Below are 57,671 nucleotides of genomic sequence, written 5' to 3'. Positions count from 1 at the left end.
CCGCGGGTCGACCAGCGTGTAGACAAAGTCGGTCAACAGGTTGAACAACACGGCCATGGCCGCGGTGACCAGGAAGCAGCCCAGCAGCAGGTTGTAGTCACGCTGCAGCAGGGCGTCGAACATCAGGCGGCCAATGCCGGGCCAGGCGAACACCGTCTCGGTCAGCACCGCGCCGCCGATCATGCCGCCGGCCTGGATGCCGGCCAGCGTCACCACCGGCAGCAGGGCGTTGCGCAGGATGTGGGCGCGCTGGATGCGCCCGGGCCGCACACCCTTGGCGCGCGCGGTCTTGACGAAATCCATCTGCGCCACCTCCAGCATCGAGGCCCGTGTCATGCGCGCATACACCGCCATGTAGAACAGCGCCAGCGTGAGCGCGGGCAGCACCAGGTGCGTGGCAATGTCGAACACCAGCGCCAGGCCATGCAGGTCCGCCCCCACGGTGAAGTAGCCAAAGCCGGGCAGCCAGTCGAGCTTGACCGAGAACAGCAGCACCGCCATCATCGCCAGCCAGTACAAGGGCGTTGCGTAGAACACCAGGGCGAACAGGGTGATGGCGTTGTCCACCCAGCTCCCCGCGCGCCGGCTAGCCCACGCCCCCAGCACCACGCCGAACAGCACCGAGAGCAGGAAGGCGCTGCCGGTCAGGATCAGCGTGGCCGGCAGGCGCTGCAGGATCAGGTCCAGCACCGGCTGCTGCTGGCGGTAGGAGTAGCCCAGGTCCAGGTGCACCACGTGGCCAAGGTAAGTGGCAAGCTGCTCCGGCACCGGCTTGTCCAGCCCGAACTGCGTGCGCAACTGCGCCACGAACTGCGGGTCGGAGGCCCCGGCCTCGCCAGCCATCACCGAGACAGGGTCTCCCGGCGCGGCCCGGATCAGCAGGAAGTTGACGGTCGCGATGACCAGGATCGCGATCACGCCCTGTACCACCCGGCCTAGCATGCGCTGCGTACGACTCATGGCTTTGCCCCAGAGATAAAGATGACTGCCATCACGCCAGCCAGGCGCGGCCGATGCCGTCGTTCAGGCCAATGCCGGAACTGATGGGATTGTTGATGCGGCTTCGGTACAGCGTGGGGAAGTTGAGCTCGTGCAGCCACACCACCGGCATCTCGTCCACCAGGATCTTCTGCACTTCGTGGTAGATCGCCGCGCGCTTGACGGGGTCGATCTCGCGCGCGCCAGCCTGGAACAGTTCGTCGACCTTGGCGTTGCGATAGCCCTCCACATTGTTGAAGGGCGAGCCCTGCGCGATGTTGTCCGAGGTGTAGTTGCGCGCCACGCCCAGCGCCGGGTCACCGTACTGGTAGACATAGGTGAAGGCCAGGTCGTAGTCCCACTTGTTCAGCCGCTCGCCCCAGCCCGCCACGTCGGTGGGGGTCATCTCGATCTTCACGCCGGCCTGCTGCAGGTTCTGCCGCACGATCTCGGCGGAGCGGGTCCAGGTTTCGCCGTAGGGCAGGGGCAGCAGGCGCAGGGTTTCGCCCTTGTAGCCGGATTCGCCCAGCAACTGCTTGGCGCGGGCCAGGTCGCGCGGATACTTGGCCACGTCGGTGCTGGCGTATTTGATATGGCTGTTGAAGGGGCCGGTGGCGCTCTTGGCATAGCCTTGCCATGCCACCTTGGCGATCGCGTCGCGGTCGATGGCAAAGGCCAGCGCCTGGCGGAACTTGATGTTGTCCATCGGCGCCTTGCGGTTGTTGACCCACAGCCACGAGTGCGGCGCGAAGAATTCCCAGCCCTTGGTGGTGACCTGCACGCCGGGCAGCTTGCTCAGGCGCGCCACGTCGAAGTACTCCACCGCGCCGCCGGGCACCAGGTCGACCTTGCCGGACTCGAACGCCGCGGCGCGCGCCGAGGCATCGGGGATCACGTGGAAGTACACGCTGTCGACCAGCGGCACGTCGGGCTGKTGATACGCATCGTTGCGCACCAGCTGGATGTACGAGCCGCGCACCCATTCCTTGAACTTCAGCGGGCCGGTGCCGATGGGCTTGGCATTGGCGGGGTTGGTCAGGAAATCCGTGCCCTCGTAGATGTGCTTGGGCACCATGGGCATGGTGCCCACTTCGAAGATGCCGAGGAACGGGCTGAACGGGTACTTCAGCTTGAACTCCACCGTGAGCGGGTCCACCGCGCGGATGCTCTCCACCGCCGCCAGGTTGGCGCGCAGCCGGGCGTGGGTCTTGCGCAGGAACACATCGGCGGAGAACACCACGTCGGCCGCGGTAAACGGCTTGCCGTCATGCCAGGTGACCTTGGGCTTGAGCTTGAACGTGTACACCGTGCCGGCCGGGTTTACCGTCCAGGAGGTCGCCAGTGCTGGCTGCGGTTCCAGCTTTTCGTCGTAGCGCAGCAAGCCCTCGTAGATGTTGCCGGAGATCAGCTGGGTGGGGCCGTTCTGGGTAATGCCGATCATCAGGCCGGAAGGCTCAGGCTGGACGAGCGCGTTGATCACGCCGCCCTTCTTGCCGGCCGCGAGGACGTGGAAAGGCACGCCGGCGAGCGACAGCCCGGTGGTGGCAACACCCATTTTGATCAGTTGGCGACGATTCATTGCGGAACTCTCCTGGGGGCTAGGGATGGGTAACTGGCAAGACGGAACTGGCAAGACGGAGTGGCGAAAGCGCGCAGGGCGGGCAGCACGTCAGTCGCGGAACGACGTGGCAGCGGCAGGTTCCAGCCGCTCGCGCAAGGCGCGCCATTCCCGCGCGTACGGATCGGCCGCGCCGGGCAGGCGGTTGGTGTCGCCGCTCTCGTACTGGCGCGCGGTCTTCTCGCAAATGGCTGGCGGCACCGGATTGACCGGCTGGCCGCTGGACTGGATCGCCACCTGCACGCGGCAGGCGCGCTCCAGGTTATGCATCAGGATGAAGGCCTCCGCCACGCTGCGGCCCAGCGTGACCAGGCCGTGATTGCGCAGGATCAGGGCGCGCTTGTCCGGGCCGAGGTCGGCCACCAGGCGCACGCGCTCCTCATGGTCCAGCGCAATGCCTTCGAAGTCGTGGTACGACACGCGCTCATGGAACTGCAGCGCCCACTGGTTGGAGGGCTGCAGGCCGCACGCCAGCGACGAGACGGCCACGCCGGCCACGGTATGCGTATGCAGCACACAGACCGCGTCATGCCGGGCGGCATGCACGGCGCTGTGGATGGTGAAGCCGGCCGGGTTCACGTCTTGCCCCGGCGGGCCGCTGATGATGTTCCCGTCCAGATCGATGCACACGAGCGAGGACGCGGTGATATCCCGGAACAGCATCCCGAACGGGTTGATCAGGAAGCGGTCCTCGGTGCCCGGCACCCGGGCCGAGATATGCGTGTAGATGCTGTCGTCCATGCCATACAGGGCGACCAGGCGGTATGCGGCGGCGAGATCCTCACGCACCTGTTGCTCGGCCTCGGAGATGGCGGGAACCAGGCGGGAAGAGACGTTGTTGCCCATGTTTGTGTTTCCTTGGATTGGCGATTAGATCACTGTAGGTCGATGGTCAGCTGTCGACAGTTGGCATTTATACCGATTACGCAAAGTTCAGGCCACGTGTTCAATTTGCAGCCGGATATGTTGCGGTGCGATGTGCAAGGCGTTGATTTTCAAGGAAATGCGGGTTTGCCCCGGCGTGGATGACAGGCTGCTGGGCGGCTTCGGCGGCTTGCCTGGGAATGCTGCCATGCGCAAAAAATGGGCACCGGCAGCTGGATTTCGGGATTGGCGAGCGGGAATAGGGCGCGGCGCACGGTTTGGTGGCGTGCAGAAAATCCAGCGTCGGGATAGGCGGCCACGGTGTCCGTGTGTCTCTTTTGTCACATGACGCGCGAGCAAGCGCGGCCTGGCATGCTCGCGGGGTGCAGAAGCGCCGCCGACGGAAATATAAGAAGGGTTCCGGGCTGGAGTATGCGAAGATGCGCGCACAGCGGCGCTGCGAATACGCGCGGCCGGCTGTCTGGACCTGACCCCAGTCGCACCCCACGACTTTCCGCCTGCGGCCTTGCCCCAGGTTCAGTTCTTTCCTGAAGCATGCTGCCTTCCCGCTGGCCTCAAGGCCACCATGGCTGTCATGCCCGTCGCGTTTTCCGCTCCCTCTGACCCCTGCGCGGTTCAACCGCCAAGCCCCAACCCCCAGCCTCGGTAGCGGGCGCCAATTGTCCGTCATCGTACCGACACCGCACGCCGTCCGTGGCAACGTGCGGGTAGCGGTCAGGTCCATGCCAAACGGCGCGGCTACATTCGCATCGGGCTCGACGATTCCGGTCCCCTGGCGAGGTATCGGCGGGGGCCTGGCCCATCAAGCGGAGTCGGGAAAGGAGCATTCCATGTTAGGAATCGTATTACTGGTCGTGCTGGTGCTTGTCTTGCTCGGCGCAATGCCGACCTGGCCGCATAGCCGTTCCTGGGGCTACATGCCCAGCGGCGTGCTGGGCCTGCTGCTGATCGTGGTACTTGTGCTGGTGCTGATGGGCCGCCTATAGGCAAGAGAGAGGCAAGAGAGAGGCGAGAAAGAGGCGAGAAAGAGGCGAGAGAGAGACAAGAAGGCTCGCCTTGGCGCAACAGTCCGCGCAGCGATCGCGTGATGGCCGGCGAGCCTCGGGCTTGCCGGCCAGCCGTTTTCAAGGAGGCGAACCCGTCTCCCGATCCCCGTTGGCAATCAAGGCGCCCATGTATTCAGTGCTAGGCCGTACGTTCGAGTACACATCCACCCCTTCGCCGTGGGACAACAAGGCGCCGGTGCGCGAGGAGCTGTTCGGCGTCGAGCGGCTGGAGCAGCATGCGCAGAGCCTTGCCGCCGCCCAGCCCGTCACCGCGCAGCCCCCGCGCGTGCGCACGCTGCGCAGCCGCCTCAACGACAATGCCGAAGTACTGCTCGCGGCCTACCGGGCCAGCGCGGCGGAGCTGGAGAGCGGCAGGGCCGTGGTGCCCGCGGCCGAATGGCTGCTGGACAACTACCACCTGGTGGAGGCGCAGATCCGCGAGATCCGCGATGACCTGCCGCCTGGCTACTATCGCCAGCTGCCCAAGCTCAGCGAGGGTCCCTTCGCCGGATACCCGCGCGTATTTGGCCTTGCCTGGGCCTTTGTCGCGCATACCGACAGCCATATCGATCCGGACACCCTGCGGCGCTTCATTGCCGCCTACCAGCGTGTGCAGCCGCTGACCATCGGCGAGCTGTGGGCCGTGGCCATCACGCTGCGCATCGTCCTGATCGAGAACCTGCGCCGCCTGGCCGAACAGATGACCGCCGGGCGTATCGCCCGCGCCGACGCGGACGATCTGTCCAGACAACTGCTCAAGTCGGGCTGCGCCCGCTCGGCACTCGACACGGATATCGCCTCGCGCGCCGCCGCGCCGTTGTCGGAACTGTTCGCCGCGCAACTGGCCAAGCGCCTGCGGGACCAGGACCCACGCACCACGCCAACCCTGGGCTGGCTGGAAGAGCGGCTTGGCCGGCAGGGCGCATCCATCGAGGACGTGGTGCGGCACGCCCAGCAGCGCCAGGGCGCATCCAACGTGACCGTGCGCAATGTCATCACCAGCATGCGGCTGATTTCGGATATCGACTGGGCCGAACTGTTCGAGAGCGTGAGCCTGGTCGACGCGCGTTTGCGCGATGGCAGCGGCTATGCCGACATGGATTTCCCCACGCGCAATCTTTACCGCAGCGCCATCGAGCAGCTTGCGCGCGGCTCGCCCGCCTCGGAGCTGGAGATTGCCGATCTTGCGCTGGCCACGGCCCGCGCCGCGGCGGCAGGCACCGCCGATCCGGCGCAGGCGGAGCGCATCGGGGACCCGGGATATCACCTGATCGCGGAGGGCCGGCGCGCCTTTGAACGCGCAATCGGCTTTAGTCCCCCGGCGCGGCTGCGGTTTTCCCGCCTCAATGTCGCGCTGGGCATTGGTGGCTATGTGGGCGCCATTTTGCTGGTCACCCTTGCGCTGCTCGGTGGATCGCTCTGGGTGCTTGCGGCGGCGGCCATGCCGGCGCTCTCCGGCGGCTGGCTTGCGCTGATCGGCTGGCTGGGCTTCGTCCCGGCCAGCGAGGTGGCAACGGCGGTGGTCAACCGCGGCATCGCCTGGCTCTTTGGCGCATCCATCCTGCCGGGGCTTGAACTCACGGCGGGCGTGCCGCCCGCGCTGCGCACGCTGGTGGCCGTGCCCACGCTGCTATCGGGCGAAGCCAGCCTGCGCGAGCAGATCGAGCGCCTGGAGGTGCACCATCTTGCCGGCGCCGGTGGTGACCTGACCTTCGCGCTGCTCACCGACGGCACCGACGCCGACCAGGCCGTCATGCCGGGCGACGCAGCCCTGCTGGCGGTGGCGGCCGAAGCCATCGGCGCGCTGAACCGCCGCTACGGGCCGGGCCCCGCCGGCAACCGCTTCCTGCTGCTGCACCGGCACCGCGTGTTCAACGCCGGAGAGGGCAAGTGGATGGGCTGGGAGCGCAAGCGCGGCAAGCTCCATGAACTCAACCGCCTGCTGCGCGGCGCTACGGACACCAGCTTTGTTGCTGTCGATGGTGCGCCGCCCCAGGTACCACCCGATGTGCGCTACGTGATCACGCTCGATGCCGATACGCGCTTGCCGCGCGACGCGGCGCTCCGGCTGATCGGCAAGATGGCCCACCCGCTGAACCGGCCAAGGTTCGACGACACGCTGCAGCGTGTCATCGGCGGCTACGCCATCCTGCAGCCGCGCGTCACGCCATCCCTGCCGGTGGGCAGCGAGGGTTCGTTCTATCAGCGCATCTTCTCCGCGCCCGGCGGCATCGATCCCTATGCGGCGGCGGCGTCGGACGTGTACCAGGACATCTTCGGCGAGGGGTCCTACACCGGCAAGGGCATCTATGACGTGGATGCCTTCGAGGCCGCGCTGCGCGGCCGCGTGCCGGTGAATGCGGTGCTCAGCCACGACCTGTTCGAGGGCATGTTCGCCCGCGCCGGGCTGGCTTCGGACATCGAGGTCGTCGAGGATTTTCCCGCGCGCTATGACGTGGCTGCCAAGCGCCAGCATCGCTGGACGCGTGGCGACTGGCAGCTCCTTGGCTGGATCGTGCGCGGCCGCAAGGGCAGCCAGGCGGTGCCGATGCTCGGCCGCTGGAAGATGCTGGACAACCTGCGGCGCTCGGTGCTCGCGCCGTCGCTGCTGCTGTGCTTTGGCGCGTGCTGGCTGCTGCCGCCGGGCGCGGCGCTGCGCGGCACGCTGCTGTTGCTGGCGGCCATGGCGATTCCGGCCCTGTTGCCCGGTATGTTTTCCGTCATTCCCCATCGTGCCGGCATCCGGTTGCGCACCCACGTGGGGATGCTGTGGGACGACCTGCGCGCGGCCGTGGCGCAGGTGCTGCTGACGCTGGCGTTCCTGCCCGACGTGGCCTGGCGCATGAGCGACGCGATCGCGCGCACGCTGGCGCGGCTGCGCTTGACCCGCCGCCACCTGCTGGAGTGGACCACCGCCGCCCAGTCCATGACCAGCCCGCGGCTTGACCTGGCCGGCTCCTACCGGCAGATGGCGGGCGGCGTATTGCTGACGCTGGCGCTGCTGGCGGGCACGCTGGCCTTCGCGCCCGCGTCCTGGCCGCTCGCGCTGCCGCTCGGATGGCTCTGGCTGGCCGCGCCCATGCTGGCCCTGTGGGCCAGCCGGGCGCCGAAGGTCGCAAGGCGGCTGGTGGTGTCGGACGCTGACACGCGCGAGCTGCGCCTGACCGCGCGCCGCACCTGGCGCTTTTTCGAGACCATGGTCACGCCAGCGGACAACATGCTGCCGCCCGACAATTTCCAGGAGCGCCCGAAGCCGGTCCTGGCGCACCGGACCTCGCCCACCAATATCGGCCTGTACCTGCTATCGGCCATTGCCGCGCGCGACTTCGGCTGGAGCGGCACGGCGGCCACGGCCGCGCGGCTGGAAGCGGCCTTCGCCGCCATGCAACAGCTGCAGCGCTGCCATGGCCACTTCTACAACTGGTATGGCACGCAGGATCTGCGCGCCCTGACGCCTGCCTACGTCTCATCGGTCGACAGCGGCAACCTGGCCGGCCACCTGATTGCGCTGGCCAATGCCTGTGAAGAATGGACCCATGCCGAGGCGACGCCGGATTTCCGGCTCGGCATGATGGATACCGTGACGCTGGCGCGCGAGGCCATTGCCGGGCTGGCGCTGGCGGGCGGCGAGCGCGCCGGCAAGCTCGGCGAACTGCTGGAGCAGGTAGAAACCCAGCTCAACGGCACGCAGGCGATGGCCATGCTGATGCCTGCGCTCAAGCGGCTGACGGAAAAAGCCGCCGCGATCGCCAGCGACATCCTGCCCGCCACCGGCGACGACAGCCTTGGCGACCTGGCCTTCTGGGTGCAGGCGCTGCGCAAGGCCGTGGCCGAGCACGAGCAAGACCGGGTAGAGCGGATCGAAGCGCCGGAGCTGCTCGGCGCGCGCCTGCAAGCGCTGGCCGCCGTTGCGCGCGAAATGGCGCTGTCGATGGACTTCGCGTTCCTGTTCGATGAAGAGCGCAAGCTGCTTTCGATCGGCTACTCGCAGGACGACAACCGGCTCGATGTCAGCTGCTATGACCTGCTTGCGTCGGAGGCCCGTCTTGCCAGCCTGTTTGCCATCGCCAAGGGCGATGTGTCCACGCGGCACTGGTTCCGCCTTGGGCGCACGGCCACGCCGCTGGGCAATGGGTCGGCGCTGATCTCGTGGTCCGGGTCGATGTTCGAGTACCTGATGCCGTCGCTGGTCATGCGCGCGCCGGCGGGCAGCCTGCTCGAGCAGACCAACCGGCTGGTGGTGGAGCGCCAGCAAGGCTACGGCCGCGCGCTGGGCGTGCCATGGGGCGTGTCCGAATCCGCCTACAACGCGCGCGATCTGGAGTTCACCTACCAGTACTCCAACTTCGGCGTGCCAGGCCTGGGCCTGAAACGCGGGCTTTCCGACAATGTGGTGATCGCACCTTATGCGAGCGGCCTGGCCACCATGGTGGATCCGCAAGGCGCGCAGCAGAACTTCGCGCGTCTCGCGCGGATGGGGGCAAAGGGGCGCTTCGGCTTCTACGAGGCCATTGATTTCACCCGGTCCCGGCTGCCCGAGGATGAGGCGTTCGCCATCGTGCGCAGCTACATGGCCCACCACCAGGGCATGACCATCGTGGCGATCGCCAATACGCTGCACGGCGGCCAGATGCGGGAGCGCTTTCACCGCGAGCCGATGATCCAGGCCACCGAGCTGCTGCTGCAGGAGCGCATGCCGCGCAACGTCGCCATTGCGCATCCGCGCGCCGAAGAGGTGAAAGCCTCCACGATGGAGTCCGGCAGCGAGGATTCCACGGTGCGCAGGCTTGCCGGCTATGCGCCCGGTGCGCCCGTCACGCATCTGCTGTCGAACGGGCGCTACGCGGTGATGCTGACCGCGGCCGGCGCGGGCTACAGCCGCTGGCGCGACCTGGCCGTGACGCGGTGGCGCGAGGATGCCACCCGCGACGACGCTGGCAGCTTTATCTTCCTGCGCGATACGCAAAGCCGCGCCGTCTGGCCGGCCGGCGCGCAATTTGCCGGCGGCGATACGGACGATGGCGAGCAGGGCAGCGAAGTGGTCTTCGCCGAAGACCACGCGGAGTTCATCCGCCGCGATGGCAGCCTGGTCACCACGCTCTCCATCCTGGTCTCCGGCGAGGATGACGGGGAAGTGCGGCGAGTCTCGCTGGCCAACAGCGGGCGGCGCGCGCGCGAGATCGAGCTGACCTCGTATGCGGAACTGGTGCTGACCGTGCCGGCGGCCGACGCCGCGCACCCGGCGTTCTCCAAGCTGTTTATCGAGACCGAATACCTGCCCGAGTTCGGCGCGCTGGTTGCCACGCGCCGCCCGCGCTCGCCCACGGAGCCAACGATATGGGCTGCCCACTTCGCCATCGTCGAAGGCGAAGTGGTGGCGGATCCGCAATACGAGACCGACCGGGCGCGCTTTCTGGAGGAGGGGCAGACGGGCAGAATAGCGGACGGCGTGCGGCATGGCCGTGCGCTGTCCAACACCACGGGCACGGTGCTCGACGCCATCTTCTCGCTCAGGCAGCGCGTGCGGGTCGCACCGGGCGGCGTGGCGCGCATCGCATTCTGGACGCTGGTGGCGCCCTCGCGCGCCGCGCTGCTGGATCTGATCGACAAGCATCATGACCGCAGCGCCTTCGAGCGCGCCAAGACCCTGGCCTGGACGCAGGCCCAGGTCCAGTTGCGCCATCTCGACGTCAAGGCCGACGAAGCGGCGGATTTCCAGCGCCTGGCCGCGCCGATCCTGTACGCCGATCCCCGCTTCCGGAGTTCCTCCGAGGCCATTGCCCGCGGCGCGGGCCCGCAGTCCGGGCTTTGGCCGCACGCCATCTCCGGCGACCTGCCGATCGTGCTGCTGCGCATCGACGAGATCGAGGATATGGCGCAGGTACGCCAGCTGCTGCGCGCGCACGAGTACTGGCGCATGAAGCGGCTTGGCGTGGACCTGGTCATCGTCAACGAGCGTGCGTCGTCTTATACGCAGGACCTGCAGAACGCCATCGAGACCGCGGTGCGCAGCAGCCAGTCGCAGCCGCGCCTTGGCGATGAGCTCGCCCAGGGCTCGGTCTATACGCTGCGCACCGACCTGCTGCACGTCGATGCCCGCGCGCTGCTCTTGTCGGTGGCCCGCGTCGTGCTGTCCGCGCGCAGGGGGCCCATCGCCGAACAACTCGGCCGGCTACCCGTGGTGCCGCAGCGCGCCGCACCCGTACGCCGCCGCGCGCCACCACGGCCGGCGCCAATGCCAGCGCCGGCCACGCCGGCGCTCGAGTTCTTCAATGGCCTCGGTGGCTTCGACAAGGACGGGCGGGAGTATGTGATCGTGCTTGACGGCGCCGCCACCACGCCCGCGCCTTGGATCAACGTGATCGCCAACCCCAGCTTTGGCTTTCATGCCTCGGCGCAGGGCAGCGGCTACACCTGGGCCGAGAGCAGCCGCGAGAACCAGCTCACGCCCTGGTCCAACGACCCGGTGCTGGATCCGGCCGGCGAGGCGTTCTACATCCGCGACGAAGACAGCCTCGAAGTTTGGAGCCCGACAGCGCAGCCCATCCGCGATGCAGGCACCTACGCGGCCCGCCACGGCCATGGCTACAGCCGCTTTGCGCACCACGCGAACGGCATCGCGGCCGAGCTGCTGCAGTTCGTCCCGCTGGAAGACCCAGTCAAGATTTCGCGGCTGACGCTGAGCAACCTGTCCGCCGGGCGCCGCCGGCTTTCCGTCACCGCCTACGTGGAGTGGGTACTCGGCACGTCGCGTGGCGCATCGGCGCCGTTCATCGTGACCGAGCGCGACGAGGCCACCGGCGCAATGCTGGCGCGCAATCCCTGGAGCTCCGCCTTCCCCGGCCGGGTTGCCTTTGCCGATCTCGGCGGCAAGCAAACAGCCTGGACCGCCGACCGCACGGAATTCCTTGGGTACAACGGCGGCGCCGAGGCGCCGGCGGCCCTGCTTGGCACCACACCGTTGTCTGGCGCCGTGGGCGCGGGGCTGGACCCGTGTGCCGYGGTGCAGTGCATCGTGGAGCTTGCCGCGGGCGAGACGCTCGACATCGTCGCGTTTCTCGGCGAGTGCGGCTCGGCCGAGGCGGCGAGGGCGCTGATTGCCCGCTATCGCGCCGCCGATCTCGACGCCGTGCTGGATGCCGTGACAGGGCACTGGGATAGCCTGCTTGGCGCCGTGCAGGTCAGGACGCCGGACCGGGCAATGGACATCATGCTCAACGGCTGGCTGCTCTACCAGACCCTGGCCTGCCGCATCTGGGCCCGCGCGGCGTTCTACCAGGCGAGCGGTGCCTATGGCTTTCGCGATCAGTTGCAAGACACCATGGCGCTTACCTTCGCCAAGCCTGCGGCCACGCGCCAGCACTTGCTGCGTGCCGCGGCCAGGCAATTTGCCGAAGGCGACGTCCAGCATTGGTGGCTGCCGCACACCGGGCAGGGCGTGCGCACGCGCATCTCCGACGATTGCGTCTGGCTGGCCTTCGCCACGGCGACCTACATAGCAGGCTCTGGCGATGCGGCGGTGCTGGATGAGAACGTGTCCTTCCTCGACGGGCCGGTGCTCGGCGCGGATGCGCATGATGCCTTCTTCCAACCGATGACCGGGGAGGCATCGGCATCGCTGTTCGAGCATTGCGCGCGCGGCATCGAGCGATGCCTTGCCTTGACCGGCGAGCACGGCCTGCCGCTGATCGGCGGCGGCGACTGGAACGACGGCATGAACCGGGTCGGGGCCGGCGGCAAGGGCGAGAGCGTGTGGCTTGGCTGGTTGCTGATGCGCACGATCGCGCTCTTCGCGCCGCTTGCCGAGGTGCGCGACGCTGGCCGCGCAGCGCACTGGCGCGCCCATGCGGCAATGCTGGGCGCGGCGTTGGAGCGCGATGGCTGGGACGGCGAGTGGTATCGCCGTGCCACCTTCGATGACGGCAGCTGGCTGGGTTCCAAGACCAGCCCGGCCTGCCGGATCGACGCCATTGCCCAGTCGTGGGCCGTGCTGTCGGGCGCCGGGGATCCCGTGCGCGCTGCCACCGCCATGGCATCCATGGCCGAGCACCTGGTGCGGCGCAACGACGGCCTGGCGCTGCTGTTCGCGCCGCCCTTCGATGGCGCCTCGCCGGATCCCGGCTACATCGAAGGCTATCCCCCCGGCGTGCGCGAGAACGGCGGGCAATACAGCCACGCCGCGATGTGGTCGGTCCTTGCCTTTGCCCGGCTCGGCGCGGGCGCAAAGGCCGTGGACCTGTTCTCGATGCTCAACCCCATCCACCACGCCAGCACGCCCGCAGGCGTGCAGCGCTACAAGGTCGAGCCGTACGTGGTCGCGGCCGATGTGTATTCGGTGGCGCCCCACATCGGGCGTGGCGGGTGGACCTGGTACACCGGCGCGGCCGGCTGGATGTATCGCGCCGGGCTGGAGGGCATCCTGGGGATCCGCCGCGAAGCGGGCTGGCTGATCGTGGCGCCGAGCATTCCGGCGGCCTGGCCCGGGTTTGAGGCGACGGTATGCCTGGGGGCATGCCACTACGACATCCGGGTGCAGACGCTGGCGCCAGGCGCGGGCGGCGCGCATGCCGTCCTCGATGGGCTGGCGCTGGCTTGCGGCGACGGTGCCGTGCGCGTGCCGCTGGACGATGGTAGGCACAGGCTGCTGGTATGCATCCCGGCGGCGGAATAGGGGGTATAGGGCGGAATGGGGCGCATGGGTGCATCTGGCGAGCCCGAAAAAGTCTTTCCGGGAATCGCTTGACTCCTCGGGGAATAAGCTTATGATGTGCCCAATTGCTGCATTGCAGCAAAACGATGATGCCGCTCACGGAACCCTCTTCGGCAGCGTTGGATCATCCAGATCATCCCCAGGAGACTATTTCATGGCACATCCCACCCAAGCTCAATTCTTCGGCGTCCAGCAAGCTAACCTGGACCTGTTCCTTGCCTTGGTCGGTCCCCTGGCCCGTGGCGCGGAAAAGATCAGCGCGCTGAACATGCAGGCCGTCAAGACCAGCCTGGCGGATACCACGAACTACGTCCGCGAATCCAGCCAGCAGCCGGTTGGCGCCGGCATGTCCGGCCTCAAGCCGGAACTGGCCAATGGCTTTGCCCAGAAGATGAACGCCTATGCCGGCCACATGAACGAGATCTTCGCCAGCACCGGCGCGGAGTTCGCGCAGGAAGCCCAGCGCCAGATGAGCACCTACGCTGCGCAGACCCAGGAAGCCATGGCGTCGTTCGGCCAGAACCTCATGTCGAACGCTGGCGGCGCGTTCCCGGCTGCCCACGCGAGCGCACCGAGCTGGGTCGCGGCCTACGAAACGGCCATGAAGCCGATGCGCGACGCCTTCGAAAAGGTCATGCCCGCCACGGCTGCCAAGTAAGGCCAAGTAAGGCGGCACCGCTGGCCGCTGTGARGCAAACGCCAGTAGCAAGGAAAAACTGCGCCCATGTGGCGCAGTTTTTTTTTTGCGGCGATCAGCCAGCGGGTGGTGCCAAGAGAACGGCCTCCACGCGCTGGCGCAGCACCGGCAGCAAGTCCCGCGCAAACCAGCCGTTGTGCTTGAACCAGCCCTGGTTGCGCGGCGATGGGTGCGGCAGCGGAATAAAGCGCGGCCCATGCGTGCCAAAGCCGGCCACGGTAGGCGTCACGCCACCGCGCGCCGCCGCTCCCAGGAAACGCCGCTGCGCATACTGCCCGACCAGCAAGGTCAGTTCAATGTCCGGCAGGCGCGCCAGCAGCGCATCCATCCACAACGGCGCGCACTCCTTGCGCGGCGGCAGGTCGCCGCTGGCGCCACGGCCCGGATAGCACAGTCCCATCGGGATGATGGCAATGCGCGCGGCATCGTAGAACACGGTCTTATCCACGCCCATCCAATCACGCAGCCGGTCACCGCTGGGATCGTCCCAGGGAATGCCGCTGGCATGCACGCGTGTGCCCGGCGCCTGGCCGACAATCAGGATGCGGGCGCTGGCGGCAGCTTGTACTACCGGGCGGGGACCAAGCGGGAGGTGCGCTTCGCACAGGCGGCAGGCGCGTACCTGGGTCAGCAGGGTGTCGAGGTCGGTCTTGCCCTCATCGCTTGCGGCGGAAACGGCTACGGGAGTTACGGGAAGGTCGCGCAGATCATCGGCAGGGGAGCCGCAGCCGGTTGCGTCGACCTGTTCGTCGACATAGCGTTTCAGCGCGTCCGGAAGGGATATGTGGATCGTGGTTGTGCCCATGGCGCCCAGTGTATGCAGTTCGGCGAGGATTGCCAAACGAAGCGGGTGCGCATGGGGGCGCAATGACTGCAAAAAGGTGGGGGCGGCTACGAAACCTTTCCAGATTGCACAGGTGGGCCGCGCCGAAGCACGGCCCACCTGCGTACCGCTTCCAATCAGAAGCGGTGACGCATGCCCACGCCAAAGCTGTCGCCGTGCGACTGGTCGCTCAGCTTGTCGTAGAAGTACGCGGCATACACGTCGGTGCGCTTGGACAGGTTGTAGTCGTAAGCGAGGCCGGCCGTGTTGCGCTTGAAGTCCGCGACGCTGTTCTTGGTCTTGTCGTACGCATAGGAGACCAGCACGTTGCCGTTGCCCACCGGGATCGAAGCGCCAACCTGGCCATTGGTGTGCTTGATATCGCCCGTGGCGTTGTTGACGTCGCTCTTGATGTACTGGCCCTGCGCGAACAGCTTGACCACCTTGAAGTCGTAGCTCACGCCGACCTGCACGGCGTTCTGCTTGTCGAAGCCAGCCAGCGCCGTGGGCGCGGTCACGTCTCCCGGGGTGCTGTTGAACTTGACCTGCTGGAAGGCTACGGTGGCGCCGAAGTTGCCGTTGAAGTAGAGCACGTTGCCGCCCCACTTGTTCTTGCCGACGCTGCCTGCCTGCTCGCCGAACGAGTAGATCGCGTTGGCGGTCAGGCCGCCAACGTTCGGCGTGGAATACACCAGCGAGTTGCTCCAGCCCGAGTCGCCGATGATGCCCGGGTCATAGACGCGGCCATTGCTGGCCGAGAAGTAGGTGTGGAAGATCGCCGGCGAGAACACATAGGAGTCCACCAGCGGGTTGAACAGGATGGTCGAGATGAAGTAGGGCGTGGTGTTGCGCCCGAGCTTCACCGTGCCAAGCGTTGCGCTCTGCAGGCCGACAAAGGCGTTGCGGGTAAACAGCGCATCGCCGTCGAAGCGGCCTTGCTTGCCGGTGTCCGGGCGCAGGAAGCCGTTCAGGTCGAAGATCGCCTTCAGGCCGTTGCCAAGATCCTCGGTGCCCTTGATGCCGAAGTACGAGGTTTGCATGCCGCCGCTGTTGACGCCGTAGGCGCGGTCCGCACCGCCGGCCTTGGTGGCGCCGACATAGGCATCAACCATCCCGTAAAGCGTGACGCTGGATTGCGCCATGGCGTTGCCGCAGATCAAGGCTGCTGCCATGACTGCCAGTTTCACGACCGGCTTGAATTTGTGTTGCATAAAGACCTCCATGGTTGACCCGTTTTCTATCGTTGCTGGCTCTGTCGCATTCACTGGGCACGACAACACCCCTCCGGGGGCAAGCCCCGGCTATCTAAAAACGCGTGCTCTTGAAATGGCTGGCGCGGGATGGCGCCGGTACGCTAGCGCCGCTGGCTCATGCTTGCTGCCAGCTCACATGCGCGGCCACCACCTGCCAGCCTTCGGGCAGCCGCACCCAGCTCTGGCTCTGGCGGCCCAGGCGCGGCTCGCCGGCGCGGCGAAAGGCGATATTGGCTACGGCGAAATCGTTGCCGAAGGTGGTGACGCTGCGCTCGGTGATCTCGCGGGCGAGGCCCTTTGCCGGGCGCGCCGCGCGGAACGCGCGGATGGCCTCGATGCCGTAGAGGTTTTCGCCCGCGCCGTAGCGCAGCGTGTGCGGGCTTTCCCAGAACAGCCGGTCGAGCTCGGCGACGTCGTTGCCGACCAGCGCCCGTTCATAGGCATCGAAGGCGGCTTCCACCTCGGCGAGGATGGCGGGATCGTTGATTCTCATCTTGCTTTCGTGGATATCCGTGGCAGCGTGGCAGCCCGGTGATGTCACGCTGCGTGACTGCGATGGATGCAGTTTGCGGCAATTCGATTGCATACAACCAGCACTTATTTCTTCTCATGGCGCACGCAAATTGTGTGCACTCGCTGTTGCATGTGCCGGCTCGCCATGCAAGGCCCGGCCACGCATCACGCAGCCTCGGCCAACGGCTGGTGCAGCCCGCTCAGCGCGGCCTTCAGGTGCTCTGCAAACGCCGCCGCCGCTGGCGGCAGGCTGCGGCCCTTGCGGGCGCCCAGCACCAGCCGGCCGCCGCACAGCTCGGGGTCGGACAAGGGCACGGCAATCAGCGTGCCCTGGCGCGTCTCGCGCAGCGTGCCGGCCTGGAACTGGAAGCAGATCGCGCCGGTCTGGCGCGCAAAGCTCTTCAGCATCTCCACCGTGGTGGCTTCCAGCATCACCCGCAGCGACAAGCGGTTGCGCGCGCAGATCGCCTCGATCAGCCGCCGGCTGCCAAAGCTCTCCGGCCCGAGGGCCACGGGATAGGGCTGGCAGTCGGATAGGCGCAACGTGCGCCGGCTTGCCAGCGGATGGTCCGGGCGCATCATCGCGCAGAATGGTTGCGCGGACACCGCCAGTTCGTGCAGGAAGGTGGTCGGGGGCGGGTCGTGTGCCAGCAGCAGGTCGGCCTCATCCTCCTTGAGCGCGGCCAGCAGGTCGCCGGAGTTGCCCACCGCCACGCGAAACTGCACGCCGCGGTGGGTGGACTGGTAGCGGCCGATGACTTCAGGCAGGAAATCGGTGGCGACAGACTCGACCGTCGCCACGCGCACGGTGCCCCGTACCAGCCCACGCAGCTGCTCCATCTGCGCGGCGGCCGAATCCAAATCCGCGAGGCTGCGGCGCACGGTGGCGATCAACACCTCGCCGGCGGCGGTCAGCCGCACGCCGCGGGGCAGGCGCTCGAACAGCGCCGTGCCGATTTCCTGCTCGACCTCCAGGATCTTTCGGTTGAGCGCGGTGGAGGCGACGTGGAGTTGCTCGGCGGCCTTGCGGATCGACCCAACGCGGGCCACGGCGTCAAGATAGAGGTAAAGGCGAGGCGGGTGGAGCATGGCGGCGTGCGCTCGGGCGCTAGTGAGAACGATCCGCTCTCACTAGCAAGGATCGTGCACGCGCCAACGCTACGCCGGCAGCCCGGTCCCGGCGACAGGACCAACGCCGGGACCAACGTCGGGACCAACGTCGGGACCAACGCCATGGCCGCTGCCATGGCGGGGCAACGCGACCTGGCAGTAGAGCTGGCGCAGCGCGCCCAGCGCCGACGCCCGGTCCTGCTCCGTGACATCCCCCAGCATGAGGCCAGCGGCGTGCGGGGCCACCGACATCACAAAGCGCAGGCGTTCAAGCCGGGCCGCTTCAAACGTGGTCAGCCAGGCGCGCGGGCTGGTCTCGCCCGCGGCCAGCGAAGTGGCGATCAGCTCGGCGGCGGCGCAGGCATCCTCGATGGCCTGCGCCACGCCCTGGCCAAGCGGTGGCGCCATGGCGTGGGCGCTGTCGCCCAGGTACATCACCTGCGCATGCGGCTCGGCAAAGCGGATGCCGCACGCCCGCATGCGGTACCAGCAGATGGCATCCACATTGGCGCAGAGCCTATCGATCAGCCAGCCAGCCTGCGGCCCCGGCCTGGCGTGCGCGGGTGTGTAGGCCGCGCGCAGCGCCTGCGAGCCGATGCCCGCGTGCAGCGTTTGTTCGCCGGGGGCGAGCGGCAGGCTGCCGGCGATATTGATCCGTCCGTCCGGCAAGCGAAAGGCCAGCAGGCGGTTAGGGCCGTTGCACCATTGTTCGTAATCGTCGATCCGGCCGGCGCCGGCGTCCGGCACCAGGAGGCGGAACAACAAGGCACCAAGCTGGTGCGTTCGAGGCTGGCCGGCAAACGCGCTTCGGGTGGGTGAGTCGCGGCCATCGGCCGCGATCAGCAGGTCGATGTCGTCAAGCCGGTGTTGTTGGCCATGCTGTTCCCAGACGACGTAGCTGCGTGCCGGATCCTGCGGGCTGGCGCCGCACGCCAGCAGCTTGCAACGGTAACGCACGGCGTTGCCGGCGGCCTGGCGCAGCACGCGGTACAGCGTGGCGCGCAGGATGCGCACGCCGCCATGGTCCGCCACGCGCGTGAGGGGCAGGTCCAGCAGCACCTCGCCGCTGCACAACGACACGCGCCAGTGATCCCAGGGCAGGCCGGCCTCGCCAATGGCGCTGGCCAGCAGCGGGTCGCGCATGTGCAAGGCCTTGATGGCGTTGGGGCCGATCACCAGCCCGGCGCCTGCGTGGTCATCCGGTGCAACCTGCTCCAGGCAGGTGACTTCCAGCCCGGCTTGCATGGCCAGCGCGCGGGCCATGATGCTGCCGGCCACGCCAGCGCCGACGATGACAATGCGTTTGGTGGGGATCCTGGGCGTCATGAGCGTCATGGGCGCCAGTTTGCGCAAAAGGACTGCACGCAACCAGCACCGATTTGGTCTCATGGCGAGCGCGCATTGTGTGCGCTCGGCGGGGAGCGGCGATCAGCCGGAAGCCCGCCCGATCCGCCGAGACTGTTCCTGGCTTAAGGCACGACCGACAAGAACAAGTACGCCGCCAGGATGACCAGGTGCACCACGCCTTGCAGCATGGTGGTGCGGCCCGAGTGCAGCGTCAGTGTGCTGACCAGCAAGGTCAGCGCAAGCAGCACGGTTTCCGTCGGGCCCAGGCCCAGCGTCAGCGGCTTGCCAACCGCGATAAAGACCGCGGCCACGGTGGGAATGGTCAGCCCGATGCTGGCCAGCGCGGAGCCCAGCGCCAGGTTCATGCTGGTCTGCAGGCGGTCGGCGCGCGCGGCGCGCAACGCGGCCAGCCCCTCGGGCAGCAGCACCAGCGCGGCAATCACGATGCCAACCACGGCCGGCGGGGCGCCGGCACTTGCTACCGCCGCTTCCACCGTGGGCGACAGCAGCTTGGCCAGGCCGACCACCGCCACCAGGCATGCCAGCAGCATGCCGCCGCTGGCGAGCGCGATCTTCGCGGGCGGGGGCGGGGCGTGGACGCTTTCGTCGGAGGTGCCTTCGACCAGGAAGTAGTCCCGGTGGCGCACGGTCTGCACAAACACAAAGCTGCCATAGAGCACCAGCGAGGCAACGCCCGCAAAGGCTAGCTGCGACTGCGACAGCATCGGCCCGGGGATCGCGCTGGTGTAGTTGGGCAACACCATGGTGAGCACGGCCAGCGCGGCCAGCACGGCTAGCGCGGCGGTGGCGCCCGGCGCCTGGAAAGCCTGCTCGCGATGGCGCAGGCCACCCACCAACAGGCAGATCCCCACAATGCCGTTACACACCAGCATGGCCGCGGCAAACACGGTATCGCGCGCCAGCCCGGCCTTCTCGGGGCCAGCGGACAGCATCACCGAGACGATCAGCGCTACCTCGATCACGGTCACGGCAATCGCCAGCACCAGCGTGCCAAAGGGCTCGCCCACTTTATGCGCGACCACCTCGGCATGGTGCACCGCTGCAAACACCGAGCCCGCGAGCGCCAGGCCGGCCAGCACCAGCAGCAGCGCCTGACCGGGCACCGCCATGCCTGCCCCGAGGATGGCCCAGGCTGCCAGTGGCAGCCATAAGGTCCAGGCAGGCAATTTATTCGACGTCAATGGCATCCGTTCTCCCTTTCTAGTTAATGAAATGCGTGGATTCAGCTTGATTGTGATGGGTGCGGCATGTCAAGCCTGACGAAAAGTGCCGCGCTCAGCGGGCTTGCTGGCCGTTTTCGCTTTGGCGTCCTATTGTGGTTCAGCTTGGGGCGGCAGCAATGCTCTCGGGCGGCAGCGCGCATGTAAGGCAGTTGCAACAGGGATTCAGTTCCCTGGAATTCGCTTAAATTGAAAGGAATTGGAGGTTTATTTGCTGGAGTTGGCGGGGATTTCGCGTTTTTTCCTGTGTGCCGGAGTCCCAGGGCGCCACAAGTCCTGCACCCGGCCGGCCATTCCAGCGTCGCACCACGGCAGCACAAGCAGCTCCGGACGCGCCGCAAGCGTCCCTTTACCGGCGTGGCGAATGCCGCGCCTTCCCCTTTCGACGATGGAGAATGCTCATGAAAAAGTACGGATCGGCTAAATGGCAAGGCGGCATCAAGGACGGCCAGGGCAGCATCTCGGCAGAGAGCGGCGTGCTCAAGGATGCGCCCTACGGTTTCAAGGCCCGCTTCGAAGGCGGCCCCGGCACCAATCCCGAGGAACTCATCGGGGCGGCCCACGCGGGGTGCTTCTCCATGGCGCTGTCCCTGATCCTGGGCGAGGCCAAGATGGTCGCCGAGAGCATTGCCACCAAGGCCACGGTCACGCTCGACAAGGACGGCGGCGGCTTCACCATCACTGCCGTGCACCTGGACGTGACGGTGCGCGTGCCCGGGGCCGACAAGGCGGCAGTAGAGCAATGCCTGCAAGGGGCCAAAGCCGGCTGCCCGGTGTCCAAGCTGCTAAAGGCGGAGATCACCATGGACGCCAAGGTGGAAACCTGAGCCGGCCACGGCGGGCGCCAGGCCCGGGGGCCGGCGCCCGGTCAATAGGCCAATAGGCCAATAGGTCGGGCGTGGCCATCCTGGCTTCCTATAATGAAGATTCGCCGTCCCGCGCCGCACCTGGCGCGGGACCGCGCGGGCGTTCAATGGACTGAACGCGTCTCCTATATCCAGACCTTCCACGATAAGGCAGACATCATGCATAGCAGTGAAGCAGTCCTGACTCAGGCTAGGGCGGCCATCGCCCACGTGCCTTTCCACAGCCATCCCATCCATCCCACCATTCACCTGCGCCTGAGCGACGGCGCGCTGATTCTCGAAGGCGAAGTCCCCGATATTGTCGACAAGAGCCGCGTTGCCGCGTCGGTACGCCGTGTCGACGGTGTGTCTGCCGTGATCGATCACTTGCGCGTTGCCGATGGCGGCGCGGCGGTTGGCGACGGCGAACTGCGCAATGCCATCTGCGTACGGCTGCTGCAGGCGATCGACTTTCGCAATTGCCGCATCTGCGCGCATGCCAAGGGGAGGATCGAACCCGTGCGCGAAGCCGTTGGCGAGTCCAGCGGAGAGATCGCCATCGAAGTTGTCGACGGCGTGGTGACCCTGCGCGGCCACGTGATCAGCCTGTCGCACATGCGCCTGGCCGGTGTGCTGGCGTGGTGGTCGCGAGGTTGCCGCTGCGTGGTCAACGAGCTGGTGGTGGCCCCGGCCGAGGCCGACCGCGACGACGAAGTCACGGAAGCGCTGAAGCTGGTGCTGGAGACCGACCAGTTCGTCGATGCCGACCGCATCCGCGTGCAGACCAAGGACCGCGTCGTCACGCTCGAAGGCTATGCCACTACCGAAGCCGGCAAACGCCAGGCGGAGCGCGACGCCTGGTACGTGCATGGGGTCGAGGACGTGGTCAACCGCATCGTGCTGAGCAACTAAGCGCCACTCTGCCTGCGTTACTTCGCAGGTTCGCTAGTTCGCAGGTTCGCAGGTTCGCAGGTTCAATAGCCGGATCGGATCATGCCGTGCCCGCCGGGCGCGGCATGTCCTCCACGCGCCAGTAGCGCCGCTGCGAGCGCAGCGCAAAGCGCGCCCGGTAGCTCGACATCGACATCCCCGTTGCCCGCTGGAACAGCCGCCTGAACGCCGCAGCGTCACTGTAGCCGCAGGCTTCGGCCACCGCCTGCGAGCCATGCAGCGTCACCTCCAGCAGGGTCTTGGCACGCTCCACGCGCAGCCCGTGCAGGTATTCCAGCGGCGTCATGCCGCTGACCTGCCGGAAATGCCGCAGCAGGGTCCGCTCGCTCACGGCCGCCGCCTGCGCCACCAGCGCCAGCCGGTACGGCGTATCCACGTTGGCCTGCAGCCAGCGCATGGCGCGGTAGACGGGGCTGTCGGCGGTCTTGCTGAGCCAGCGTTGCGACACCAGCTCGGGCGTGAGCTGCTGGCGCTCGGCCTGGTACAGCAGCATGCGCGAGCAGGTCTGCGCCAGGTCCGGGTCATGCAGGTGTCCCAGCACGCGTAACATGAACTCCGTCTGCAGCGCCGGCGCCACGCAGCCAAACACGCGCTGGTGCAAGCCCATCGGCTCGCTCGCGGAAAAATCGCAGCGCGGATAGCGCTTGGCCATCCAGCTCTGGAAGGTCCACGGTGCGCCCATGCGCGCGCCATCCAGCAGGCCCAGCTCCGCGGGAAAAACGATGCCGCTCGCGCCCGCCGCGATCCATCCGCCCGCCTGCGCGTGCCGCTCCAGCAAGCGCAGCGCCTGGCCCGCGCCACCCAGGATCTCGCCCAGGTGCGGGGCATTGCGTGCAAGCACGCCCGGCACCACCAGCAGCGCATTGCCGTCTTCCGTGGCGCGCCGCCGCCGCGCGGGCTCCAGCCCCAAGGCGGGCAGGGCCAGCGCGCGGCCTGATGGGCCGATCACCGTCCAGCTCAGGTCGCGGTCCGCGTCCGGGCGTTGCAGCCGCGCCACCCCGGCCGCGGCGCGCAGCACATCCAGCGCGCCGAACAGCATGCCGGGCATGGCCTCGGGCAACCACAGCAAGCGCACGTGCAGCGGCACGGGGCGGCTGGCGGAGGGCGGCTCGGGCAGGGCGGTAGTGGCAGAAGAGGCAGAAGAGGGAGGCATGGCGGGATCGGCATTCCAATTGGCGGGATTGATCCTACCTTGCCACGCCCGCAAGGGCTAGCATCGTCGCTCGGCGAACCACCGCCCTAACCACAATAACGATCCAAGCAACAGGAGACTTCATGCAGCCATCCCTGCGCCGACTTACCCATACCGCTGTGGCAGCGCTAGCGCTGGCCTTCGGGGCAGCCGGCAGCGCACGCGCGGCGGACACGCAACTGCTGGACGCCGCCCGCGCGGCCGAGCCCGCGTTGATCCAGTCGCTCAAGGACATGGTGTCGATCGAGTCCGGCAGCACCAATGCGGCCGGCCTGGCGCAAATGGCCAGTTTCACGGAAGCACGCCTCAAGGCGCTGGGCGCGACCACCGAGCGCATCGCCGTGACGCAAGGCCCCGGCACCATGGTCAAGGGCACGCTCACCGGCACCGGCAAGCGCCGCATCATGCTGATCGCGCATATGGATACGGTCTACGGCCCCAACACGCTGGCCACCCAGCCGATCAAGCTGGACGGCAACCGCCTGTACGGCCCCGGCATCGCCGACGACAAGGGCGGCATCGCGGTCATCCTGCATGCGCTGGCCATCCTCCAGACAACCGGGTGGAAGGACTATGCGCAGATCACCGTGCTGTTCAACCCGGATGAGGAAGTGGGCTCGCTGGGTTCCGGCGACACCATCGCCAAGCTCGCGGAGCAGCACGACGTGGTGCTGTCCTGCGAGCCGTCCGCGGGCTCGGTGGTCATGAAGGGCCAGCCGCTGCTGCTGGCCGCGGCCGGCGTCGCCACGGCCACGCTGGATGTGAAGGGCCGCGCCGCGCATGCGGGCGCCGCGCCGGAGCTGGGCCGCAACGCGCTCTATGAACTCTCGTACCAGATGCTGCAAACGCGTGAAGTGGCCAAGGACGTGCCGGGCGCCGCGCTGATCTGGACTCAGGCCAACACCAATGGCCCGCTGAACCAGATCACCGAAAAGGCCAGCGCCGTGGGCGACGTGCGCCTGACCCAGCCCGACGCGCAGGACAAGCTGCAGGCCGCGCTGCAAGCCAAGGTCAGCGCAAGCAAGCTGGTTCCCGACACCGAAACCACGGTCAAGGTCATCTCCGGGCGTCCGCCCTACGTGAGCGATGCGCGCAGCCGCGCGCTGGCGGCAAAAGCCCAGGCGATCTACAAGGAGATCGACCGCGAGCTGACGCTGGTGCCGCAGACCGGGGGCGGCACCGACGCCGGCTTCGCCGTGCGCTCGGGCAAGGCCACGGTGCTGGAGAGCTTCGGCCTGGCGGGCTTCGGATACCACGCCCGCGACGAATACATCGAGATTGACTCGATCGTGCCGCGGCTCTACCTGATGTCGCGCATCCTGCAGGAAATCGGGCGCAACTAAGGCGCTTTGGGCCGGCGGCAGCGCCCTTGCGCTGCCGCCCGCCCGCGCTAGCATCGCCCGGCAGGCATCCCGGCTTGCCTTCGCAACGACCCAATCCTCCACAGGAGACACCATGCCGGAGCTGGGCCGCAATGCGCTGATCGAGCTGGCCTACCAGCTGCAGCAAACGCGCGACGTGGCCAAATCCGTGCCGGGCACCCAGCTCAACTGGACCACCGCGCAGGCCGGCGAGGTCCGTAACCAGATCCCCGAGCACGCCACCGCCATCGGCGACGTGCGCACCACGGTCAAGGATGGCGCAGGCAAGCTGCGGGCCGCGCTGCAAAAGAAGGTGGACGAAGGCAAGCTCGTCCCCGACACGCAAACCACGGTGACCATGGAAATCGGCCGGCCGCCGTTTGTCGCCAACGCGCGCGGCCGCGAACTGGCGCAGCGCGCGCAAGCCATCTACGCCGAGCTCGATGGCCGCCAGCTGGCACTGGCGGAAGGCACCGGCGGCGCCACCGATGCGGGCTTCGCCGGGCGCTCGGGCAAAGCGGTGGTGGTGGAGAGCTTCGGCCTGGCGGGCTTCGGATACCACGCGCGCGACGAGTACATCGAGATCGATTCCATCGTGCCGCGCCTCTACCTGCTCACGCGCATCCTGCAGGAAATCGGGCGTAGCTGATGCAGCCCCCGGCTTGTGCGCTAAAGGATCGCGGACATCTGCCGTTAATGGAGGTAGTGTGGGAGATAGTCTGAATTCCGTTCTTAGTGAAATGTATCTATTCTGATAATTCCTATTGATTCAGACGCCTAGGACTAGGATTAGGACTGTCTTAGTCCTATTCTTAATCCTATTCCTAATCCTGGGCGTTACCTTTTATCCCGGCGTCAATAACACGCCGCGCGTCTGTTTTTCAATCCCCCTTCAGTAGGTCAAAGCGCGCCCTGCGCCGCGCCATTTCCCGTAATGCCGCTTGCTGCCGTCGATTGGCGGTGAGCGGCGGTGCGCAATGCCCGCTCTTGCGTGCTCGCAATACCCCTCTATTCGTACGTGTCCGATTGACCGCATCGCCGTCATCATTAAATATTGTCAATACATGCGAAGAGAGTGACGGTTGTCGCCAGTCATTCCGGCAAGGGTGCCAGTCATCAGGCAAGCACCGCTAATTCAGGGTCTATCCAATTATGAACAAGGGCAGTTTCCGTCTGGTCTACAGCAGGCATCGCGGGATGCTGGTCGCCGTTGAAGAATCGGCCGCCAGCATCGGAAAAGGACAGCAAGGCGGCGCACGCGCGCAACGGCGCAGCCGCCGGGCAGGGCAAGGCCGGGCAGCTATTGCATCGATGGCATCGATGGCGGCCGCGCTGCCAGCCATGCCGCGCGCGCGCTTTGCTTCGTTTGCCTCCTCTGCCTCGCTTGCCCTGCTTGGGCTGGCTGCCCCGGCCACGGCCCAGATCGTGGCGGACCCCAATGCCGGCGCCAACCGTCCCGGCGTGATCCAGACCAGCAACGGCCTTGCGCAAGTCAACATCACGCGGCCCTCGGGCGCGGGCGTGTCCACCAACGCCTACACCCAGTTCGACGTGCCCAAGGGCGGCGCGATCCTCAACAACTCGCCCACCATCGTCTCGACCCAGCAAGCCGGTTTCGTCAACGGCAACCCCAACCTGCTGCCGGGCCAGAACGCGCGCATCATCGTCAACCAGGTCACCAGCGCGCTGCCCAGCCAGTTGCGCGGCTACCTGGAAGTGGCCGGCGGCCGGGCTGAAGTGGTGGTAGCCAACCCCAACGGCATCATGGTGGACGGTGGTGGCTTCATCAATACCAGCCGCGCCACACTGACCACCGGCGTGCCCGTGTATGGCGGCACCGGCAGCCTCGACGCCTTCCGCGTCACCGGCGGCCAGATCTCGGTGCAGGGCGCCGGGCTGAACGCCGGCAACGTCGACCAGGTAGACCTGATCGCCCGCAGCGTCACCGCCAACGCGGCCATCTATGCCAACAACCTCAACGTCATCGCCGGCGCCAGCCAGGTGGACCGCGCCACGCTGGCCGCCACGCCCATTGCCGGGACCGGTCCCGCGCCGGGCATCGGCATCGATGTGAGCCAGCTAGGCGGCATGTACGCCAACAAGATCCTGCTGGTCGGCACCGAGGCTGGCGTGGGCGTCAGCAACCGCGGCGTGCTGGCCGCGCAGGCCGGCGACCTGACGCTCAGCGCGCAAGGCCGGCTGGAACTCGCCGGCAAGACCAGCGCCACCGGCAACCTCGCCATCGCCGCGCGCGGTGGCGTGGAGAACAGCGGCACCACCTACGGCGCACAGGCGGTTTCGCTCGATACCGCGGGCGTGCTGAGCAACAGCGGCACGCTGGCGGCGCAGCAGGGCTTGCGCGTCAATGCGGGCAGCGTGGTCTCCAGCGGCACGTTGGGCGCGGGCGTCAATGGCGACGGCGCGATCGGCCAGCAGGCGGACCTGAGCGTGGTGGCGGCCGGCACGCTGTCGGCCAGCGGCAAGCACCTTGCGGGCGGCAATGCCAGCCTGCAGGGCACGGCGCTGCAGCTCGCCGGCAGCCAGAACGCGGCGCTGGGCAACCTCAGCCTGGCCGCCAGCGCGGGCGACATCAACCTGAGCGGCGCCAGCAGCCAGGCGGGCGGGGCGCTCAGTGCCAATGCCAGCGGGGCGCTCGTCAACGACCGGGGACAGTTGACCAGCCAGGGCACCACCATCACGGCCAGCAGCGTCTCCAACCAGGGCGGACGGATACTGGCGCAGGGCGCAGCCACGCTGCAGTCGGCCGGCGCCGTCAACAATCAGCAAGGTGAGTTGCAATCGGGCGGCGCGCTCGCCGTCAACGCCGGCTCGTTGGACAACAGCGCGGGCCGCCTGGCCTCGCTCAATGCAGACGGCCTGTCTGTCACCACCACGGGCATGCTGGCCAATGCCACCGGCACCACGGCCAGCGGCGCCAAGGGCGGCGTGATCGGCGGCAACGGCACTGTGCGGCTGAAGGCCGGCGCGCTGGCCAATGCCGGCGAGATCAATGCGCAGGCCAACGCCAGCCTGGACGCCGGGTCGCTGGACAACAACCGGGGCAGTGTGGCGGCGGGCGATGCGCTCACGGCCACCGTGGCGGGCGCGGCCAGCAATCGCCAGGGCACGATGTCGGGCGCCACGCTCAATCTGACGGCGGGCTCGCTCGACAACACCACGGGCCGCATCGAAGGCGATCTGGTTGGCATCCGCACGGCGGGCGGCCTGGCCAACCGCGGCGGCGCCATCAACCAGTTCGGCAAGGCCGACACCAGCATCAGTGCGGGTGGCGTCCTGGACAACACCTCGGGCACGCTGGCCACCAACGGCAAGAACCTGGCGGTGGACGCGCAGTCGCTGTCCAACGACAGTGGCCGCGTCGCGCACGCGGGCGACGGCACGCTGGCCGTGACCAGCCGTGGCGCGCTGGGCAATGCCGCGGGCACCATCCAGACCAACGGCGCGCTGGACCTGCGGGCCGCCGGCGCGGTGACTAACACGGCCGGCCGGATCGARGCCGCCGGCACGCACGGCGCACTGTCGCTTGCCGCCGCGAGCGTAGACAACACCGCCGGGCGCATCGTCAATGCGGGCGACGGCTTGACCCGGGTCCAGGCGCAGCAAGCCTTGGTCAACGCCAATGCGGGCCGGATCGGCGGCAACGGCAGGGTGGAGCTGGCAGCCGGCACGCTGGCCAATCATGCACAGATCACCGCCAAGGGCGATGCCAGCCTGGATGCACAGTCGCTGGACAACGGCCAGGGCAGCATCACGGCGGGCGAAGCGCTCACGGCCACTGTGTCGGGCGCGGCCAGCAATCGCCAGGGCATCCTGTCCGGTGGCATCGTCGACCTGTCGGCGGCGTCGCTGGACAACGCCGCCGGCCGCATCGACGGCGACCAGGCCGGCATCCGCACCACGGGCAATTTGTCCAACAACGGCGGCGCCATCAACCAGTTCGGCAAGGCCAATACGGTCATCAACGCGGGTGGCGCCTTCGACAACACCGCGGGCACGCTGGCTACCAACGGCAAGAACCTGACGGTGGACGCGCAGTCGCTGGCCAATGACGGCGGGCGCATCGCGCACGCCGGAGACGGCGCCCTGGCGCTGACGAGCCGGGGCGCGCTGGGCAATACAGCCGGCGCCATCCAGAGCAACGGCACACTCGCCGTCCAGGCGGCCTCGCTGGACAACACCCGGGGCAACCTGTCCGCGCAAGGCGCCGCCAGTGTTACTACCACGGGCGCAGACCTGGTCAACCGCCAGGGCACGCTCTACGGGCAGTCCGGCCTGTCGCTCACCAGCCAGGGCCAGGTGGACAACACCGGCGGCACGGCGCAGACCAGCGGTGATTTGTCGGTCGCTGCCGGTGGCACGCTGAGCAACGCCGGCGGCACGCTCACCGCCAACGGTGCGCACGGCAAGGCCACCGTCTCCGCATCCGGCATCGACAACCACGGCGGGCGCCTTGCCAACGCGGGCGACGGCGCCACCACCATCACCGCCGCCGGCGTGCTGGACAACACCAGCGGCACACTCGGCGGCAACGGCGACGTGACCCTCGCCGCCACCGATCTCGTCAACGCAACCGGCGCGCAGATTGCCGCGGCCGGCGCGCTCACGCTGGGCGTGACCCGCAGTGTGGACAATCGCGGCGGCAGGATCTACGGCGCCAAGGGCCTGACCCTCAACCAGGCCAGTGCCAAGCTCGCCAATGAAGGCGGCAACGTGCTTGGCGGCACCAACGTGCAGCTCACCCTGGCGTCCATGACAAACCAGGGCGGCGCGGTACGCGCCAACCAGGACGTGGGCGTATCCAGCCTCGGCGGCACCGTCAGCGGCAGCGGCGAGATGACGGCGGGGCGCAACCTCTCGCTCAACGTAGCGGGCGACTATCTCAACGACGCCGCCAACAAGCTGCGCGCCGACGGCGACCTGCAACTCCGTGCCAGCGGCGCGGTAACCAACACCGGCACGCTGGCGGCCGGCGGCAGCCTGGCCGTGCGCGGCGCCAATGTGAACAACGCCGCCGGCGCCGGCATCAATTCGCAGGCCACCACCGTCCAGGCCGACGGCACCATCACCAACGCCGGACGCATCGAAGGCAATGCCGTCAACACCATCAGCGGCGCACTGGCCAACACCGGCGCCGTGATCGGCAACACCGTGCAGGTGCGGGCAGCGGACGTGAGCAACACCGGCCCGGCCGCCGTCATCGCCGCCGCGCAGGACCTCAAGATCCATGCGTCAAACTCCGTCTCCAACCTGGACGGCGCGCTGATCTACAGCGCCGGCAACCTGCAGATCGCCCGCGACGGCACGCGCGACCCGGGCACCGGCATGCTGGCCAACCAGGTCGGCGTGCTCAACAACCGCTCGGCAACGATTGAGGCAGACGGCGATATCGACATCGCCGCGCGCACGGTCAACAACACGCGTACCAGCATCGTCACGGAGGCGGGCACGCCGCAGACCACGACGACGCAGACGCTCTCGCTCTGGCTCGCCGGGCTGGGTGACGGAGAAACCAACGGTCACATGAGTGCCACGTTCCCCGGATGGACCTGGCGCGCTACGGCGGCAAGCATCAGCGGGGACATGGTCAACGCGCTGCGCGCCCCGGTCACCCTGGAAGTGCCAAAGACCAACGTGGTCAATCTCAATACCACGGCCAAGACGCTTTCCTTTACGGAGCCGCCCTTCGAGACCTACGGCGGCTACAGCGGCCCGATCTGCAACGACAACGGCTGCACCGGCGGAGACGGTCCGGGCGGGCGCCCGTTTGCCACCAACCCCACCCAGTACTACCAGGACATCCAGGACACCGGCACCACCTACAGGATCACCTTCTGGCCCGACTGGGATCCCGCCAAGCACCTCCGCCCGGACCAGGTGCGCGTGCGCTACGACCTCGGCCCGGACGTTCACGACTACAGCGAGACCTCCCGCACCACCGTCACCACCGTTGCCACCGACCGTCTGGTCAGCGCCACCGCGGCAGCCCGGGTCCAGGCCCAGGGCTCGATCCGCATCAACAGCGACGGTGGCAGCATCCTGAACCAGTCGTCCATCATGGCCGCCGGCGGCAATCTGTCCCGGCGCGCCGCCGGCGGCGGGGTACAGGACGTTGGCACGGTGCTCCAGCAGACGGTCAGCACCACCGACACCTCCACCTTCTACTGGCACCAGAAATCAGGCGGCAACAGCGATACGCAAACGGTGCCGTATCCGACCACGCCCCAGGCGCCCACCACGGTCGCCGCGCTGCCGGCCCTTGCCACCGCCAACCAGGCGGTGCAGACCACCGCGCAGGACATCACCGTCGGCTCCGTCAACCGCGTCGGCCAGACCGTCACTGCCAGCGGCGTGGCCGGCGGCAGCGCCTCCGGCACGCAGCTTGGCAGTGTCGCGGGCACGGCCGGCGCCGCGCCAACCCTCGGCGCCGGCCCCGTCGCCGCCGCCACCGGCACCACCAGCCGCCCGCAGACGCTCGGCACCGCCGCCGGCGGCATTCCCAACCTGACGCTGCCCGTCAACGGCCTGTTCACGCTGCGCCCGGCCCCGGCCACGCCCTACCTGATCGAGACCGACTCACGCTTCACCCAGTACAAGGCCTTCCTCTCCAGCGACTACATGCTGGGCGCGCTCGGCCTGGACCCGCAGCAGGTGCAAAAGCGCCTCGGCGACGGCTTCTATGAAGAAAAGCTCGTCCGCGACCAGGTCACGGCACTAACCGGCCGCACCTTCCTGGCCGGCTACACCGACCAGTTGAAGGAATACCAAGCCCTGATGAACAGCGGCGTGACCTACGCCAAATCCTTCGGCCTGTCCCCCGGCGTAGGCCTGTCCGACGACCAGATGCGCCAGCTCACCACCGACATGGTCTGGCTGGTAGCGCAAGACGTGACGCTGCCCGACGGCACGCATCAATCGGTGCTGGTGCCCAAGGTCTACCTGGCGCAGTCCAACGCCGTCGACCTCAACAGCACCGGTGCGCTTGTCACCGGCAACAGCGTGGCGCTCAACGCCACCGGCAACGTCAACAACAGCGGCCGCATCGTCGGCGACGTCGCCACACAGGTGCTTGGCAACAACATCGTCAACCGCGGCGCCATTGGCGACACCACCGGCACCACCGTGGTACAGGCGCTGCAGGACGTACGCAACCTGGGCGGGCGCATCGGCGGCCAGGACATCCTGGTGCAAGCCGGGCGCGATGTGGTCAACGAAACGCAGACCGTCACGGAAGTTCGCACGATCGGGCCCAACGGCTACAGCGCGGGCGCCACGGGCGTGGCCGCGGTTGCGGCCATTTCGGCAACCGGCAACGCCGTGGTGCTGGCCGGGCGCGACGTCTCCCTCAGTGGCGCCGTGCTCGAAGCCGGCAAGGGCGCACTGATCGGCGCCGGCCGCGACCTCACCATTGGCGCGCTCACCCTCGGCACCACGCAGGACGCCGTCTCGCGCGGCGGGCAAAGCTATTCCCACGACAAGACCAGCACGGTGGCCGGCAGCACGGTGCAGGCAGGCGGCAATGTGGTGGCGGTGGCCGGGCGCGACGCCGCGCTGGCGGGGTCCAAGGTGGGGGCGGGCGGCGATGTCTCCCTGATCGCCGGGCGGGATCTCACCGTCACGGCGCTCAAGGACACCACCGCCCACAGCGAAGGCTCGCTGGGCGGCAAGGGCGCGTCCTACACGCAGTCCGCCTATGACGAAACCGTGCGCGGCAGCACCGTCCAAGGCGGCACCAGCGCCACCCTGGCAGCCGGGCAAACAACGCTGGCAGCCGGCCTGCTGGAAGCCAACGGCATCACCGCCGCGCCGGTCACAGGCACGGGCAGCGTCACGCTGACCGGCTCGGAAGTCAGCGCCGGCAAGCCCGGCGTGAGCGGCGTGAGCGGCATGAGCGGCATGAGCGGCATGAGCGGCTCCGGCGTCAGCATCGTCGCCACCCAGGACATCACCATCGGCGAAGCCCGGGAAGTGCACGACGCCAGCTACGACGGCCGCAGCAGAAGCAGCGGCCTGCTCTCACGCAGCTCCAGCCACGACCAGACCAGCAGCCATGCCGACCTTGGCGTCGGCAGCCTGGTCAGCGGCGACACCGTGCGCGTGACTGCCGGCAACGATCTCACCGTGCGCCAGAGCGGCATCGCCGCCACCGACGGCGTGTCACTGGCCGCCACCAAAGGCAACGTGCTGATCACCGCCGGCCAGAACACCCGGGAAGAAAGCTACGCGCACGAGCAGAAATCCTCCGGCCTCTCCGCCTTTGCCGGCAAGGGCGGCATCGGCGTCTCGGCAGGCAGCAACCAGGCCAACAGCGCCGGGCACGCACTTGCCGTCACCCAGAGCGATGCGCGCAGCACCGTGGGCGCCACCAACGGCAATGTCACCATCAGCGCCGGGCGCGACGCCACCATCCTCGGCAGCGACCTGATCGCCGGGCGCAAGGAAGGCAACACCACCGCCGGCCATATCGACATCCAGGCGCAGAACATCGCCGTGCTGGCCGGCGTGGACCACATCAGCCAGGAAAGCAGCCAGAGCAGCCGCTCCAGCGGCCTGTCCATGGCGCTCACCGGCACGCCGCTCGACACGGCGCGCAACCTCCAGGACATCCAGCGCAACCCCAGCGCCGTCACCCGCGCCAAGCAAACGCTCAATGAACTCGGCGCCGCCGCCTTCACCGCGCCGCAGGTTGGCATCACCTTTGGCAGCAACCGCAGCAGCAGCCAGGTGGAGACCGAATCGATCTCCCAGAAGGGCAGCCAGCTCACCGCCGCCGGCGATATCCGCCTGCGCGCCACCGGCAACGGCGACAAGGACGCCAACGGCAAAGCCACCGACGGCAATATCCTGATCGCCGGCAGCACCGTCAGCGCCGGCGCCGCCGCCATCCTCGACGCCCAGCGCGACGTCCTGCTGCAAGCCTCCACCGACAGCTACCGCGAAGCCACCAGCTCCAGCAGCAGCGGCTGGAGCCTGAGCACCGCCGCGCCATCGCTTGGCGACATCGGCCGCTTTGTCGGCGGCGGACCCAACAACGGCGGCGTCACCATGCTGCCGTATGGCAACCAGAAAGCCAGCGCCAGCGGCGATGCCAGCGCCACCCGGCAAAACGCCACGGTGGTCACCGGCAACACCGTCGCCGTCAAGGCCCGCAGCGGCGACATCACCATCGCCGGCAGCGGCCTGTCCGCCGAAGGCGACCTCACGCTAGCCGCGCTGCAAGGCAAGGTCGACATCCTCTCCGGCCAGGACAGCAAGACCAAGCGCACCGACAGCAGCAGCCGCCAGATTGGCGACCTGGGCGGCACCGGCTACACCGGCACCGTCGGCATCCGCACCGAATCCCACCACCTGGACACGGCGCAGACCACCGAGAACACCATCCGCAGCCAGGTGGTCAGCCAGAGCGGCAACGTCACCATCAGCGCCAAGGACGACCTCACCGCACGCGGCGCCGACATCGCCGCCGGGAAAGACGTCACGCTGATCGGCAAGAACGTGGTGCTTGACCCCGGCAAGGACACCGCAAACAGCCACCAGGTCGACAAAACCAGCCAGTACGGCGTCACGCTCGCCCTGTCCGGCTACGCGGTGACCGCCGCGCAAACCATCGAGAACGCCGCCCGCGGCATGGAAGACAGCAAGAACGACCGTCTGCGCGGGCTCTACGCGGCGCAGGCCGCGCTCGCGGTCGCCAACGGCGTCAGCACTGTCCGGGACCTCGCCAGCGGCGGCACCGGCGGCACCGCGCTGATCAAAGCCACCGTCAGCATCGGCGGCGGCAGCTCCGAGTCCGAATCCCGCAGCCAGGCCAGCGCCAACCAAGGCACCACCGTCAAGGCCGGCAACGCCGTCACCATCGTCGCCGCCGGCTCCGGCGGCGAGGACGCCAACGGCTACGCCGCCGACGGCGACATCACCGGGCGCGGCGTACAGATCGACGGCAAAACCGTCACCCTCAGCGCCGCCCGCGACGTCAACCTGGAAAGCACGCAAGACACCGCCAGCCAAAGCAGCAAGAGCGGCGGCAGCAACGCCAGCATCGGCGTGGGGCTGGCACTTGGCGGACAGCAAAACGGCTTCACGCTCGAACTCGCCGCCAGCCAGAACAAGGCCAAGGGCGACGGCGACTCCGTCACCAACCACAACAGCCATGTCAGCGCCAGCGACCAGCTCACCATCACCAGCGGGCGCGACACCAACCTCAAGGGCGCACAAGTTACCGGCGACACCGTGCGGGCAGACGTGGGGCGCAACCTCAATGTGGAAAGCCGGCAAGACACCGACAACTACCACAGCCGCGAATCGTCATCCGGCTTCCAGGCCAGCCTGTGCGTGCCCCCGATCTGCTACGGCACCACGGTCAGCGGCAGCGTCAGTGTATCGAGMGGCAACACCGACAGCACCTACAACTCGGTCAGGGAGCAAAGCGGCATCTACGCGGGCAATGGCGGGTTCCAGGTCAACGTCAAGGAGAACACGGACCTGAAGGGCGCGGTGCTGGCCAGCACGGCAGACGCTGGCAAGAACAGCCTCACCACCGGCACGCTGACCACTAGCGATATTGAGAACAAGGCGGAGTACAGCAGTAGTTCTTCCACCATTGCCGGCAGCTTCGCCGTCGGCAAGAGCATGCCCGACGTCAAAGACGGCGACACCCTGATCAAAGCGCACACCGAGTGGGGCAACGGGAACTTGCTGCAGAACGGCGTCAACTCCCTGGCAGCCACGGCAGCAGGCAATGCGCAAAAGCCGATCGAAGGCAATGCCGCCGGCACTACCAGGAGCGCTATTGCCAATGGCACGGTGACCATTACCAATGCCGAGGCGCAGAAGGAGAAGACTGGCAAGACGGTGGAAGAAGTGCTTGCCAGCTTGAATCGGGATACGGATGGCGCTAACCAGGCTCTCGATAAGATTTTTGATGCGAAGAACGTAAAGGAGCTGCAGGAGGAGAACAAGGTCCGGGCCGAACTGGTGCAGCAGTTGGCGCCGATGGTTTATGACAAGATCGGTGACATGCTGGTGGGCTCCTCGCCCGGCACCAAGGCCGCTGTTCACGCTCTGGTGGGCGGTCTGCTTGCCCAGGCGGCGGGTGGCAGCTTCGCTGCGGGCGCAGCAGGTGGAGCGGCGGCCTCGCTGGCAATGGAGGCTTTTGGTAAGGCGCTCCTCGATCAGCCGGGCCTGAGTGAGAACGATCGTAAGGCGTTGGTGCAGTTGGCTGGGCTGGTTGTTGGTGGGGTGGCGGGTGGCGCGGCAGGCGGGTCGGTTGCTGATGTCGCTGCGGGTGCGAATATTGGGAAGGTGGCGACGGAGAATAACTACCTGAACCATGAGCAGAAGGATGCCCTGGCTAAGGAGCTCCTGAAATGCCAAGGCGAAGCCACTTGCGTTACCCGAACCGTTAGCAAGTACCAGAACGTCGACCAGCAACAGCATGCCGACGCGCAAAGTTGTAGTGACCCGACGCTCTGCAAAGACGTCAGCCTGGAGGCGCGGCGTGGTGGTGGTTTTGACCGGAATGACGCAGCCTTCTTGTGCGGTGGCGTGTCGTCTTGCGAGAGTTATCTGACAAACCTAGGTTCGCAGAACAAAACGGATGAGTTCTCAGCGTTGAGACGTGCAGAGCAAGTACAGATTGCTCTAGAGAACGCCGTTACTAAGGGTACTCTTGTCGACGCACTAGACACTACGATGGTGTCCGGTGCCTCCTTCGGTACCGGAGGAGGTGCGATTGCCGGTGCGACCGCGGGCCGTAAGCCGGCTAATTCTGGTGGCACGTCAGCCGGCGGCGGGCAGCAAGGCCGCATGAGCGGCGTCGCAGATCTTTTTGACAAGACCAGCCCCGTGAACGAGATTTCGCTGAATGGCAAAAGATACACTGCAACTGCGGATAGCAACAAGGCTGGTACTACGAAGGTGTTTGACACTAGCCGTTTGCCGAATACGCAGCTTGAGTCCCAAGCGCGCGCATTCGTTGATGACCTGACTGGCGGGGTGCCATTGAGCCCGAAGGGTAACCCGCCTCAGGTTTGGACGACGACGCTGGCTGACGGCACGACGATCAACTTAAGATCTGTTTCAAGCTCAACGGTGGGTACAAGTGGAAATCAGGCTAGGTGGACTGTGGACGTCATCAATAATCCATCGATCCAGGCGGTTGTTCCTCGGCCACGTATCGAAATCAAATTCAAGTAGGAGGATTCATGCTGTCGGATGCGCAGTACGACTTTATTGCTGATGGATGCGAGGACATGGAGCTCGATGCCATATGGGACTATTTCTCGAAGCCATTTGGTAGCCCATTCTTGCCCCTTGATCTCCGCACATTTGAGGATCGACGGGACGCATTTCTGTGGGTATTGGAGCGCCTATTGAGGGAAGGGCGCATTGTCTTGATAAGGTTGGGGACTCAATCTTCAATCGGCGGGGACATAAGCGATCAAGTCCGGAGATTCCTTGAGGCATTTCCTAAGACCGATGGCGAGATGGATGGGGGTCTTTGGTTCTTTTCCCCTAGCTGTCCAGGTGGGGCCGCTTGGCAAAGAAGATCATAGGTGCAGTAGATGAGCCTATGTCGAGATAACGTACATCCCGGAGTCCGGTCCGTTGTCAAGATTACTTCTCAGGGAACAACGTACGCTCCGAGGTTGCCGAAATGACAGCTATGATTAATGGGTATCCGACGGAAAGTGAGTTGCGCGAAAGGATAGAACGTCAACTTGGATGGCGTGGAGCAACTGAGATAGTTACGCTGATCTGGCATGGTTATCTATCTGGTTTATTGGAATGGGGGCTGATTGAAGTAGACGTATTCGATCGGCTTTGCGCAATGCTTCCAAAAGTTGGTTGTAAGGAACTCGTGGAGTTATCGATGGACGATCCGATTACGCCAGAACTTGAGCGCGAAATAGAAGAGTCGATGCGCAAGAGTCAATAGCCAAAATCGGCAGTTACATCCAGATAATCAGAGATGGATCAAGGTCAACGCCAATCAGGCTATCGGCAAGATATTCGATGTGCAGAAAGTGAAGGGCGAGCAGGGGCGGAAGTAATGGGATCCGGAGATATAAAGCAAGGGCGAGAGTTGCTTGATTTTATTGAAAAACTCGGTCAACTCGCTTGGCAAAAAACAGAATCTAGATATCCAGAAATTCAATTTAGAGGTCAGCAACCGAAGATGGAAGATAGGTCGGCGATGCCGCCTTATACTAGCTTTCGATTTGAGAATGAAGATCCGGAAGTAATTCATAGACTTAGATTCGCGGTAGAAACATACAGCGGAGAGATTGAGTGGGTCATGGAAGGACACTCGCGAGAAATGTTTCCGGGAACAACAAACTGGGTTATCTATCCAAAGAGAACATCTGAATCTCGGAAAATCGCTCTCGATGCTGGCATGGTGGTTGGTCAATATATGGCGCTGAACTATCCGGAGTTTGGACCGATAGCCTACGCCGATCTTTTGGGGTTGGTTTCGCATGTTCGATCGGTATTTTCAAGTAAGCAACTGTAAGGTAATTCCCTCGTTATATCGTTTGACGGATTCGGAGGCGAGTGCCCGTTCAGTCTATTCATTTTGGACGTCCTAATTCAAGGGAGGATTGGAGTCCACAAAGGGCCGCCGATCAAGAAGGGAGCAGTGATGGAAGATCGTGTTTCTTATAGCGTGATGAGAGCGCAGATTTTTTCTCTTTATTACAGCTATTGCAGGTCCAAGTTTCATCAAAAAACCCGTGGGTAGAGGGCGAGAGCGAGGTAGGGTATGCTTATGATGAATTAGATAATTCTTTTGATCTTCCAATAGAAAGACTGATGCTTGAGGTGTTAACTCTTGTTCTTGATGCCGGGCGCGGATCGGAACGAGCAAAAGCATATCATCGTATGGCTATTGCAGACATATTTTCGAATAATGATTTGTCTGAATTGCTTGAAAATATTCCGCCGGGTGAGGCGGAGGAGCTCAATAGTGACATTAAGATTCTGGGAATTTTTTGAAATGTACGTCGGTTCTGGTCTGGTGGTGTTCATTATTCTGCAGTAATCGGGCGTTGTCGCATAATCGGATGAACTCGGGGGAATGCTCGGGTCCCTCTCTTGGCAGATATGGGAGGGTGGGTATGGCCCAGCCGATCCTGCAGCCTGGAAAAACTGGCTGCAAGCGGTACGGAAGGCCAAAGGTATCAGCGAGAGTGCCTCGCGCTCCGAATGATGAGGTGGAGAAATTTCCGACTACGCCGAGCGATGCTCAATCGTCTGATTGGAGTGTGTTGGCAGATCGGCGACATGGGTTGCGCCGAAATATGCGGGCGGTGGAGGCCTACAGGCTTCAGGGACTTCGCAGTTCGATAATTTTATTAAAAATGGTGTATTTCGATGAGTATTACCATTTTAGAATTTGCAGAATCCTTCGTGGCTGGAAGGCTGTCTGCTGAAGTTTTTGCGGAGGCCTATATGGAACTGTGGAAAATAGAGCGCGATGGCGATGTTCTTCGGCGAGACCCAGGGCCTCTAAATGAACGTCTCTCAAGCATTTTTTGTGCTGCGGACTTATATAACTCAGATGATTCAAGGGAGGAGTATGAATTTGACGATGAGATGCTTAGGTCCGAAGTCGCCAGGCTGATAAAAAAGTAACGATGGATTAACTGCTGGAAAAGGTAGTGGTTTTCGATGCCACGCCCTATGCCCTCTCCCGGGCGGGCGTAAAAATACTAGGGTGGCGCACAGCAATTCATCGGGAATTCGTTGATGTACACATTCCTACTAATCGTCGATTCCTCGATTCTCCCTGATTGTGTCGGCGACTTTATCAAGAATATTGGTCGGATGCGACGAGAATCTAGTGAGCGATATGTCGTCGAGGAGCCGGGTGGTGTGCGGGATGGTTGGATCGCTATTCAAGCTGTTGATATCGGGATAGGCTGCTATAACAAAGAGGAAATGGACCGGTTGAAGGAGCGAGTTTCAGATCCTTGCTTTATTTTGGTTGAGGGGCGTGACGGTGGAATGGAATTTTCTACTAAATTCGTTCTGGATCTAAGTGATCCTGAAACTGTGCTGTTGGATAATGACCATGGGGTCATCGAGGATGCAAAGACGATTAAAGAAAGGATTTTATCCGGTTTGGAATGGCTGAATGCATCGAGCTGATGTAATTTAAGCAATTTATCGGCGGGTGCGCGCTGCGATCGAAACGGGACATTCTCGGATCTAGACGATGGCTTAGGAAATAATGCTAATTTTTACTGCGAATCGCTACTGTGAGGCCAGATTGAACGGCCGCACGGCCCCGGAGTAAAATTATCCGAAGAGTAATGGTTGCGGCGTAACCAATGATTGGTGGAGAGGCAAAGATCCTGCCGATTTTACCAAGCCAGAAAGTGAACGTTGAGAATGGTCATCTTAAGGAGCATTCGGTGATGGTTAGCGCAGCTAACTTGCAAGACCGCATTTATGAATACGGGGCAAGAGCTGCCATTCCTCGGGAGCTCCTGAGTCTGCCGACAGTTCCAGTCGGCGATGGTAGCCCTCATATCGAGATCCTCGGCGAGGAGTATTACTTCGTGATCTCGGAGAGAGGGTACGAGTTCACGAGGAAAAACTCTCGAAACTTGGGCGATATCCTCTTCTGGTTTTTTGAGGGTGTTTGTTCGAACGTTGCGTTTAGGTACGAGTTGCAAAATCGGGTCCCAGGCCGGGACCCTAGACGAATCGCTTTTGCCAAGAAACAGGAATTACTGCATGCGATCGATGAAAATTGGGAAAGGAGAGAGGCTGTGGAAGTGGCCAGGATTTTAGCGGGACACCCGTTCGTCGATGCCTACTAACTAGTCAGGAAAAATACTCGGCCAAGGAGCTACAGGGTATTTTATCCAGTGATTAAGTTGGAATTTTTCCGAAGCCTGGGTTGAGGCGCGTGAGTGCAGTTATTTGGTCGTTATGGATAATACGGATCCCGATAGGTCGTTTGAATCCCGCTTGATGCAGGAGTTTCTACGTACTTAGCCAATTGGGGCCAGAAATTGAGCAAGAGGGCGACGTGACTGCGGAGGATTAATATTTACCATGTTCGAAGATGAGCGCCGGCAGGAAATCGCAGATCTTACAGAAGGGATGGCGCTCGATGCCGTATGGCTATGCGTGCGGCAGGATTATGGGGATTTCAACGTGGCAAGAGAGGCATTCTTGTGGCTATTGGAGAAGTTTCTAGAAAACGGAATAGTTAAGCTGGGAAAGAAGGATCGGATTTTGGAGGGCGATTCAAATAAAATAGTGAGGAGGTTTCGCGAGTCTTTTCCAACGAGTGAGGCGGAATTGGAAAAGAATACCGGGCTTGCGATATGGTTTTTCTCAGACGACTGCCCAGGAGGAGCCGTCTGGATAGATGACGTAGGCAACGAAATATGGACCTAGATGAGGTATGTAGCATTCTTCGCGGGTAATTTCGATTTTCCGGTGCGCGGATCTTTGAGTATGCCGATCGTTATCAGACGCCAGAATATAGATTTGTATTAAATTTAATTTTTTTAAAAATAAAATCATGAAGAATCTGTTCTTAATCGGTTTTTGCCTTTCCACCACCACCGCTTTCGCAGCCAGCCCAGTCCTCCTGGAAACCCCAGTCACCTACGCTCCGGGCGCCAGCGTAGTCGACCAGGTCAAGTCCGAATGCCAGATCGAGAACATGCTGACGACCCGCGTCGGCGATGTACTGCGCAAGCGGAACAAGAGCGGCGACGGCACGGTCGCGTCCACGGGCGATGCCAACGGGGCGCAGGTGCTCCGGCTGCAAATCACCCACATCCTTGGTGTTGGCGGCGGTGCCTGGACTGGCCCTAAAGCTATCACTGTGACTGCCGATCTACTTGAAGGCGGCAAGGTGATCCGCAATACCAAGATCAACCGGTGGTCGGTGGGTGGGATGTGGGGCGGCTTCAAGGGGACGTGCTCCATCCTTGACCGTACCGCCGTTGCCATCGGGAAGGATCTGGGGCGTTGGGTTGCCGATCCGTCCTATGTGATCAAGGAGGAGGCGCCGCCTAAGGAGGCTGCCGAGGTGGCGGCGGAAGCCGCGCCGGCTTCTGCGGTTGCTCCGGCCAGCGTGGAGTAGCGCTCTGCGTTTGTTTTCTCGTCGGGCTGGGGGCGCGGGCTTTGTGCGTAACGCAGAACGCGCGACACCTTGGCCGGACGTCGTATCCGGGAGTGCATTTCCCGGGGTTGTCAGCAAGCAAATATAAAGAAATAAAGAAGTCACCATATGGGTCAATTCTCTCGTCTCGCCATGCTCGCACTGCCAGCCCTGATGGTCGGCTGCACATCGGTTTCCACGCTCGCGCCGCCACTCGGCCCCGACGATCCGTCTGCCGAGCTTTACGGAACCGGCGGCTTCAGCATGACCATTCCGCAAGTGAACCAGAAGGGCTGCTACCAGGGTGATGCCATCCTGAACACGCGGTCCGCAGCGCCGAGCATCCGCGTGCGTGCCGCGCGTCCCCTGGTGATTGCGATTGACGGTGCATCGGGCATTCATCGCTGCCGCGATATGGTCCGGTTCAAGCCGGAGGCGGGTCACAAGTACGTCGCGCATGGCAGGCCGGGGCCGGATGAGGAGTCGGCGAAGGTTTCCATCTGGAAGCAGGCGGTGAGCGCGAATAAGCCTTACTGCCATATCGCGGTGTTCGATGAGACGGACGAGACGGATGTCAAGCCTGTGCAGATCAAGCGGGTCGAGCCGCGCCAGCGGGGTTTTACCTGCATCGGCTTCGATTAATGGCGTGAGCGGTTAGCCGCGCGCGGGTGCCAAACATGCCGTGACGCTGGGTCACGCAAATACAAGCTTTCATGCAGATCAGAAGAAGAATGATTGCCGCCATGCTCTCGGTGGCAGGTGGTGCGGGTTACACCAGTACGTCATTGCGTGCCCAGGTCCCTCCCGCCAATCCGGGTCAGGCCGCCATCCTCTCCGGCGCCGAACAGGAACAGCGCGTGCGCCAGCAGCAGGAAGCCCGCGAACGCGCCCAGGCGGTCCAGGCGCCGGGCGTGCGGGCAGCGCAGCCGTCGGCGGAGGGGTTTCCCGCGTTGCCGGTTGAGCAGCCGTGCTTTCGCATCGAGCGCTTTGTGCTTGAGGTACCGGCGGAACTGCCGCCCGCGCTGCATGCGCGCGGCGCGTCTGCCTTGCCGCAGGATCCGTTTGCCTTTGCCCGTGCGTGGCTGGATCATTACCAGGGGGCTTGCATCGGCAAGCAGGGCGTGGACATGCTGACCAAGGGCGTGTCGCACGTCATCCTTGGCCAGGGCTATGTGACCACGCGCGTGTTGCTGCCCGAGCAGGACCTGAGCACCGGCACGCTGCGCATGGCGTTGATCCCCGGCGTGATCGGGCAATTGCGCTTTGCCGAGCCGGATCTCCGGGGCACGTGGAAGAGCGCGTTTCCCGCGCGCCCGGGCGATCTGCTGAACCTGAGGGACCTGGAGCAAGGCCTGGAGCAGATGAAGCGCGTGACCAGCCAGGATGTGGACATGCAGGTTGTGCCCACCAGCGTGCCGGGCCAGAGCGACGTGGTGATCGCGGTCAAGCGGACCAAGCCGTGGACGGTGGTGGCGTCGATGGACAATTCGGGCACGCGCTCCACCGGCAAGCTGCAGGGCAACCTGAGCGTGGGCATTGACAACCCGCTGGGCCTGAACGACCTGTTCAACGTGGGCTACAGCCAGGATCTGGCCTTTGGCGACCGGCGCCACGGCACGCATGGCTGGAACGGTTTCTATTCGGTACCGTGGGGTTACTGGACGGGCACGGTGTCGGCGTATTCCAGCACCTATTACCAGCAGATTGCCGGCGTCAACCAGACCTTTGTCTCCAGCGGCAATTCGCAGACGGTGGATTTCAAGCTGCAGCGGGTGCTTAGCCGCAGCCAGAACGATGTGCTCGGCCTGCAGTTCCGGCTGTCCAAGCGCTTTGGCAAGAGCTTTATCGAGGATACGGAGATCGAGCAGCAGCGGCGCAACAACACGGTGGTGGAGGTGGGCATCACCGATCGCCACTACTTCGGCGCGGCCCAGTTCGACGGCAGCCTGGCCTACCGCCAGGGCGTGGCCGGCCTTGGCGCGCAGCCCGATACGCTGGCCCAGCTGGGTGGCCCCACCTGGCGTTACCGCATGGCCGTGCTGGATGCGAACCTGTCGGTGCCGTTCAAGCTGGCGGAGCAATCGCTGCGCTATGTCACTACCGTGCGCGGGCAGTTCACCAATGACCGGCTGTTCTATATCGACGCGCTGACCATCGGCAGCCGGTACACGGTGCGCGGCTTTGATGGCGAGAGCCTGCTGGCGGGGGAGCGCGGTTTCTACTGGCGCAATGAGCTACAGGCGCAGCTGGGCGGGAGCGGGCAGGCGCTGTATGCGGGGCTGGACTATGGACGTGTGTTTGGGCCGTCGACCGAGGGGCTGGTGGGTACGCAGCTGGCGGGTGCGGTGATTGGGCTGAGAGGCGGGCTGGGGTCGAAGCTGGGGGCGGTGTCGTATGACTTGTTTTTGGGTATGCCGGTTTATAAGCCGGCGGCGTTTCATACGGCGGGGGTGACGGCGGGGTTGCAGCTTGTTTATCAGTACTAAAAATGACGCGGGCGACTTCTTCTCCCTCCGACAATCACCGCCCGTTCGATGCCACCTCGCGCCTATTGAGGGCGGCGTGAGAGCTGCGGCGCAGTTCAAGCCCCCGTAGCGGCCGTTGTCTTGAACACCGTCCTTACCTCGTAACAACAGACAAGAAGAATCCAGAGTGGAAACGATCTATCCAGTGGGTCCAACAGCAGTGCCGGCCGGCTTCACGCGTCCCGGCGCATCCTACAGACGTAGGGCTTGGTTTGCGGTCGCCGGGCTGCTGACGTTCCTCGCGCTGTATCTTGCGCTGACAGCCTGGTTTGCGATGACGGGAGTCACCCGCCTGCTCGCGATGGGCACGCGCTCAAGTCCGCTTGAGTTAATTGTCTGCGCATGCAGTCTGTTTCTAGCGGTTTTTCTGGTCAAGGCGCTCTTCTTCATCAAGAAGGGAGAGTACGCGGGCGGTATTGAACTCAAGCGGGCGGAGCAGCCCCGCCTGTTTGCCTTTCTGGACCGGGTTGCGGACGAGGCCGGGGCGCCGCGTCCGCACAAGATCTACGTGAGCGGGCGGGTCAACGCTTCGGTGTTCTACGACCTTTCGCCGCTCAACCTGATCTTCCCCTCGCGCAAGAACCTTGAGATCGGCCTGGGCTTGGTCAATATGCTCAACCTAAGCGAGTTCAAGGCCGTTTGCGCTCACGAATTTGGACATTTCGCGCAGCGTTCCATGGCCCTCGGACGATGGGTATATTCCGCCCAGCAGATTGCGGCGCATATCGTCAGCAAGCGTGATGCCCTGGATCGCTTCCTGGGCCACCTCTCACGTATCGACTACCGGGTGGCCTGGATCGGCTGGGTGCTCAGCCTCATCATCTGGGCACTTCGCGCGGTGGTGGATAGCGCGTTCCGGCTGGTGATCATCGTGCAGCGAGCCCTGTCCCGCGAAATGGAAATGCAGGCCGACCGGGTCGCCGTGTCGCTGACCGGCAGTGACGCGCTGGTGCATGCGCTGCATCGGCTGCAGATTGCCGACGACGCGTGGGACCGGACCCTGCTTTTCCTGCGTGGCGAGACTGGGGCGCAGCGCCCCCCGCGTGATGCATTTGATGTGCAACATGCCATTGCCGCCCGGCTTGGTCGGATCTACAACGACCCCGACTATGGCCAGCGGCCGCAGGTACCTGCCGCGCAGGCGGCGGCATTTCGCGTCTTCAAGGGCGAAATGGCGCAACCGCCCCAGATGTGGGCGACCCATCCCATGAACCATGAGCGCGAAGAGAACGCCAAACGTACGTACTTGTGCGCGCCCGAGGATGAACGCAGCGCGTGGCTCGTCTTCGACGATGCTTCCGCACTGCGCGAAAGCATTACCCGGCAACTGGTTGGCGATACGGATTGCCCGCCTGCCGAGTCCGATGTCACCGTGCAGCGGCTCGACGAGCAGTTTGCGCGCGAACGGCTGAAGCCATGCTACCGCGGCATCTACCTCGCCTTCTCAGCGACGCGCCATACGACGCGCGCCAATGATCTGTATGAGTCAACGTCGTTTGCGGAGCCATTGACGCTGGAAGCACTCTATCCCGCGTCCATCGGCAGTGATCTCGAAGAGTGGCGCTCGCTGGAGCGAGAACTCGCCTTGCTGCGCTCGCTGCGCGATGGGGTCTATGTCGCGGCGGACGGTGTCATTCGTCATCGTGGTGGCGTTCTGAGACGCAATGACTTGCCTGCTGCAATTGCGGCGGTCGACGAAGAATGTAGGACTGTCCGCACCCGCCTGGAATCGACGCTGAAGCGGGTGCGCAGCTTCCATCTGACCGTCGCAAAACAACGCTCACCGGAATGGCATGCGTATCTGCGAGGCCTGGTGCATGTCCTCCATTATGCAAACCATGCTGAAGCGAATCTGCGGGATGCGCAGGCCGCGCTGGCGCTGGCATGGCAGCGCGCAACGGCGGCGGGCTCGATCAATGAGCGCGGCGTCAAGATTGTGCTTGCCGCCGCCGAAGACGTGCAGCGCGCGCTGCATCAGATCTTTCGTGAAGCACCGGACTTGCGGCCCGGGGAGCAGGTGCTCGCGGACCTGAACGGTGAGAGCTGGGCGGCGATGCTGGGTGAGTTGGGTCTCGGCGTACCGGTCCGGGAGAACATTAACGACTGGCTGCGCGTCGTGGGCGGTTGGGTCAACCATGCAGCCGCATGTCTGTCGGCGCTGGGTGGCGCGGCACTGGACGAACTTCTACGCACGGAAACCATGATTGCCGCGGCCGCGGCGGGGGAGCCATTGGCCGTGCCACCGCTATCGGTTCCGGCGCCGCCGCCCGCCTACGACACATTGGCGTTGGGGAACGAGCGTGCCTTGCGGGCGAACAAGCCCGACCTCTGGGAGCGCTTCCAGTCCGCAACCGGATTCCTTCCGGGATTGGCCCGTTCCTGTGTCGCCGTCGGCATCATCGGGACCGTGCTTGCCATCGGTTGGTCCATGGGGAAAGTCAGCGTTATTGTCTATAACGGCCTGGCACAATCGGTCGTCGCCACCGTGAATGATCAGCGCGTCGAACTGAAACCGGGTTCCCATGCCGAAGTTGAGGTTCACGGCGGCCTCGACGTGCAGGTGGTGACACAGACGCTTGACGGCGAGCCGATCGAGTCGTTCAGCGCCGCGGTTCGCCGGAAGGCTACCCACATGGTTTATACGGTCGCGAGCGCCGCGCCCTTGCGGGAATGGACGGCGACCTACGGCAGCGCCAACGCGGACGCTCCGCGCTTGCTGAGCCCTCAGCGCTGGCAGGCTGCGTCGGCTGACGTTGTCTTTGCCCGGCCGCCGGAGAGGATCAACGCCAGGGGCGGCGGGGTGCGCACGGTCGTGGACGCGGCCGACGATACGCCGCCCGATGTTCTTGCCAGTCAACTAGAGGACAAAGCTGGTGCGACAGCGATGATCCTGGCGCATGTCCGCTTCGATGCGCCGGATTCTTCCTACCTGGCCAACTGGCTGGCGCTGGCGAGTGAGGAGCCTGGCTTCGAGCAGGCGTTCGCCGAGCGGCGCGTGCGTTTCCCGGTCGACGTCATTGCGATGCGCACCGAGCAGGATCTGGCTAAGGGCGCGCCGCGTGCCGCGCTCTGCGCACGCTATCGCGCGCTGGCTGAGGCCACGCCAATACAGCCGGCGCTGGCGTACCTGGCGACCCGATGCATGCCCGATGGGCCGGAGAAGGAGGCCGCCTTCGAGACCGGGGCTCGCCGCTGGCCTGATTCCGCGTGGTATGCCAACGCCGTGGGATGGCAGGCAAGCGAACATGGGCGTTACCGCGAAGCGCTTGAGCGCTTTGACCTAGCCATGTCGAAAAATCCAGCGCTGCGCCAGATGATGGCGGGCGAGGCGCTGCGGTTGACTCGCCTTCTCGACCCGGCGGCCGCCAGGTCCAGGCAGGAAGCGGCGTCGGGAGCCTCGCCGATGCTACGGGACCTGCTGGCGTTTGAGCCCGGCCCCCTGACTGTGGAGGGCCCGATGCGACCGATCGCATTGCTGGCGAACGGTCGGCTCGACGAAGCCGTGGCCGCTGCGGACGGTACACCGGTGTATGGCCATGTGCTGCGCCTGGCTGCCGCCTCGCGCGGCGCGTCGCCGGAGCTGCGTGCCCGCGCGCGGACGTTGTCCGCCGACGATGGCATTGACGGGCAGACGGTATGGCTGGCCGTAGCCACGGGGGCCGACACGGGGATTCCAGCGGTCAGGCGGGTGCTGGATTCGATCGTCGCGCAGTACGACAAACCGGGCGTTGTCGCGCAGATGGAGCGTTTCTTCGCGCTTGTCCGCCGTGGCGATCCTGTGGCTGCCGAGCGCGTGCTCGATGGCCTACCGCTGCAACCGCGCGCCCAGGCGCTAATGGCTGGGATTCACCTGCTTGGCGATCGCGCGCCGGCCGATTGGCGTACATTTGTGCAGCGTGTGCTCTTCGCCGCGGAACGGCCGTACATGGGACAGCCGTGACAAAGGCGAAACGGGGACTCTTTCGTGCCGAATCTTGTCTGCTTTTTTTCGCAAGCTCTGAATTGCCTGAACAGGCAAGGGGGGCGTAGGCGCGGTTGGCAAAGGCAGAATGCAGCTACCGCTGTCCGTCTGCACGCGGCGATCCCGGCCGGAAGCCGACGTTCGGTCGATGCGGTATCTAGTCGGCAAAACATGGAGACTGCATTGGAAGCAGGGGCTGAATTTTGAAACTGGTACTGATTGACGRGCTGCCAGGAATTGGCAAGAGCACACTTGCGGAGCGGCTCTGCGGATTTGCGGGCTCGATCGGGTGCGAAGCCAGGTGGTATCGGGAGGAAGATCAGGAGCACCCGGTGCATCCTGCGGGGCTTACGACGTCAAGGCGACTGCCTGGCTATTCCGCGCGTTGCCTGCAGGGTTGGCAGCGTTTCGCAGAGCGGTATCGTTCCACGAACGGCCTATGTATTCTTGAAGGCAGCCTCTTTCAGAGCACTGTCCGCTTCATGATGGAACAAGAGCAGGGTGGAATTCGTGGCTACATTGCGGAATTTGAAAGCATCGTCCAATCCCTTTCACCGGTCGCCATCTACCTGCGCAGTGTCGACGCGACCGGCCATTCCCACAGTACCGCTCTCCACCGAGGGGGAGTATGGACAACCCGGGTCTCCGCGTACCTAGAAACAACCCTGTACTCGCGTCGAAGGAACCTGAAAGGCGCTGAGGGAATGCACAGGCTGTGGACAGCTTACGCCGGGCTTTGCGATTCGCTGCTCGACCAAATTTCCATGCCAACATTGACTGTGTTGGTCGAGCCGCCGGACATGGAGCGTCCGTTTGGTAGAGCCGTTGAATTTCTGATGTCCACAGGCCATTTACGGGCTGCGACGAAGGTCTCATAGACCGCCGTTGGCTGTTTCGGCCATTCGCGGCAACCCGGGTCTAGTTCCCGTTCCCGCTCTAGTTGCTGTCTACGGGAGCATCCGCTTGCAGGCATCGACAAATTGCTGCCGTGGGTTCGATCAGCCGACGCATGAGCGGTCGAAGTCCGAATCGGCAGAATGGCACCTGCGTCATTATCACTTTGCTGAACTCGGACGCGATCCCATCAAGGCGTCAATAAAGGGGGCCTTCTTCGCAAGGTACTCAGCGATGCCGCCGCGGTTGCTTGCTTCGAGCTCAAATTTCAGATCCTGATACTGCTGYCGAATAACGGGATCGTTCCTGAGAAGATCGCGAAATCGGAGCATTCTTTCAATCTGCCAGTGGCCGCTGACACATACATGCACCTTGTGCGTTCGTACCCCGTCAACATCGCGACGATAGAAATGGTGCCCGGTTGAAAGATCGCTTCCCCGAACGTAACCCAGTGCGCTCATGAAGCGGTCTCGGGCTGGCTCGTTACGATGTTCTGAGACCTCAACCAAGATGTCGATCTCTGGCTTGGCCGCGAGTCCTGGAACAGCGGTGCTTCCGACGTGATAAATACCGACAAGTTCGGCGCCAAGGCCCTTGGCTATGCGTTCTTTCTCGGTGACGAAAAGAGCGGGCCATCTGCTGTCATAGCGGGAGATTTTGCTGGTGAGCTTCATTGTGTTTCCCTTTGTTTCCTTTGTGCGCTATCGGCCAAGAGATGCTAGTCCCAACTCAACAGCTCATATAGCATTCTTCCGCCCCGCCCCAAACGCCTCCTCACAACAAACCAGCCAGGCGCGTGCCGCCCGCGACAAATACCCCTCCCGCCAGACCAGCCCCAGTTCCCACACCAGCTCGGGTGCAACCAGTGGCCGGATCGCTACCCGCTCGGGATCCAGTTGCCCGGCAATTGGCGCAGGCAGGATCGCCACGCCCACATCGGCCGCGACCAGTTCGCCGATAAAGTCCCAATGCCGGCTCTGCCCGGCAATCTGCGGCGCAAAGCCTGTGGCTTCGCAGGCGTCCAGGATCACGCGATACAGCACGAAGTCGTCTTCGTACATGACGAAGGGCAGGGTGGCGAGGTCGGCTAGCCGGACTTTGCCGGCGCGGCGTGGTGCGCGCTCGGCGGGAAATACCGCGACCAGTGCCTGGCGGGTCACGGTGAGGCTGGCCAGGCCTGCCACGGCGGCGGGCGGTACCGTGACGCCGAGGTCGAGCTGGCCTGTGGCCACGCCTTCTTCCAGCGCGCGGCCGCCTTGCTCGCTTAGCCGCAGCTTTACGCCGGGGTACTGGCGGCGATAGGCGCCGATCACCGGGGCGAGGTAGCGGCCGGCCATGGGCGGGATGCCTACCTTGAGCTCGCCGCGCGCCATGCCGGCTACCTCGGCGACTTCCTGGCGCAGGCGTGCCACTTCGGCCAGCACGGCCTGGCTGCGGGCGAAGACGACCTCGCCGGCGTCGGTGAGCTGTACCGTGCGGCCTTCGCGCAGCAGCAGCGGGCCGCCGAGTTCGTCTTCCAGGCTCTTGACCATCTTGCTGATGGTCGGCTGGGTCACATGCAGGGTTTCGGCGGCGCGGGTGAAGCCGTTCTGGCGGACGACTTCCACGAAATAGCGCAAGGCGCGGATATCCATGGGGCTCCTCGGATGTGGCGTGCGTGGGGGATCACGGCTTGCCATTCCAATATGGCATCGAATCAATAATTTATATTCATTTTATATATCGAAGTGCGCTTCGTACACTAGCGTCACTGCCACGTTCCCTGTGGCGCCATAGCTTGAATGCTCTCCATGCAACGCGCTGTTCCTGCCGCTTCCCCCGCATCCGTTACGTCCCCCACCTCCGCGACCTTGCCGCAGCCGCCCGGTGCTCGCCTGCGCACTGGCGCCATCGCGCTGGCCCAAGTGGTGGCGCTGTCGGCCCTGTGGCTGCTGGCGGACTGGCTGCGCGGGCGGCTGGGGTTGCCATTGCCGGCTGGCTTGCTTGGGCTCCTGGCGCTGGCCGCGCTGCTGTTTAGCGGCGCGGTGCGCGGTGGCTGGGTGCGTCGCGGGGCGGACTGGCTGCTGGGCGAGATGTTGCTGTTCTTCATCCCGGCGGTGCTGGCCGTGGTGCAGTATCCCGAGCTGGTCCGGCATCAGGGCTGGCGGATCTGCGCGGTGATTGCCTTGAGCACGCTCACGGTGATGGTGGTGACGGCGCTGGTGGTGGAGCAGGTGGTCCGCCTCGAACTCAGGCTGGCGCGCCGCGCGGGCCGTGCCACGCACAACCGGCAGCAGCACCATGCATGATTCCGTGCTGGCGGCGCTGAGCCTGGTGGCTACCGTTGCGCTCTATTACTTCAACAAGCGCCTCTATGCGCGCCGCGCGCGGCTGTGGCTGATGCCGCTGCTGGCCACGCCGGTGGTGCTGATCGCGCTGGTGCTGGCGGCGCATGTGCCGTATCGCGACTATATCGCCGACACGCGCTGGCTGATGTGGCTGCTTGGCCCGGCCACCATCGCCTTTGCGCTGCCGATCTACGATCACCGTGCGCTGGTGCGCCAGCACTGGTTGTCGATTTCGGTTGGCGTGCTGGCTGCGGTGGCGACGTCGGTGCTGAGCTCGGTCTGGCTGGCGCGCGGCTTTGGCTTGCCGGTGATGTTGCAGAAGGGGCTGGCGGTGCGCTCGGTGACCACGCCGTTTGCCGTGGATGCGGTGCGTGCGCTAGGCGGGCCGCCGGATCTTGCCGCGATCTTTGTCGTCATCACCGGGCTGACGGGCATGGCGATTGGCGAGACCGTGCTGGCCTGCTTGCCCTCGGTGCGCAGCCGGCTGGCGCAAGGTGCTATCTTCGGCGCCGCTGCGCATGGTGCCGGCACGGCCAAGGCGAGGCAGCTGGGGGAAGTGCAGGGCGTGGTGGCGTCGCTGGTGATGATGATCGCGGGGCTGGTCAGCGTGCTGGCCGCGCCGCTGATCCGCAGCGTGTTTTTTTGAGCGGGCTTGCGTAGTACTGCGCAATGGCTGCGCGCGATTGGGCGCAGGCGCTGAGTAGTACTGCGTAGCCCATGGCCTTGCGACCGCTCCGGGCGCAGGGTCTTTTGCGCGCCCGCAACGCGCCGCGCGAAATTGGCGCAAAATGCGGCACTTGCGCGATCGTGCCGGTCGCTGGCATGCGTCATTCATCCGCACGTGGCTAGCCGTTCTTCCCGCCACGGCGTGCGCACCGCACGCGCAAGCTTCACCGATCTCTCTCTCGTTTTTCAATCACAACATCATGCGATTACCGCTTCTCGCGCTGGCTGCCGCGGCCTTTGGCATTGGCACCACCGAATTCGTCATCATGGGGCTGTTGCCCGACGTTGCCGCCGATCTTGGCGTTTCCGCGCCGGCTGCCGGCATGCTGGTCTCGGGCTATGCCATCGGCGTGGCCGTGGGCGCGCCCATCCTGGCCATCCTGACCAACAAGTGGCCGCGCAAGACCGCGCTGGTGGGGCTGATGGGCTTGTTCATCCTCGGCAATGCGCTGTGCGCGCTCGCGCCCAACTATGCGTTGCTGATGGCCGCGCGCGTGGTGACGGCGTTTTGCCACGCGGCGTTCTTCGGCATTGGCGCGGTGGTGGCCGCGGAGCTGGTCCCGCGTGAGAAGCGCGCGCAGGCGGTGGCATTGATGTTTACCGGGCTGACGGTGGCCAACGTGCTGGGCGTGCCGTTTGGCACCGCCTTTGGGCATGTGCTGGGCTGGCGCTCCACGTTTTGGGCTGTCACCGTGATTGGCGTGGCCGCGGCGGTTGCATTGGTGGCCTGGCTGCCCAAGGCCATCCCGATGCAGGCCGGCAGCATCCTGCGCGAGTTCCGCTCCATCGGCGCGGCGCAGGTGCAGCTGGCGCTGCTGATCAGCACGCTGGCATCGGTCAGCATGTTCACCGTGTTCACCTACATCGCTTACATCCTGCGTGACGTCACGGGTTTTACCGCGCAGCAGGAGAGCATGGTGCTGCTGCTGTTCGGGGCTGGCATCACGGTGGGCGGCCTGGCCGGCGGCAAGCTGGCCGACTGGAAGCTGATGCCCGCGCTTGCCAGCTTGCTGGCCGCGGTGGCGGTGGTGCAGCTGGTGTTCTCGTGGACCAGCCATTTCCCGGTGCCGACGCTGTTCACCCTGTTTGTGTGGGGCATGGTGAGCTTTGCCGTGGTGCCGGCCACGCAGGTGCGCGTGCTGGACAAGGCCAAGGGCGCGCCCAACCTGGCGTCCACGCTGAACCAGGGCGCGTTCAACCTGGGCAACGCCACCGGCGCCTGGCTGGGCGGATTGATGATCAGCGCCGGCCTGCCGCTGACCCAGTTGCCGTGGCTGGGTGCGGCGGTGGCCGGGCTGGCGCTGCTGGCGGTGGGGGTGTCGGCGTCACTGGATCGGGGTGGGCCGGTGGCGGCTTAGCGGCCGTTTCCAAAAGATGCTGGCGTCGTTGCGCGGCCTTGGCCGATCCACTTGTACTGTCTGCGGCCGCGCGCCTAGCCAGAACCGCGTCGCTTCATTTTGAAACGGCCTCTCAATACAAGCCGCGCCATGGCGCGCGGAGTTCCTGCGGGGCCCGTCGGGCTGTAGGATGTTGCCAGCAACGTTTCTTCGGGCCCGGCATGGACTACGCACACATCCTCCAACGCATCCACCGTGACATCGCGCCCTTGCTCACCCAAGGGCGCGTAGCGGACTACATCCCCGAACTGGGCAAGGTACCGGCCACGCATTTCGGCATGGCGCTGGTGTTTGCCGATGGCCGCAGCCATTGCGTGGGCGACGCCGCGGTGCCGTTCTCCATCCAGAGCATCTCCAAGCTGTTTGCCTGCACGCTGGCGTTCCAGTTGCTGGGCGAGGACCTGTGGCAGCGGGTCGGGCGCGAGCCTTCCGGCAACGCCTTCAACTCGCTGGTGCAACTGGAGTACGAGCAAGGCAAGCCGCGCAATCCATTTATCAACGCTGGCGCGCTGGTGGTGACCGACGTGCTGTGCAGCCGTTTTGTCCAGGCGGAGACCGCGATGGTGCAGTTCCTGCGCCGGCTCAGCGGCAACCCGGCGATCGACTACGACCCGCGCGTGGCGCAGTCCGAGCGCGAGCATGCGGACCGCAATCGCGCCATGGCGTATTTCATGAAGGACTTTGGCCGCCTTGAGATGCCGGTGGACAAGGTCATCGACGCCTATTGCCGCCAATGCGCCATCACCATGAGCTGTGAGGATCTGGCGCGCGCGGCGCTGTTCCTGGCGCATGGCGGGGTGGTGCCGTGGAGCGGCGAGCGCGTGCTGGACGCCAGCCCCACCAAGCGCCTGTCGGCGCTGATGCTGACCTGCGGCACTTATGACGCTGCGGGGGATTTTGTCTATCGGGTGGGTTTGCCGGCCAAGAGCGGCGTGGGCGGCGGCATTGTGGCGGTGCTGCCCGGCAGGTGGGCCGTGTGCGTCTGGTCACCGGGGCTGGACCACAGCGGCAATTCGCTGGCCGGGGTGCAGGCGCTGGAGTGGCTGACCACGTTGAGCGGGCATTCGATTTTCTGAGTAGCGGAGTAGAGAAGCCAGTCAGCCCAGCATCAGCCCGGCATGCGCCAGCAAGTGGCGGAACACCGCCAGCCGGGCTTCTCCCGTTTGCGCCAGCTTGCGGCAAACGTGCAGGTGCGCCGTCATGTCGCTGTGTCCGCGCAGGGCGTCCTTGCACTCGCGGTCCGAGATTTCCAGGTGGATGCCTGTGAGGATGGCGCAGCCCTTGCCCACGGGGGCGCTCACGATGGCGGGCGGGGTGCCTTCTATGCCCGTGTACACGGCCAGGATCTGCGTCGCGTGGTTTGTTGCATCGTCAAAGTCGAAGCGGCAGCCGCCGTGGTAGTGCGCATACAGCGTGATTGGGGCATGGGTCAGGCTATGGGTCGTGCGTATTTCCGCTGCCGCCGTGCTCCGCGGTGTCGCATCATAAGCGACGCCCCGGGTGAGTTCGGGCAAGCAGCCAACCGCGACAGCATCCACAAAGCTCAGTTCGCGCGGGCCGCAGATAGCGCCTTGGGTGCCGGCATGGAACGCGAGTTCCCTGCAGGCGTAGTACGCGCCCGCGCAGATGCCCAGATAGGCGCCGCCGTCTTCGACAAAGCGCCGGATGCGCGCGTTGGGCGCGCCGTTCAGGGCCGCGCAATATGGCAGGTCCGCACCGCCCGGCATGACAAACATCACGGCATCATCGAAGAGCGTCGCGTCTTGCCGGATGTCGTCGGCCATCACCGCGCGGATCTCGTACGCGCCGGGAAGCAACTGCTGCCCGATCATCCGCATCAGGCGTGAGGTACCGTCGGAGGTGCCAGCGTCGATATAGGTCAGGATCTGGGGCTTCGGCATGATGGTTTGACCCGGTTGGCCTGGTTGGCGCGGTTGGGCGCGATAGTGCGGCAGCGGTGCTGCGTGCCTCAGGCTTGCGCGCGGCGGTAAAACGCCAGCCCGCCTGCCAGCRCAATCAGCGTGCCGCCCGACAGCCGGTTCAGCCAGCGCATGCCGTCACCGCGAAAGGCGTGCACGATGCGCGCGCCCAGCGCCGCGTACACCAGCATGACGGCCAGGTTCAACAGGCATTGGGCCAGCGTCAGGATGGCGTACTGCGGCAGCAGCGCCGCGCTCGTATCGATGAACTGGGGCAGGAAGGCCGAGATAAACAGCAGCGCCTTGGGATTGGTCAGCGCCACCAGGAAACTGCGTGAGAACAGGATACGGCCCCGCGCCGCCGCCGGCGTCCGGGCGGCAGCGGAATCCGAAGGCGTATCCGGTAGCGTCTCCGGTACCGTCTGCGCCGCCTTGCCTGAGTGCAGCATCTTCCACCCCACGTACGCCAGGTAGGCGGCGCCAAACCACTTGATCGCCTCGAAGGTAACCTCGGACGCGGCGATTACGGCGCCAAGCCCTGCGGCCACGGTGATGACCAGGATGACGTCGGCCGCGAGCGCCCCGGCCATGCCCCAGCACGCCTTGCGTACGCCATGCCTGGAGCCGTTGTTCAGGGCCAGCAGCACTGTCGGGCCGGGCGTGGCAATGGTCACGGCCGAGGCAAAGAGGAAGAGCAGCAGGGTAGGGAGCGTCATGGTGCAATCTGGCTGGCGCACGCGCGGGCGGGCGGGAAACATAGGATGATTGCCCGCTGTCGGATTGTCCAGTGCCTGCCATGCCCGGCATGCCCGGCATCGACGCGCCATGTGCTGCGCAATTGACAAAAAGCAAGCCGGGATTGCACGAGATGAGCAGACATTGCGTGTTTTGATACGATGAGGGTTAGAACGCAACGGTAGCCCGCAACCGCTATGGCGCTTGCGATGCGCGCTTGAACAACTAGTGTTCGCCCGGTTAAGTTGCGGTTCTCCAATAAAAGGCAGAGACAGCCATGATCAAAGAATACGCGTGGAAGAAGCGGGTTTTCGAGACCCATGAAGTACAAGTGCAGGTGCGGCCGAGAACGCCAACGGTCTGGGAGTACACGGTGCGGGTTTGCCGCCCGGGCACGAACATCCGGGCCGCCGGGACATTGCTGGAATCGTCCAAGGTGACGGACCTGTTCCCCACGGCGGACGCGGCGGAGAAGGCGGGCTTTGCCCACGGCGCCGAGCTGGCGAAACGGCTGGCCTAGGGGCGCGGATGAAGCCCGGAAAGGGTTGATAGACGTCGATTTGGTGCTTTTTGCCGGCTGATGGCGTAGCAGTGTGACTTTTTGTAGCGGGTGGTTTGGAGCGTACTTTGTGCCGATATACTGCGCAGGTCGTTGCAACCACAGCGACCGGGTTTAGCAGCCTGCGGAAAAAGGTGACCAATCCGCCATCGATCCGCGTGAAAAAAGGAGGCACACCCATGCCCCAGTCTTCGCTCGCCCATCCCGGGCAAATCGCACCTCCCAAGCCAGTCATTCCCTGCCAGCGCCTGCGCGCCTCCCAACGGAGGGCGCCCGATGCCTAGGTACCCGCACTACAACATCACCGCCCAACGCGCCGGGCGCGACACCTTCCTCACGGCCCACGCCCCTTCTGAAAGCCCACTAAGCCTCGCCGCCGAGAAAACCGCGCAACTCAACGCGCTGCTTTCGGTGGCTGTCGAGAACGCTGCCGGCGGCTCCTTCTGCAACATCACCGAAGAAACGCAGAGCCATCTGCTTTCGCTGGCGGCTGTGCTCGCGCATGAAACGCTGGTGCTGAGCGAGTTGGCCGCGCTGGACGATGAGGAGGAGGAGGGCGGCGACGGATGATGGCTGGCAGGCCGTTTAGCCACAGCGGGCGGCGATGGCTGCACGGCGCATGACATCGATACGGTACTTCGCGCGTATCGCGGCTTGGCGGCGCAGAACAAAGTGCACTACAACACGCGCTGCAAATCGCGTCGCCAATCGCGCGCTTGCAGCCCCATGCGGCCATCGACTATGTTGAATCTCAAGGCCGACGTGGCCGCTTCGATGGGGAGCCATGATGAACAGGGTCATAGGACACCTGGCCGTGCTCGTTGTCTTGGGCCTGTCTGTCTTGCGTGGGGCGCAGGCATCCGACATCGACTGTAAGTCAGCGCCCGGCACGGGATCGGTCCGCTGCGAAGA

General features: G+C 65.1%; 39 protein-coding genes and 1 pseudogene (2 of these 40 running past the window's edge). 26 read left to right on the top strand and 14 right to left on the bottom strand.

The features are described 5' to 3' along the window. The 3 genes from AB4061_RS17860 to AB4061_RS17850 form a co-directional block, all read right to left on the bottom strand. Nucleotides 1–960: the 5' portion of an ABC transporter permease gene (locus AB4061_RS17860; protein ID WP_043354633.1), read on the bottom strand. The gene continues 15 nt to the left of window position 1, outside the view; the window shows 960 of its 975 coding nt (coding positions 1–960); the start codon lies at nucleotides 958–960; the stop codon falls past the left edge of the window. Between the two features lie 31 nt (nucleotides 961–991). Then, complete coding sequence (locus tag AB4061_RS17855; protein WP_441636023.1) at nucleotides 992–2,557, bottom strand: ABC transporter substrate-binding protein; 1,566 nt, start codon at nucleotides 2,555–2,557, stop codon at nucleotides 992–994. A 90-nt stretch (nucleotides 2,558–2,647) separates the two neighbouring features. Then, nucleotides 2,648–3,442: a class II aldolase/adducin family protein gene (locus AB4061_RS17850; protein WP_441636021.1), complete on the bottom strand. Its 795-nt coding sequence runs from the start codon at nucleotides 3,440–3,442 to the stop codon at nucleotides 2,648–2,650. Nucleotides 3,443–4,311: 869 nt separating this feature from the next. On the opposite strand from AB4061_RS17850, the gene AB4061_RS17845 reads away from it, so the two are divergent. From AB4061_RS17845 to phaP, 3 genes are all read left to right on the top strand, one after another. Next, nucleotides 4,312–4,467: a DUF3309 family protein gene (locus AB4061_RS17845; protein ID WP_441636019.1), complete on the top strand. Its 156-nt coding sequence runs from the start codon at nucleotides 4,312–4,314 to the stop codon at nucleotides 4,465–4,467. A gap of 187 nt (nucleotides 4,468–4,654) precedes the next feature. Then, complete coding sequence (locus tag AB4061_RS17840; protein WP_441636017.1) at nucleotides 4,655–13,198, top strand: GH36-type glycosyl hydrolase domain-containing protein; 8,544 nt, start codon at nucleotides 4,655–4,657, stop codon at nucleotides 13,196–13,198. A 193-nt stretch (nucleotides 13,199–13,391) separates the two neighbouring features. Continuing rightward, nucleotides 13,392–13,895, top strand: coding sequence for a TIGR01841 family phasin (gene phaP / locus AB4061_RS17835; protein WP_441636015.1), 504 nt, complete (start codon nucleotides 13,392–13,394; stop codon nucleotides 13,893–13,895). Between the two features lie 94 nt (nucleotides 13,896–13,989). Here the strand turns inward: phaP and AB4061_RS17830 are convergent, their stop codons facing one another. From AB4061_RS17830 to AB4061_RS17805, 6 genes are all read right to left on the bottom strand, one after another. Beyond that, nucleotides 13,990–14,568, bottom strand: coding sequence for a uracil-DNA glycosylase family protein (locus AB4061_RS17830; RefSeq protein WP_441636060.1), 579 nt, complete (start codon nucleotides 14,566–14,568; stop codon nucleotides 13,990–13,992). A gap of 326 nt (nucleotides 14,569–14,894) precedes the next feature. Continuing rightward, nucleotides 14,895–15,968: a porin gene (locus AB4061_RS17825; protein WP_441636013.1), complete on the bottom strand. Its 1,074-nt coding sequence runs from the start codon at nucleotides 15,966–15,968 to the stop codon at nucleotides 14,895–14,897. A 157-nt stretch (nucleotides 15,969–16,125) separates the two neighbouring features. Next, nucleotides 16,126–16,503 (bottom strand): oxalurate catabolism protein HpxZ, encoded by a 378-nt coding sequence (gene hpxZ / locus AB4061_RS17820; protein ID WP_183032697.1) that lies wholly within the window; start codon nucleotides 16,501–16,503, stop codon nucleotides 16,126–16,128. A 185-nt stretch (nucleotides 16,504–16,688) separates the two neighbouring features. Further along, on the bottom strand, nucleotides 16,689–17,612 hold the full coding sequence (locus tag AB4061_RS17815; RefSeq protein ID WP_441636011.1) for a LysR family transcriptional regulator: 924 nt from the start codon (nucleotides 17,610–17,612) through the stop codon (nucleotides 16,689–16,691). A gap of 69 nt (nucleotides 17,613–17,681) precedes the next feature. Further along, nucleotides 17,682–18,968 carry an FAD-dependent oxidoreductase gene (locus AB4061_RS17810; RefSeq protein ID WP_441636009.1) on the bottom strand — a complete coding sequence of 429 codons (1,287 nt, stop codon included), beginning with the start codon at nucleotides 18,966–18,968 and terminating at the stop codon, nucleotides 17,682–17,684. Between the two features lie 134 nt (nucleotides 18,969–19,102). Further along, the gene (locus AB4061_RS17805; RefSeq protein WP_441636007.1) at nucleotides 19,103–20,188 is read right to left on the bottom strand and encodes a calcium:proton antiporter; all 1,086 of its coding nucleotides are present in this window, start codon (nucleotides 20,186–20,188) and stop codon (nucleotides 19,103–19,105) included. 434 nt (nucleotides 20,189–20,622) lie between these two features. Between AB4061_RS17805 and AB4061_RS17800 the strand changes: the two genes are divergently transcribed. After that, the gene (locus AB4061_RS17800; RefSeq protein WP_441636005.1) at nucleotides 20,623–21,048 is read left to right on the top strand and encodes an OsmC family protein; all 426 of its coding nucleotides are present in this window, start codon (nucleotides 20,623–20,625) and stop codon (nucleotides 21,046–21,048) included. Nucleotides 21,049–21,246: 198 nt separating this feature from the next. Beyond that, entirely contained in the window at nucleotides 21,247–21,978 is a 732-nt protein-coding gene (locus AB4061_RS17795; protein WP_183032701.1) for a BON domain-containing protein, read from the top strand. A gap of 79 nt (nucleotides 21,979–22,057) precedes the next feature. On the opposite strand, the gene AB4061_RS17790 is transcribed toward AB4061_RS17795, so the two are convergent. Continuing rightward, nucleotides 22,058–23,170: a GlxA family transcriptional regulator gene (locus tag AB4061_RS17790; RefSeq protein WP_441636003.1), complete on the bottom strand. Its 1,113-nt coding sequence runs from the start codon at nucleotides 23,168–23,170 to the stop codon at nucleotides 22,058–22,060. A gap of 122 nt (nucleotides 23,171–23,292) precedes the next feature. On the opposite strand from AB4061_RS17790, the gene AB4061_RS17785 reads away from it, so the two are divergent. From AB4061_RS17785 to AB4061_RS17720, 14 genes and pseudogenes are all read left to right on the top strand, one after another. Further along, complete coding sequence (locus tag AB4061_RS17785) at nucleotides 23,293–24,552, top strand: M20/M25/M40 family metallo-hydrolase (RefSeq protein WP_441636001.1); 1,260 nt, start codon at nucleotides 23,293–23,295, stop codon at nucleotides 24,550–24,552. A 64-nt stretch (nucleotides 24,553–24,616) separates the two neighbouring features. After that, nucleotides 24,617–25,219: pseudogene (locus tag AB4061_RS17780) on the top strand (M20/M25/M40 family metallo-hydrolase); the annotation flags it as partial. 548 nt (nucleotides 25,220–25,767) lie between these two features. Beyond that, nucleotides 25,768–36,783 carry a hemagglutinin repeat-containing protein gene (locus AB4061_RS17775; RefSeq protein ID WP_441635999.1) on the top strand — a complete coding sequence of 3,672 codons (11,016 nt, stop codon included), beginning with the start codon at nucleotides 25,768–25,770 and terminating at the stop codon, nucleotides 36,781–36,783. Between the two features lie 460 nt (nucleotides 36,784–37,243). Beyond that, on the top strand, nucleotides 37,244–37,525 hold the full coding sequence (locus tag AB4061_RS17770) for a hypothetical protein (protein ID WP_441635997.1): 282 nt from the start codon (nucleotides 37,244–37,246) through the stop codon (nucleotides 37,523–37,525). A 33-nt stretch (nucleotides 37,526–37,558) separates the two neighbouring features. Beyond that, nucleotides 37,559–38,101 carry a hypothetical protein gene (locus tag AB4061_RS17765; RefSeq protein WP_441635995.1) on the top strand — a complete coding sequence of 181 codons (543 nt, stop codon included), beginning with the start codon at nucleotides 37,559–37,561 and terminating at the stop codon, nucleotides 38,099–38,101. A 191-nt stretch (nucleotides 38,102–38,292) separates the two neighbouring features. Continuing rightward, entirely contained in the window at nucleotides 38,293–38,583 is a 291-nt protein-coding gene (imm2, locus tag AB4061_RS17760) for an Imm2 family immunity protein (RefSeq protein ID WP_441635993.1), read from the top strand. A 378-nt stretch (nucleotides 38,584–38,961) separates the two neighbouring features. Further along, nucleotides 38,962–39,222 (top strand): colicin immunity domain-containing protein, encoded by a 261-nt coding sequence (locus AB4061_RS17755; RefSeq protein WP_441635991.1) that lies wholly within the window; start codon nucleotides 38,962–38,964, stop codon nucleotides 39,220–39,222. 114 nt (nucleotides 39,223–39,336) lie between these two features. After that, nucleotides 39,337–39,738, top strand: a complete 402-nt coding sequence (locus AB4061_RS17750; RefSeq protein WP_441635989.1) for a hypothetical protein — start codon at nucleotides 39,337–39,339, stop codon at nucleotides 39,736–39,738. Between the two features lie 182 nt (nucleotides 39,739–39,920). Beyond that, complete coding sequence (locus AB4061_RS17745) at nucleotides 39,921–40,415, top strand: Imm63 family immunity protein (protein ID WP_441635987.1); 495 nt, start codon at nucleotides 39,921–39,923, stop codon at nucleotides 40,413–40,415. Between the two features lie 238 nt (nucleotides 40,416–40,653). After that, nucleotides 40,654–41,001 carry a DUF596 domain-containing protein gene (locus AB4061_RS17740; protein ID WP_441635985.1) on the top strand — a complete coding sequence of 116 codons (348 nt, stop codon included), beginning with the start codon at nucleotides 40,654–40,656 and terminating at the stop codon, nucleotides 40,999–41,001. Between the two features lie 127 nt (nucleotides 41,002–41,128). Then, nucleotides 41,129–41,698: a hypothetical protein gene (locus AB4061_RS17735; RefSeq protein WP_441635983.1), complete on the top strand. Its 570-nt coding sequence runs from the start codon at nucleotides 41,129–41,131 to the stop codon at nucleotides 41,696–41,698. A gap of 147 nt (nucleotides 41,699–41,845) precedes the next feature. Then, a complete protein-coding gene (locus tag AB4061_RS17730; RefSeq protein WP_441635982.1) occupies nucleotides 41,846–42,358 on the top strand; it encodes a hypothetical protein in 513 nt (170 codons plus the stop codon). Between the two features lie 71 nt (nucleotides 42,359–42,429). Further along, nucleotides 42,430–44,202 carry a ShlB/FhaC/HecB family hemolysin secretion/activation protein gene (locus AB4061_RS17725; RefSeq protein WP_441635980.1) on the top strand — a complete coding sequence of 591 codons (1,773 nt, stop codon included), beginning with the start codon at nucleotides 42,430–42,432 and terminating at the stop codon, nucleotides 44,200–44,202. A 166-nt stretch (nucleotides 44,203–44,368) separates the two neighbouring features. Further along, entirely contained in the window at nucleotides 44,369–48,181 is a 3,813-nt protein-coding gene (locus tag AB4061_RS17720; protein WP_441635978.1) for a M48 family metalloprotease, read from the top strand. Between the two features lie 1,076 nt (nucleotides 48,182–49,257). On the opposite strand, the gene AB4061_RS17715 is transcribed toward AB4061_RS17720, so the two are convergent. Together AB4061_RS17715 and AB4061_RS17710 are read right to left on the bottom strand one after the other, a co-directional pair. Next, on the bottom strand, nucleotides 49,258–49,770 hold the full coding sequence (locus tag AB4061_RS17715) for a GrpB family protein (protein ID WP_441635976.1): 513 nt from the start codon (nucleotides 49,768–49,770) through the stop codon (nucleotides 49,258–49,260). 63 nt (nucleotides 49,771–49,833) lie between these two features. Further along, the gene (locus AB4061_RS17710; protein WP_441635974.1) at nucleotides 49,834–50,730 is read right to left on the bottom strand and encodes a LysR substrate-binding domain-containing protein; all 897 of its coding nucleotides are present in this window, start codon (nucleotides 50,728–50,730) and stop codon (nucleotides 49,834–49,836) included. Between the two features lie 156 nt (nucleotides 50,731–50,886). Here AB4061_RS17710 and AB4061_RS17705 point away from each other — a divergent pair, with 156 nt between their 5' ends. From AB4061_RS17705 to AB4061_RS17690, 4 genes are all read left to right on the top strand, one after another. Further along, nucleotides 50,887–51,384 (top strand): CidA/LrgA family protein, encoded by a 498-nt coding sequence (locus AB4061_RS17705; protein WP_441635972.1) that lies wholly within the window; start codon nucleotides 50,887–50,889, stop codon nucleotides 51,382–51,384. Beyond that, entirely contained in the window at nucleotides 51,377–52,069 is a 693-nt protein-coding gene (locus tag AB4061_RS17700) for an LrgB family protein (RefSeq protein WP_441635970.1), read from the top strand. The genes AB4061_RS17705 and AB4061_RS17700 overlap by 8 nt, the downstream gene beginning before the upstream one ends. 280 nt (nucleotides 52,070–52,349) lie before the next feature. Further along, a complete protein-coding gene (locus AB4061_RS17695) occupies nucleotides 52,350–53,507 on the top strand; it encodes an MFS transporter (protein ID WP_441635968.1) in 1,158 nt (385 codons plus the stop codon). Between the two features lie 200 nt (nucleotides 53,508–53,707). Beyond that, nucleotides 53,708–54,622 carry a glutaminase gene (locus AB4061_RS17690; RefSeq protein WP_043354671.1) on the top strand — a complete coding sequence of 305 codons (915 nt, stop codon included), beginning with the start codon at nucleotides 53,708–53,710 and terminating at the stop codon, nucleotides 54,620–54,622. A gap of 21 nt (nucleotides 54,623–54,643) precedes the next feature. Here the strand turns inward: AB4061_RS17690 and AB4061_RS17685 are convergent, their stop codons facing one another. Next, complete coding sequence (locus tag AB4061_RS17685; RefSeq protein ID WP_441635966.1) at nucleotides 54,644–55,447, bottom strand: BPL-N domain-containing protein; 804 nt, start codon at nucleotides 55,445–55,447, stop codon at nucleotides 54,644–54,646. A 68-nt stretch (nucleotides 55,448–55,515) separates the two neighbouring features. Then, nucleotides 55,516–56,181: a LysE family translocator gene (locus tag AB4061_RS17680; protein WP_441635964.1), complete on the bottom strand. Its 666-nt coding sequence runs from the start codon at nucleotides 56,179–56,181 to the stop codon at nucleotides 55,516–55,518. A 296-nt stretch (nucleotides 56,182–56,477) separates the two neighbouring features. Between AB4061_RS17680 and AB4061_RS17675 the strand changes: the two genes are divergently transcribed. From AB4061_RS17675 to AB4061_RS17665, 3 genes are all read left to right on the top strand, one after another. Continuing rightward, the gene (locus tag AB4061_RS17675; protein WP_035859902.1) at nucleotides 56,478–56,720 is read left to right on the top strand and encodes a hypothetical protein; all 243 of its coding nucleotides are present in this window, start codon (nucleotides 56,478–56,480) and stop codon (nucleotides 56,718–56,720) included. A gap of 315 nt (nucleotides 56,721–57,035) precedes the next feature. Beyond that, complete coding sequence (locus AB4061_RS17670) at nucleotides 57,036–57,329, top strand: hypothetical protein (protein ID WP_441635962.1); 294 nt, start codon at nucleotides 57,036–57,038, stop codon at nucleotides 57,327–57,329. 214 nt (nucleotides 57,330–57,543) lie between these two features. Next, a protein-coding gene (locus tag AB4061_RS17665; protein WP_441635960.1) for a GntR family transcriptional regulator crosses the window boundary here: on the top strand, nucleotides 57,544–57,671 show its start. 775 nt of this gene lie beyond the right edge of the window; the window shows 128 of its 903 coding nt (coding positions 1–128); the start codon lies at nucleotides 57,544–57,546; the stop codon falls past the right edge of the window.

It is taken from the genome of Cupriavidus sp. YAF13 (assembly GCF_052113425.1).
Lineage (GTDB): Bacteria > Pseudomonadota > Gammaproteobacteria > Burkholderiales > Burkholderiaceae > Cupriavidus.
Note: the sequence above shows the minus strand (reverse complement) of the source record. Positions and strands in the feature narration are given on the sequence as shown.

Bases quoted from the DNA above. Each gene is read 5' to 3' on its own strand.
- AB4061_RS17740 (WP_441635985.1), top strand. From the start codon at position 40,654: ATGTTCGAAGATGAGCGCCGGCAGGAAATCGCAGATCTTACAGAAGGG.
- AB4061_RS17795 (WP_183032701.1), top strand. From the start codon at position 21,247: ATGCATAGCAGTGAAGCAGTCCTGACTCAGGCTAGGGCGGCCATCGCC.
- AB4061_RS17675 (WP_035859902.1), top strand. From the start codon at position 56,478: ATGATCAAAGAATACGCGTGGAAGAAGCGGGTTTTCGAGACCCATGAA.
- AB4061_RS17850 (WP_441636021.1), bottom strand. From the start codon at position 3,442: ATGGGCAACAACGTCTCTTCCCGCCTGGTTCCCGCCATCTCCGAGGCC.
- AB4061_RS17700 (WP_441635970.1), top strand. From the start codon at position 51,377: ATGCATGATTCCGTGCTGGCGGCGCTGAGCCTGGTGGCTACCGTTGCG.
- AB4061_RS17710 (WP_441635974.1), bottom strand. From the start codon at position 50,730: ATGGATATCCGCGCCTTGCGCTATTTCGTGGAAGTCGTCCGCCAGAAC.
- AB4061_RS17670 (WP_441635962.1), top strand. From the start codon at position 57,036: ATGCCTAGGTACCCGCACTACAACATCACCGCCCAACGCGCCGGGCGC.
- AB4061_RS17685 (WP_441635966.1), bottom strand. From the start codon at position 55,447: ATGCCGAAGCCCCAGATCCTGACCTATATCGACGCTGGCACCTCCGAC.
- AB4061_RS17845 (WP_441636019.1), top strand. From the start codon at position 4,312: ATGTTAGGAATCGTATTACTGGTCGTGCTGGTGCTTGTCTTGCTCGGC.
- AB4061_RS17825 (WP_441636013.1), bottom strand. From the start codon at position 15,968: ATGCAACACAAATTCAAGCCGGTCGTGAAACTGGCAGTCATGGCAGCA.
- AB4061_RS17695 (WP_441635968.1), top strand. From the start codon at position 52,350: ATGCGATTACCGCTTCTCGCGCTGGCTGCCGCGGCCTTTGGCATTGGC.
- AB4061_RS17800 (WP_441636005.1), top strand. From the start codon at position 20,623: ATGAAAAAGTACGGATCGGCTAAATGGCAAGGCGGCATCAAGGACGGC.
- AB4061_RS17805 (WP_441636007.1), bottom strand. From the start codon at position 20,188: ATGCCATTGACGTCGAATAAATTGCCTGCCTGGACCTTATGGCTGCCA.
- AB4061_RS17770 (WP_441635997.1), top strand. From the start codon at position 37,244: ATGACAGCTATGATTAATGGGTATCCGACGGAAAGTGAGTTGCGCGAA.
- AB4061_RS17730 (WP_441635982.1), top strand. From the start codon at position 41,846: ATGGGTCAATTCTCTCGTCTCGCCATGCTCGCACTGCCAGCCCTGATG.
- AB4061_RS17690 (WP_043354671.1), top strand. From the start codon at position 53,708: ATGGACTACGCACACATCCTCCAACGCATCCACCGTGACATCGCGCCC.
- AB4061_RS17815 (WP_441636011.1), bottom strand. From the start codon at position 17,612: ATGCTCCACCCGCCTCGCCTTTACCTCTATCTTGACGCCGTGGCCCGC.
- AB4061_RS17765 (WP_441635995.1), top strand. From the start codon at position 37,559: ATGGATCAAGGTCAACGCCAATCAGGCTATCGGCAAGATATTCGATGT.
- AB4061_RS17725 (WP_441635980.1), top strand. From the start codon at position 42,430: ATGCAGATCAGAAGAAGAATGATTGCCGCCATGCTCTCGGTGGCAGGT.
- AB4061_RS17785 (WP_441636001.1), top strand. From the start codon at position 23,293: ATGCAGCCATCCCTGCGCCGACTTACCCATACCGCTGTGGCAGCGCTA.
- AB4061_RS17750 (WP_441635989.1), top strand. From the start codon at position 39,337: ATGTACACATTCCTACTAATCGTCGATTCCTCGATTCTCCCTGATTGT.
- AB4061_RS17745 (WP_441635987.1), top strand. From the start codon at position 39,921: ATGATTGGTGGAGAGGCAAAGATCCTGCCGATTTTACCAAGCCAGAAA.
- hpxZ (WP_183032697.1), bottom strand. From the start codon at position 16,503: ATGAGAATCAACGATCCCGCCATCCTCGCCGAGGTGGAAGCCGCCTTC.
- AB4061_RS17735 (WP_441635983.1), top strand. From the start codon at position 41,129: ATGAAGAATCTGTTCTTAATCGGTTTTTGCCTTTCCACCACCACCGCT.
- phaP (WP_441636015.1), top strand. From the start codon at position 13,392: ATGGCACATCCCACCCAAGCTCAATTCTTCGGCGTCCAGCAAGCTAAC.
- AB4061_RS17705 (WP_441635972.1), top strand. From the start codon at position 50,887: ATGCAACGCGCTGTTCCTGCCGCTTCCCCCGCATCCGTTACGTCCCCC.
- AB4061_RS17755 (WP_441635991.1), top strand. From the start codon at position 38,962: ATGAGTATTACCATTTTAGAATTTGCAGAATCCTTCGTGGCTGGAAGG.
- AB4061_RS17810 (WP_441636009.1), bottom strand. From the start codon at position 18,968: ATGACGCTCATGACGCCCAGGATCCCCACCAAACGCATTGTCATCGTC.
- AB4061_RS17790 (WP_441636003.1), bottom strand. From the start codon at position 23,170: ATGCCTCCCTCTTCTGCCTCTTCTGCCACTACCGCCCTGCCCGAGCCG.